This is a genomic window from Paenibacillus dendritiformis, from assembly GCF_945605565.1.
Lineage (GTDB): Bacteria > Bacillota > Bacilli > Paenibacillales > Paenibacillaceae > Paenibacillus_B > Paenibacillus_B dendritiformis_A.
On record NZ_OX216966.1, the window covers coordinates 576,714 to 622,500 of the forward strand.

Genomic DNA, 45,787 nt, shown 5'->3' on the forward strand with positions numbered 1-45,787 from the left:
TCATATTGATGAAGTTGCGCACGAACCGATCAATCTCTTTAATCGTATTCGGATTGTCTACCGTCTCGTCGCCCTTCAACGTCTGGCCCGTATACAGAGACAAGAGCCCTGCCGTATTCCGCAGATCCCGGGAGAAGTTCAGCGTCAACGAATTCTTCATCGAGCTGACGAAGTACACACCGATTAATTGCATCGCGATCAGAATGAGCAATACATAAATAATGATCAGCTTCGCCTGAATGGTGCGAAAAAAACGGCCGATCCCCCGCTTCATTTAGAAGCCCCCGTTACGCGGATTACGCATCATGTAACCGAGGCCCCGCCGCGTAATGATGTACTCCGGCTTGCTCGGATCATCCTCGATCTTCTCGCGCAGGCGGCGAATCGTCACGTCTACCGTACGGACATCGCCGAAGTACTCATATCCCCATACCGCCTGCAGCAGATGCTCTCGGGTCATGACCTTGCCGGCATTCCGCACCAGATAATGAAGCAGCTCGTACTCCCGGTGGGTCAAATCGAGCATTTCCTTGTTCTTGTACACGACATACATATCCGTGTCAATCAGCAGCTCATGCAGCCGCAAGCCTTGCTTCTCGCCATTATCCGTGCCCTGCTCATCGGCCGCAGCTTGGGCGGACGCTTTATTTTGCCGGCGCAGATGCGCCTTGACCCGCGCCAGCATCTCGCGCGTGCTGAACGGCTTCGTCACATAATCGTCCGCGCCCATCTCCAGTCCCAGCACCTTGTCCAGCTCCGTATCCTTCGCCGTCAGCATAATGATCGGCATATGAAGATGCTGTCTGATCTCCCGGCACACATCCATTCCGTCCTTCACCGGCAGCATCAGATCAAGCAGGATCAGGTCCGGCTTCTCCGACAGCGCCAGCTCGACCGCCGTGCCGCCGTCGAAGGCGCAGATGACCTCGTACCCTTCCTTTTCCAGATTGAATTTGAGAATATCCGCTATCGGCTGCTCATCATCCACCACGAGAATTTTGCCGTGCATGAAGCCACACCTCTCTCTATCTTGAAAATGTCCCCTGTTATCATTCGGTTCCAACTTGCGATGAATCGATAGAATCAGTTCCACACGATCCGTGCCCCTCTATATTACCATATTTGCCGGCACATCCCGAATATCAACCCGGATTGGATAAAATTATAGATTCTTCTTCGCTGTACACTTTCCTTCCGGCTTTGCCATGTATACACCAAAAAGAGGCGGGAATGATTCTCCCGCCTCGGTATCGTTCATAATAGGTTGTTCAAAAAGTCCGCTGCCCATGTAGTCTCGCCTACACTGCGCTGCTCCTTACAAGGTTTGCGAAGCAAAACTCGCTACGAAAGCGTCGGCTTCGGGTTCAAGCAACCTTCTCGGTGCTGAAAACCGGTCTTTTTGAACTCGAACTTACTCGAATTATAAGTATTTTAAAGGATTCTGGACTTCGTCGTTCACGTGGATCTCAAAATGAAGATGCGTGCCCGTCGAATTGCCCGTATTGCCCATCACGCCGATATCTTGTCCTTTTTCAACAATATCGCCGACATTGACGCCAATGGAGTTGAGATGGCCGTACAGCGTCTTATAGCCGTTGTTATGGTCGACGATGATGGCATTGCCATAGCCGCTCTTCTGTCCGGCAAAAATAATGACGCCTTCGTCCGCTGCCATGATGGAGCGATCGGACGATACGAGATCGATGCCTTTATGCGTCCGGCCCCAGCGGCTTCCGAAGCCGCTGGTCAGCGTAGCCCCGTTGACAGGCCAATCGAAGGTGCCTGACCCTTCGCCGCGGACCACCTTCGTTCCGCGCAAAATAATCTCGGGAACGGAAGGCTCGATAACCTCCTGCTCAATCCACTCTTCATGAGTCAGCTTGCCGTTATCCTTCGTCAGACGGTACGACATCCGCTTCAGGCCCTGCTTGCCCTTGCGCACGACCTTGGATTCGCCTGCGCGCATGTCCGGATCCTCCTTGATGATCCGCTGCGGCTCCGTCACCAAATATTCGCTGTACGCTTCCACGGTCTTGACCGTAATCATCGGCTTCGCATCGGTTAGATCCAGCTCTTGTCCCGGCTTCAGCACTTCTTCCCCGACGTTCGGGTTGTTGCGGTAGATCGTCTCCAGCGGCACATTCTGCTTTTTGGCGATCGAAGAGAGCGTGTCGCCCTCCTTCACGGCATATTTGACCGGCTTGGTTACGCCAGTCGTCAGCATCCGGAGCGCCTCCTCCGGTTCCAGCACCTGCTGCGGATCGGTATTGCTCTCGTCCATGCTTATCCGCTCGCGGAACTCGACCGATTCCACGCGGGACATCGCCTTCGTCGCATTCGCCGAACGGACCGGTGCGGACAGCACTTTGACCTCCTTGGCCGATGTGCCTGCGCCCGCCTTGCCGGAATACTTCGACTTAATCTGGGTGAGAATCTTCTCTGCCGTCGCTTCATCCTTCACGATGCCGATGCTCTTGCCGTTCACCTTGAGCTGGACGCCAGCCGCAAACGGCTTCAGCGTACTATCCAGCTTGGCAATCGTCTCTGCCGTCGTCGGCTTCGCCTTGAAGCCGGAATCGGGCTCCGTACGGATATTCTTCGTATCGATCTGGATATGGGCGTTCGGATATTTCCCTTGCTCTTCCTGCTGCTTCTTCACATAGAACGACTCCAGCTCGTCCAGACTGGAGACCGTTCCCAACCATTCACTATTGTTATATACGTGAAAATACGTTACCGTATTTGCATGAACATAGGCAGTTCCGCCCCAGATCGATGCAGCGATAAGCGCCGCTCCCCCCAGAGTCAGGCCGAGTTGCTTCCGATGAGCAGCGATCCACTGTTGGGCGGATTCCGGCATCATCCGACGCCACGCTGCCTTCCATTGTTGCCACCGGCTGCCTGAGACCGAATTCTTCTCATCCGTCCGGTGATCGCTATCGTAACGTTCCATGTCAGTCTCCTTCTGCTTCACATCTGATATCAAGACTTCTGCGCCGATTACAACGGGACATCGAACGGTGGCCATACATGCCTGTACATGACGTACCGGCAAGGCTCGATTCCCTGTATCCGTATCCATTCTGTCTCTGCATCATGCTGCGGACCCCGACAAATGGTTAAAGTTTTGTCATCTTTTTTCCACCTTTATTACTGTAACATAGGTCGAAAGAACAATGCAACTGATGAAAAAATGAGCAAAAGTAAGGATCTTTTCGGTTTTTACGTTCACTTATCGTTTAAAAAGAACGGTTGTCAGCACGGAGAAGGTGGTTTGAACCCGAGGCCAACTTTTTGACATCCACGAAAAAACACGGTTATGCCGCCCTGCTATGCAAGATGCGTCATAACCGTGTTTTTTATTCATGATTGGCAAGCTGCCGTCCTGCGATTAGGCCCGGCCCGGTGAAGACTTAAGGCGTTCCTTCCGGATCGTTCGCTTCGCTGTTCGCATCGGATGAAGAGGGCTGCTCCTCCGCTGTGTCAGGCTCGCCCTTCAACCATTCGAGCATCTGCCCGTATTCCTCGTCATTCAAATACTTCGCCAAAATCTGCTCGGCTTCCGTCAGCTCTGCCGCCGTCAAGCCGTCCTCCATCAGTGTGGACAGCCGCTGCATCTCCTCTTGGGGCAGCTTCTTCATCAAGGTCGCGAACAGTTGCTCCTTGTCGGATGGCGCAATCTCCTCTTTATTTCGGGACAACGCATCCGGGGAGATGACGACCCGCTCCCGCTCCGCGGCCTCGGCGGAAGAGATTCCCCCCATCACAGGCAGCGCTCCGTCACCCGGGTCCTCCTTCGGCGGATCGGATGCTTTCTTGCCTGCTGCCGGCGTTTGCGGACGCTGCGGCGTCTCCTTGCTGTTGTCCGGCTGCGCCTTGCCTCCGCCTCCGATCAGTTCCCCCCATATCGTGGTGAGCGTGAGAGAAGGCCGCTCAATCGGAATCTGGAACGTGTTCAACGCCGATTGAATATAGCGATCGACGACAACCGCTGTCGTGGCTATCGTGATAAATCCGGATAATACGCTGACCGTCACGATGATGGCGATCAGGCGGATAATGCGTAGCGTCATACGCATACATGATGCCTCCCAGCCAGCTACCCGTCCGTCTAGCAATGGAAGAGAGAACGGATAGAGTTGCATTTGTGTTACTGCTTAGTATGCCCACAAATGCGCAAAAAAAAACCGGCCGTTCCTCTCAGGAACAACCGGTTATCTTCAAGTGTCTTCATGTATTAGCGATAGATTGGGCGAACCTGGTTCGTCTGTTCGCGATTGCGTCCGACCGAGAAGATCGAGATCGGAATGCCTGTCAGCTCCGAGACCCGCTTCACATAGTTGCGGGTGCTCTCCGGCAGCTCTTCCATCGTCTTGCATTGCGAGATGTCTTCCGTCCAGCCTGGCATTTCCTCGTAGATGGCTTCGCATTCCGCGAGCATGTTCAAGTTCGCAGGATAATGCTCAATTACCTCGTCACGGTATTTGTAAGCCGTGCAGATTTTGACCGTCTTCAAGCCAGTCAGCACATCCAGCGAGTTCAAGGACAATCCGGTAATGCCGCTTACCCGGCGTGCATGGCGCACGACGACGCTGTCGAACCAGCCGACGCGGCGGGCACGGCCGGTAACGGTGCCATATTCATGGCCCGCTTCGCGGATGAAGTCTCCCGTCTCGCAGTTCAGCTCCGTCGGGAACGGACCGTCGCCGACGCGTGTCGTATAGGCCTTGGCGACGCCAATAACCTCTTCGATCTTGGAAGGTCCCACGCCCGAACCGATGCAGACGCCGCCTGCCGTCGGATTCGAGGACGTAACGAACGGATAGGTGCCTTGGTCGATATCGAGCATGACGCCTTGCGCCCCTTCGAACAGCACCTTTTTGCCGGCATCGATCGCATCGTTCAGCACGACGGAAGTGTCGACGACATACTTGCGGATTGCATCCGCATATTGCAGATATTCGTTCAGCGTCGCTTCAACATCCAGCTCTTCGCCGCCGTACATTCGGATCAATTCGTTCTTCTCTTTGGCGAGATGGCGGAATTTCTCCTCGAATACGTCCTTGTCGAGCAAGTCGACGATGCGAATGCCGTTGCGGGCTGCTTTGTCCATATACGCAGGTCCGATCCCTTTGCGGGTCGTCCCGATTTTGTTCGGTCCTTTGCGTTCTTCTTCCAACCCGTCCAGCACCATATGATATGGCATAATGACATGCGCGCGATCGCTGATGCGGAGATTATCGGTCGAGAAGCCATTATCGTGAATATATCCAATTTCTTCGATTAACGCCTTTGGATTGACCACCATTCCGTTACCGATGACACAGATTTTGTCCGTGTAGAAGATGCCGGATGGTATTAGGCTCAGCTTATACTTTTTATTATTGATTAGGATCGTGTGCCCCGCATTGTTACCGCCTTGATATCGCGCCACTACATCTGCGCTTTCGGCGAGGAAATCGGTAATTTTCCCTTTTCCCTCGTCACCCCATTGGGTTCCTACGACGACTACTGTAGACATTTTCATACCCCCGTCGGGTGTTCACACACCAATATTCGCTGCATTCTTCCGAAGGCAGCATTTTAAGTGTATCAGCGTTAGAAGATGAAGTCAATAAAAAAGCGAACGTTACGTACCGACCACATATCAATGTTCGGAAAAGTAACGCTCGCACGCTATGAATACCATTAAATGTTTATCCTGTAGGCATTTCATGATGATTGCGTTCGTAGCTTACGAATTTATTGAAATTTTTGAGGAAGACGAGCTCGACGGTTCCGACCGGACCGTTCCGCTGCTTGGCGATAATGATCTCAATGATGTTCTTCTTCTCGGTATCCTGATTGTAATAGTCATCGCGGTACAGGAAGGCGACGATATCGGCATCCTGCTCAATCGAACCGGATTCCCGCAAGTCGGACATCATCGGGCGCTTATCCTGGCGCTGCTCCACGCCCCGGCTCAGCTGCGAGAGGGCGATGACAGGCACTTCGAGCTCCCTGGCAATCTGCTTCAGCGTCCGGGAGATCTCGGATACTTCCTGCTGCCGGTTCTCTCCCGGCTTGCCGCGGCCATGAATGAGCTGCAAGTAGTCAATCAGAATCATGCCCAGCCCGCGCTCTTTCTTCAGACGCCGGCATTTCGCCCGGATATCAGCGACCGTCACGCCCGGCGTATCATCGATATAGACTTCGGCCTCAGAGAGCGCCGCAATCGACATCGTCAGCTTCTCCCAATCATCGTCCTCCAGCTGTCCGGTACGCAGCCGGCCTGCATCCACGTTCGACTCCGCGCAGATCATCCGCTGAACGAGCTGTGCGGCGGACATCTCCAGACTGAAGATCGCCACTGTCTCCTTCGCCCGCACGCCGACATTCTGGGCAATATTGAGCGCGAACGCGGTCTTCCCTACCGATGGCCGGGCCGCCACGATAATGAGGTCGCTTCGCTGGAAGCCGGACGTCATCTTGTCCAGATCGGGGAATCCTGACGGAATCCCCGTCGTCCCGCCCTGATGCTCGCTCAGGAACTCGACCCGCTCGTACACATCCATCAGCACATCCTTGATCGCGATGAAGCCGGTGGACGAACGGCGATTGGATATTTCCAGAATTCGCCGCTCCGCATCGCTCAGCAGGCCGGAGACATCCTCGCCGCCGGAATAGCCCTCGCTCACGATCTGGGTCGCGGTCCGAATAAGGCGGCGCATCATCGACTTCTCTTCGATAATCTGCGCATAGTAATCGACGTTGGCCGCCGTCGGCACCGCGTTGGCCAGCTTCGTCAGATACGAGATGCGGCCGACATCCTCCAGCTGCTGCTTCGCCTGCAGCTTGGCCGTCAGCGTAATCAGATCGACAGGCTGATTTTCCTCGCCGAGTTCAATCATCGCCTCGTAGATCATTTGGTGAGCCGGATCGTAGAAGTCCTCCGGCTGAATCCGTTCCATCGCCGTAATCAAGGCTTCGGCTTGCAGCAGAATCGCCCCGAGTACCGCTTGCTCCGCCTCCAGATTCTGCGGCGGAATTCGATCAACGAACAAGTCGTTCATCTTATTCCTCCGTGACGTGAACCTTCACTGTCGCCTTTACATCCGGGTGCAGCTTTATGGTTACATTCGTATAGCCGAGCGAACGAATCGGTTCGTCCAGTTCGATCTTACGCTTATCGATTTTGAGCTTCATCTTGCTGAGCGCTTCCGCGATCTGCTTCGTCGTAATCGCCCCGAACAGGCGGCCGCCTTCTCCCGCCTTCGCCGACAGCGGTACTGTCGTCTCATTCAAGGTCGCAGCAAGCTTCTCCGCATCCAGCTTCTCCTGCTCCTTGCGTTTTTGCTCCGATTTATGCTGTTGCTCCAGGGTCTTCAGATTGCCTTCCGTCGCCGGACGCGCAAGTCCCTGCTTGAACAGGAAGTTCTGCGCATATCCTTCGGAGACTTCCTTGATTTGGCCCTTCTTGCCTTGTCCTTTAACATCCTGCAACAAAATGACTTTCATTCGAACAACCCCTCTTCCGCATCAATTTCTTCGAGCACGCGTCTCAGCTTGGCCTCCGCTTCCTCCAGCGGACATGCCAACTGCACGGCCGCATTGGTCAGATGGCCGCCTCCGCCCAGCCGCTCCATCACCACCTGGACATTCATCTGCCCGAGCGATCGCGCGCTAATCCCGATGAGTCCGTCCGGACGTTCGCTAATGACGAACGATGCCAGCACATCGGTCATATTCAACAGCGTATCAGCTACCTGCGCGATGAGCAACTGTGAATATTTGCGTCCTGGCTCCGTTACCGCGACCGCAATATGCCCGTACAGCATTTCCGCGCGCCGGATAATCTCGGCCTTCTCGATATATTCTTCGAGATCCTGCTTCAATACGCGCTGCACGAGCAGCGGATCGGCGCCTTGGCGGCGGAGGAAGCTGGCCGCATCGAAGGTGCGCGAACCGGTCCGCAGCGTGAAATGCTTCGTGTCCACCGTGATCCCCGCCAGCAGCGCGGTCGCTTCCAGCATGCTCAAGTTAATCCGGTTCTGGATATATTGCAGCAGCTCCGTGACGAGCTCGGCCGTGGACGACGCATACGGCTCCAGATAGACAAGCACCGCGTCGTTGATGAATTCCTCGCCGCGCCGATGATGATCGATGACGACGATCCGTTCCGAGCGCAGCAGCTTCGGCTCTTCCACCAAGGAAGCTTTGTGCGTATCGACCACGACGACCAGGCTGGCCTCGGTAATCATCTCGACGGCTTCGCCCCGGGTAATGAAGCGGGACCAGAGAATCTCGTCCCTCCGCAGGTGGTCCACCATCCGGTCGATGGACGGATTGCTGTCCTCCAGCACAATATACGCCTCGACATCAAGCATCCGGCATGCGTGCAGCACGCCGATCGCCGAACCGATCGCATCGGTATCCGGCACTTTATGCCCCATGATGAACACGGCGTCGCTCTGCTGGATGAAATCGCGCAGCGCATGCGCGATGACGCGCGCACGCACCCGCGTCCGCTTCTCGACCGCGTTCGACTTGCCTCCATAGAAAGACAGCCGCTGGCCCATGCGGACAGCGACCTGATCCCCGCCCCGGCCCAATGCGATATCCAGGCTGGATTGAGCCATCCGGCCGAGCTCGGCAATGCTGTCCGCTCCGGCAGCAATCCCCATGCTGAGCGTAACCGGGAGCTTATTGCCGAACAGCACCTCTCTCACTTCGTCCAGAATCGCGAACCGGGTCTGTTCCAGCGCCTTCAATGTCTGTACATCCATGACCAGGAAATACCGCTCGGAAGAGAGCCGCCGGATCAGAATCCCGTTCTCTGCCGCCCATTCCGTAATCTGTCCGGCGACGCGTGCAATGAGCCCGGTCCGCTGCTGGTCCTCCATGCCTTGGGTCGATTCTTCCAGATTGTCCATAATGACCGTTCCTACGGCGATGCGTTCTTCCTCGTACCGCTTGCGGATAGTCCATATCTCGGTAATGTCCGTGAAGTAGACGACCCGCTCCCCCGGGACAATATCCGCATGCACGATGCGTCCGCCGATGAACAGCTCCTGCGCGTGCTCCGAATCCTTGCCTGCCTGGAGCTGAGGGAAGACCTCCCCCAATTCCTGGCCGATCAGGCCGTCCTGCTCCACAAGCTGCGCCACATAAGCATTATGCCATTCGATGACCCGGTTCTCGCTGTACAGAAGAATGCCGTAAGGCAGATCGACGATGGCGCTCTCTCCGGCCCGCTTGACGCGAAGCCCCAGCGTGGTCAGATACAATTCGGTTTCTTGCCGGAATTTGTGTTCCGCCGCCAGCGAAGCCACAGCCAATGCGGCAATGCCGGCGAAGGCAAGCAAGCCGACCATCCAGTTGTAATAAGCGAGGACGCTCGTGACCACGACGAGCAGCACGAACGTCCAGATGATGTGCTTGAAATACCAGCGTTGGAACAACATTTTAGGCATAGCTTCTCACCCTACGCTTTTGGCTTGGACATGGCCTGTCGAAGCGGAAAGGCCAGATCCACGATTCCGATAATTCGCAAAATGCCATGGAGGAACGGCAGAAAGATGACTGCAATGGTGGCAACGACTGGAATGGCCCTGTTCCATTTGCGCGAATGCGCCAGGAAGAACAGGAAGCCGATGCCTTGCACCATGAAAGCGATTTGAAGCAGCGGTACCAGGTTGATCAGGATCAGAGTCAGGAAGCTTCCTGATGACTTCTGCACGATCAGATCCAGAATGATCGTAATTAAGTAGTACCAGATCAATGCCCGCGGCAGCATCCATTGCCGAACCGGCTTCAGCTTCTGCACCTGGATGCCCTGCGCCGTGAGCAGCGCCCGGCTAATCGCATACGTAATGGTGCCCATATAGAGCGCGCCGATAATCAGCATGAACGGGATCATTTGGCTGAGCAGGATAACGAATTGCTCCTTCATCTCCTGCGTCAGATCCGCCGGGAACAGTGTAGTCTGCTGCAATCCGGCCATGCTCTCGTTCATCACTGACATAATGTAGTTATACACATTGAAGTCGAATGCCAGCTTCGCGAGCGCCAACAGCAGCAGCGATTCCACGAGAAATGTGGCCGTTCCCGCGACATATACGTTCAAGGCCGGCCGCTTCTGCTTGAACATATGACCGAATACGATTCCCGGAATCATAAAATATACACCCGTCAGCACGCCTACCATCCCTAAGCTGCCGAGCAGAACATACACAAGCAATAACAATGCCGCCCCATGCAGAATAAATCCGCGCAGGGATTGTGTTGCGTAGAGCATGACAAACGGCACCGCCATAAAACTCATCGTCAACACCTGAATCGGTTGTAGGATGGATAATAACAATACGAGCGCCGCAACCGCCCATGCTAACGATGACCAGCGATATTTCAACCTATTCACCTCTTGAGAAGCTCTTCTTCCCTCTTGGTTCTATCCCGTTCGTCACGCAAGAACCGGGGCTAACTTCCTTATTTTTTCCCTGTCCCCAATAAAACCGTCATTCTTCATTATACCATATTTACTTGATATTCATGGCTTTCGACGTGAACTGCTCGCAATATTCAATAATTTGGCTGCGCCGGACAATGCCGATGAAGCGGTTCATATCGTCAACGACCGGAACGAAGTTCTGCACCTTGGCCAAGTTGATCAGATCCTCCATATTCGAATCGATGCGCACCGTTCTATGGCGCACATTCAAGGGCACATCCTTCAGCAAAAAGCGCGACGCGTTCTCGAAGGTAATGCTCCCATTCGAATTCTTCATATGCCACAGCAGGTCTCCCTCGGTAACCGTCCCCACAAATTCCCCTTCATCATTCAATATGGGCACGGCGGTATAGCGATGATGCTCCATTTTTTCCAAGGTTTGACGCAAGGTGGCGCTCACCGTCAAACATACGACTTCATGTTTGGGTGTCAAGAAAAAAGCAATATTCATCCGCGTGGTCTCCTCCTCATGTCAAGCAGGGGCCATTTTTCTCCCTAAGATTAAATTAACACATTTCCCTTATCAAAAACAAAGAGTCAGCCGCAATCACGACTGACTCTTTTCGTTTTAATCTCCCTTTACTTCACGCGGTTCCATCAGATCGGCCTTCTTCGTGTTCGGATCCAGCCAATTATCAAGAAGCGTCTGCACATAATTCATATCTTCTTCATCGACCATGTAATACCACACATTGCTCATCATCTTGCCGTCTCCATGCAGCATGTAGCTGCTCATTTGCGGCGTATCCGACTGCGTGAACATCGTCTTCGCCAGGTCAATCATGAATTTAGGACGAATATCGGTCGAGAAATTATCACCCATAATTTGAATAAGTTCAGGAATTCGGCCGATTTTGTCCATTTCGATTGCCCGGTGCATGACGGCATTCAAGAAGATCCGGTGGCGCATCGTCCGGTTCATGTCAGAATCCTCGCGATAGCGGACGAAGTATAATGCTTCCTGTCCGTTGTATATTGGCTTATTGGCCTCGATCCGGAATTTCTCATGGTTCGGATCCTTGTTCACAATATCTTCCTTGATCGGAAGCTCTACGCCATCCAGCGCATCAACGACATCCTTCAAGCCCTCGAAGTTAATGGTCGCGTAATGATCGACTTTATGCTTCAGCAGGTTCTCCACGGAGTCCATGCTCATTTTGGCCTGCCCGTAAGCGTAGGCATGGTTCAGCTTCGTCTCGAACCCTTTACCGATAATCTCGGTGTACGTATCCCGCGGAATCGACAGCAGCAGCACTTTATTGTCTTCCGGGCGAACGACGGAATAAATGATGGTGTCCGAACGCCCCACTTCATTGCCGCGGGCATCGATGCCTAACAGCAATACCGAGAACGGCTCGGTAACTTTGCGGATAACTTCCTCTTTTCCCTCAATTGGTTTGTACGAATTCTCCAGTGTCTCCTCTACATGCCCCGACAGGAACATGTCGAACGCCAAAACGGCGATCTGCTTCCGGAAGAAAAATCCTCCGAATCCGATGATGGCGATGACCAGGAAGGCTATCCACCATTTTTTATATTTTTTCATGCTATCAACTTCTTCCTTTTGATGAATTTGTAGCGCCCTGCCCGCTGCCCTGTTTTCTCTTTGCTGTACTTTCTTGGGCAAGTTCTTTTGCCGCACCCCTTTGCCGGATGATTACACAACTGATCAACAAATGAAACATCGCTTCTTCCCGCCGCGTCTTCCCCATAAGACGCAATCCGTGCGATGCATTCCTTTAGCATATTATGCTCCGGGACACGCCCTTGATGAATGGCGCATCCTGCCGATCGACACTCGTTCAATCCGGATCATCTTCCAGCTCATGCCGAGGAAGATGAAGCCGACTTCACTTCATGTTCGGCTTACCCCTAGTTAGCTCATGGTCCGATTTGTCTATTTTTGTAGCTAGTCGCATGAGTGGAGCCATGAGGTATTGCATTGGATCTTACCATACATTGTCGAATTACAGAAAACAACAAGTCTTATTTTACATGTATTTGATCAAAAAATAAAATACAGATTCGTCACAGATTTGGTTTATATATTGAAAATGTGGGAATAATTAATAGGTTTTTAAGGGGAAATTTATATTTTTTTGAGGCTGGGACATGTAAAAGAAGACATAAAAAAACAGCCGAGTCGTCGACCCGGCTGCTCTCTTGCATTACTCCGTTGTGTATGGCAGCAACGCTACTTGACGGGAGCGTTTGATCGCTACAGTCAACAAACGTTGATACTTTGCGCTTGTTCCTGTTACACGGCGAGGCAGAATTTTACCGCGCTCGCTGATGAATTTCTTCAACAGATCCGTGTCTTTGTAATCGATGTGCGTAATTTTGTTCGCAGTAAAGTAACATACTTTACGGCGCTTGTTGCGTCCTTTACGGCCGCCAAAACGACGCTCAGGGCGTTCGCCGCCTTCATTTTGCTTGAAGCTCATTCCATTCAGTCCTTTCCCTATTAAAATGGCAAATCATCATCAGAAATATCGATCGGTCTGCCGTCGTCAGAGAATGGATCCGCTGCCGGACCGCGGGACTGGTTAGAGCCTCCTCCGCCATATGGCCGTGAGTTATTGTTCGGCTGTCCGCCGCCATAACCTCCGCCCATATCATCACGACTTCCCCCGCTGTCGCGGTTGGACTCCAGGAATCGTACGTTATCGGCGATAACCTCCGTAACGTATACGCGCTTCCCTTCATTGTTGTCGTAATTACGGACTTGGATTCGGCCTTCCACTGCCGTCAGCCGACCTTTACGCAAATAATTAGCGCAAGTCTCTGCCAACTGCCGCCATGTAACCACTGGAATGAAATCCGCCTCCCGCTCGCCGCTCTGGTTCGAGAACGGACGATCGACCGCCAACGTAAATTGCGTCACAGCAACTCCGGATGGCGTATAGCGCAATTCAGGGTCACGGGTTAGACGACCAATCAAGATCACGCGATTCAACATGTAATCCCCTCCTTCGACGTATCCTTACGAAAACGATGGTTGGCAATTAAGCCACGTCTGTTGTTACGAGATGGCGGATAACTTCGTCGGAGATCTTCAATTGACGCTCCAACTCGGCAACCACTGCAGGTTGTGCAGTGAAGTTCACGAGAACGTAGATACCGTCGCGGAACTTCTTGATCTCATAAGCAAGCCGGCGTTTGCCCATCACGTCGTGCTTCGTAATTTCCCCGCCTTCGTTAGAGATGACGCCTTGGAATTTGTCGACTGCAGCTTGGACAGCTTCTTGCTCGATGTCTGGACGAATGATGTACATCAATTCGTATTTGCGCATTTCACGTTCACCTCCTCTTGGACTTCAGGCCCCTGATCGGTGTGTCAGGAGCAAGGAGCGAGAAAACTCGCACTAAATAAATATATCAAAAACAGGGCTATGGTGCAAGCCATTCCTTTGCTGTCTTGGCATTTTTCATCCCGGATTACCGTCACCCCGAAGCAAGATGGGTTCCATGGGGGCCATTCTCTCTCCTACATTTCTCCACTCATGAATCTGTAACCGGACGCGAACAATACCCATTGAAGAAGCGACAATTCTGCCGATGTCAGGAGGTGGCAAGGATGGGTGAACGCACCGAATTTGAACCGGGAGACAAGGCGCCCAACGACGGTATCTACATGGAGGTAGGCGAAGCCAGTTTCCACACGGAGATTCAGGATCCGAAGCAGATTCGATTGAAAAAAGGCGAGACGTTTCCCGAGACAACCAACAAGGACCGCAAATGGAAAAAGAAATCACACGCTCTTACACACTAAATAAAACATTTTCCTGCGCATAAAATCGGCATGAACAGCCATAATAACGACTGACGGTGCAAAGCGAGGTGGGTTCCGTTGAACATTGCAGCGAAACAGCCAAGTGATGACGCACACTTTACGATAACATCATAAGAGAAGCGAGGGGTTGTGCCAAAGACACTTTAGTCTGAATCACAGATCTTGTATGGTCTGCCATATATGATGAACCTGAGCCATCTGAAGAAGTGAAGTAAAGAAGGTCTAATCATGCACCGTCAACCAGGAAAGGACTCTGCAGCTGCGGAGTCCTTTCATTTACGTACGTTGGGCCAGAGCCACGGATTCGCACAAATGCCAAATAAAGTAGACGTATAATAATCGCTATGCTATCATATAAATAAGAAAAAGAGCCGTGCTGCAACACGACTCTTTCGCAATAGCCGCTTCAAAGGCGGTGGCTTACAACCAAGGTAATACCTGAATAGGCCGTGACCTTAGCTTGGGGGCGGCCTATTTTTTTGTGTGCAGGTATATCAGCAGCGTCACGACAAACGTCAGTAACGCGAATATCCAAAGTCCAAATTGGAACATAACGGATAGCGCTTCGTATACGCTCACTGGCATCACCTCCCTTCCGGGAGATTAGCCGACCGCCCATAAAGCCATTCTATTGCATGGTAATTATATCCTATTTATTGGACGGGGTAAACCATATTAATGTCATAAATAAAAGACCTCCTACGCATAATCGCGTAAGAGGTACCGTATCAGTTAGTCGTTAAGCAAGCAGCCAACACGCTAACGTATGTATTACACCCTTGCGGAACGGAAACCGAAGATGGCCTGCCCACATGACGATGAAGTTCCGAATAGATGCGTGGATTTAGCGAAAAAACTTTACATACGTAAACCAAAAGTTTATTATTAAGTTATGCTATATAGTATATAGAATATACAAAGAGACGTCACTGGGAATGACGCCTCCATAGCTAAGAGATAGTGTAATATTTTCACCTTCGAAAACAACCCGCAATCCGCCAAGACATTAGGGTTGTTTTTTGCTGTTCTGTTGAGACAAAACGCCAAATACTATAGTAATCACCAATCCTATTAATGCAATGACAAAGGTGCCAAATGAAATCATTAAAGTTACAGATTCAAATACCGTCAGATATAATCGCTCCTAGGTTCTCTTAGCTAATTATTATTATACTACATATTTTTAGCATCTGACAGTTTTACGATCCGTATTTTCCCCTTTCTCTTTCTTCGCATAATCCTTGACAAAGGCGATTGTTTTCCATGCTGTTCAGATATGCATTCCTCACTTAATGGCATATATTTCCCTGTCGTTGCAATCTCCGCATGTCCTAGAATTTTCTGTAAGTGAAATATCGACATGCCGCTCTCTGCTGACATTGTTCCGAAATTATGGCGCAAAATGTGAGACGATACAGATCGCGCGATCTTCGCCTTCTCTGCGTACTTACTGAATGCCTTCTTGACTGTCTTCTCGCTTAGTTGTTCGCCGTAATTCGTTGTGAACGTAAGGTGAATCGAAGACTGCGGAAGACTCCGCCATCAACTGCTTTAGTAATCGAACAGTTTCCGCAGATAGCAGCAGAATTCGCGATTTACGATTTTTGTTCTTGAACGCGGGCAAAACAATTTGCCTTTTGGCGAAATTTATATCCTTCTTTTCGAGTGAGCCAATTTCGTTGAGCCGTATTCCGCTATCCAGTATCAACGCCATTATGTCGGGCCACTGTTCCCATGATTTATGTCTAGAGCCTTCAATGCCTTCTTGATGCAGAACGTTAAAGAACGTCCTTAGAACGCGAATGCGGACGTTTACGGACGATGCAACAAGGCCGCGCTTCACCTTGACGACAAAATCAACGGCTTTCTCCAACGAACACGTCTGCGGCTCGACGCGAGCAGTCGGCACAGGTACCCGCGCCCCTATAGTCTTCTTCCCTTTGCGCTTATCCATACGCAAAAATACCTCCTACGCTTTATTTGCGTACGAGGTAAACAAATCAGTTAGGTGTCCCGTAATTAACTAGTACACCAACCTATGTAATTCGGTTAGCTTTCGCATAACATTCCGTTATAAAAACTGCATAACAACGGGATTTTTGAAAGTGGCGGAAAGGGTGGGATTCGAACCCACGCACGCTTTGACACGCCTAGCTGATTTCGAGTCAGCCCCCTTGGACCTCTTGGGTACCTTTCCACAGCACAATTCATTTTAACACATGAACTTGAAGAATGCAAGATGTTTTACTCGACTTTTTTTAGGACTCCGCCTCTGCCGATCGAAGCACTTTTTTCATGCTTTTTTCGAACTTGGCCCGAGGAATGAGCACGCTATGCTTGCAGCCTACGCATTTAATCCGAATATCCATGCCCATTCGAATAATTTCCATTTCATTTGTGCCGCATGGATGCGGCTTTTTCATTTGCACGACATCCCCCAATTGAAATTGCTTACGTTCCATTCGTCGAGATCCCCTTTCCTTCATAGTTTTCAATCGCTGCCGCTTCCTCCTCTTTGCGGTGCTGCGACTTTCTAACCTCCAGATTGATGAGTCTGGACACCTGCGCCTGGGTGAACGGCTTGCATTCCGCGATGATGCGGATCGTCGTCTCGGTGCGGGTCATCGTCTGAATCCCGAGCACCTGCGGCTGCCGAATCACATTCGGCTCGCGCTCCGGCAAGGCTGCCAATATCTTCTCCATTCGCTCAACCGCCGCATCGACGTCTTCATCTGCAGCAATGACGACATCCACCACAGCTAACGAATTGCTGATCGAGTAGTTGGTTACGTCCGTAATGCTTCCATTGGGGATAATATGTATCTCCCCTGTCCAGCTGTGTATCCGCGTAGACCTCAGACCGATCATTTCCACGGTGCCCTGGAACTGTCCTACCTTGATCACGTCCCCGACGGCGAACTGATCCTCGAAAATGATGAAAAATCCGGTCATCACGTCCTTAACCAGGCTCTGCGAGCCGAAGCCGATCGCAAACGTAACGACCCCTGCCCCAGCCAGCAGCGGAGCCAGATTGACGTTGAACTCCATTAAAATGAACATAATCATCGTGAAGTTCAGTGTCAATGAGGTTACATTTTTGAGCAGCTTCACAATCGTGAGCAGGCGGCGCGGGTTAAGGGTAAGATTGCCCCTTCCCTTCTTGTTCATCGCCCTGTCGATCATGCGGAAAAGCACCTTGATCGCGATCCGGGAAATGAGAATAATGAGCACGATCCGGATGGACTTGATAATCAGCCACTCCCAAGTGGAAGGATCTGTTATCCAGTCTATAATCTGATGCTGCCATTTCTGAAATATGCTAACCGTCTGTTCGATGTTCTGTTCCATCATGTTCGTCTCTGCCGGTTCTGCCTGCAGCATCATCTCACTCCTCTACCGATTCTATCAATTGAATATATTGATCGTCCTGCTTATAGAATATCCCGCGAATCTCGATCCGCTCGGTTCGAATCAGCGTTCGGACCGCCTCCAGATCGTCAGGCTGGAACTGAATGGACAGCGCGCATCCTGCCGTAATCTGCGCCGGTGTCGGACAAGTGTCAATGTCCAGCTCGAGATAGTCCATCAGCATTTCCATTCGCAGCGCATGCTGGGTAGAATCAAAGGCCAGCAGCCATTCTTCCGCTTCCGTTCCATTCATAACGGCGCACCCTTCCTTAACGGTATGATTTCCTTCTTCCGAGTATAAAACTCCTCTTTCATCCATATACTAGTTACTACTATTTCGTAGAAACGGAGGTTGCGCCGTGACTTATTCTCTCTTCAATTCTCCCGCTCCAATAGATTGTCCGCCATGCAAAGTGGATTACAACACGCCGGAAGCGCTGACGACGCTGGTCCGTTCCTGCCGCGAGCATTTGCGCATGCGCGCCCCTTACCAATCGCTGACGGTTGTATGCATTGGCACTGATCGTTCCACCGGAGATTGTCTTGGCCCGCTCGTCGGCACGTATCTGGTCAAGTTAGCCACTTCCCAGTACCGTGTTTTCGGTACGCTGCAGCAGCCAGTCCATGCCATGAATTTGCAGGACAAGCTGGACGAATTGCGGCAGGAAGATCCGACTACCTTCATCTTGGCCGTCGATGCCTGCCTTGGCCAGAGCAGCAGCGTAGGCGCGGTTCAGATCCAGCATGGTCCTGTCCGTCCGGGCGCAGGAGTGAACAAACAATTGCCCCCGGTCGGCGACATGCACATAACCGGCATCGTCAACGTCGGAGGCTTCATGGAATATTTCGTGCTGCAGAACACTCGGCTTCATCTGGTCATGAGCATGGCCGAACTGATCGGAGAAGTGATTCATCAATCGATCGCAGGGACAACCCCGATTAACTAATCTCTGTCTGCCTTCGCCGTGGCGGCTTGTCCACGGCTGGCTGCCGCCGCTTCAAGAGCCTGCTTCTCTTCCGGTGATAAGGAATACGTGGATTGGCCTTTCTCCACAGGCTTCGCGTAAACATAGGAATGATCCCGCCCATGAATGCCTGTCAGCACAATGCCGTCTTGTTCATCGTTGATCCAGGCAATCGAGAAGCTCAATTCGCTCCCATGCTCTGCAAAGGCGTTGTAACGCTGAATGCCGACATGGGACTTCATTCTGGCAGCGGCTCCTTCCAGCTGCTGAATGCGCCGTTGATGCTGCTCGATTCCGCTCCGCAACCGGCTCATGTCATCATGCATGCTGGACAACACCAGATCGAGCTGCTCGACGCCGCTCTCCCCCATGATGGACATGTATTTCCGCCGCAGCTTGCGAAGCTTCACGCCCTGAATCCATACCAATAATAGTAACATAAGAGATAACCCTGCCGTACACAGTACGACCAGCGGTAACCAATCATTCCATAACTCATTCATCATAGGTCTCTGTTCTCTCCTGCCTCTAGCTTATCCGATGCATAACCAATGTAAAGCTTCCGTTACCTTTTCGATATCTGCCTCTGTCGTATTCCAACCGACACTAATGCGCAAAGCGCCGGATTCCAACGTCCCCGCTGCCCGGTGGGCCGCAGGAGTGCAGTGGTATCCCGCCCTCGCCGCAATGCCGAATTCGCGATCGAGACGATGGGCCAAGACGGAACTATCGATACGTTCGCTGATCAGCGATACGATTCCCGTCCGTGGCTGCCCAAGCGCAGGTCCAAGAATTCTCAGGCCTGGAAGCCGTTCAATCGATTCCATCAGCTTCTGAGTGAGTCCCCATTCCTTCTTATACCTGGCCTCTACCGTCTCCCGCAATACATATCGTACCCCTGCCTCCATACCGGCGATACCGACCGTATTCGGCGTCCCCGCTTCATAGCAGTCCGGCCGCGTGGCAGGGTGAACCGCTTCATCGGAATAGCTTCCCGTTCCGCCTTGTACGAGAGGATGAACATCGAGATCGGGGTCAATATATAGCCCGCCGGTTCCCTGTGGCCCAAGCAGACCTTTGTGGCCGGGAAAAGCAAGCATATCAATGCCAAGCGCCGCCACCGAGATGGGCAGCAGCCCCGCCGACTGGGCCGCATCCACAAGCAGCTTCGCGCCATAATCATGCGCAATAGCCGCAATCTCCCCTACCGGTTGGATGGAACCGAACAGATTGGAGCTATGATTGCAGATGACGAGCCGGGTATGAGGCTTCATAGCCTGCCGAATCCGATGCAGTTCAACCGTTCCAGATGCATCCGCTTCGACATAAGTGACCTCAACCCGATGATGGCGCATCAACCACTCCAGCGGACGAGTAACCGAGTTATGCTCCACACCCGTTGCTACAACATGATCCCCTGGCCGGACGTAGCCATGAATGGCCGTGTTCAACGCCATCGTCGTATTGGACATCCAGGCAATATCTACCGGATTGGCCACCTGGAACAGCTCGGCCGCTGCCATTCTCGCATGAAGAATGCGCTTGCTCGCCTTTACGGCAATCCGATGCCCGCCTCGCCCCGGATTGCCTCCTTCTTCCATCATCGACCGCTGCATCGCTTCCATAACGCATGCTGGCTTGGGCCACGAGGTGGCTGCATGATCCATATAAATGATTGGAGGCGCATCCTCTCTTCCGCGCATCTCATCCACCTCATTCTACCTATAACTTTACCTTATCCCGGCATGGGCAAATAGAACATTTTTGTAACCTTTTTAATCCCAATATATCCCTGGAAATCATCCGTTTCAAGCCGGAATCTGCTTGGAAAATCGGGTCTCAAAAAAGAAAAAAACTGGCATTCTTAGTTTAATCCTTTGGGCAAAGGATGACAACCAAGTGTCCAGCTTTTTTGCAAAAATTATTAATTGGAAGAAACGGTCTGCAGCAGTTCCAGCAACCTTTCCAAATCCTGCTTGCTGAAATACGCAATCTCAATTTTTCCTTTGTCTTTATTTTGCTTAATCCGGACCGTGGTGCGGAATTGTTCGCGCAGGCTCTCCTCTACCTCATGCAGGTATGGATCATGGCGAACAGCCTTCGGCTTGTCTGCCGGTTTGTTTTTCTGATGAAGCTGCTGTATCGCTTCTTCCAGTTGTCTGACGCTCCACCCTTGATCGATCGTCGACTTCGCAAGCTGCTTCACTTTCGTTGTATCTTTTACGCCTACGATAGCGCGTGCATGTCCCATCGACAGTGTTCCACGTGAAACATACTCCTTTACTTCTTCCGGAAGCTGAAGCAATCTCAGGAAATTGGCGATATGTGATCGCGATTTGCCTACCTTAACAGACAGCTCCTCCTGCGTAAGCGAGAATTGATCCATCAGTCCTTGATAAGCAAGCGCCAGCTCGATTGCATTCAGATTTTCCCGCTGCAGGTTCTCAATGAGGGCAATTTCCATCACTTGCTGATCGGAAAAGCTGCGAATCACGGCCGGTATTGTTGTCAGCCCCAGCAATTGCGAAGCCCGGTAACGGCGTTCCCCTGCGATGATCTCGTAGCCTTTGACGACGCTCCGAACAATAATCGGCTGAATAACACCATGCTGCTTAATCGACTCGGCCAATTCCTGAATCGACTGTTCATCGAAGTTTTTGCGCGGCTGATAAGGATTCGGACGCAATTGCTGCAAGGACACTTCCGTAACCTTATCATCATCGTTCACGGATAAAGAAGGAATGAGCGCATCCAAGCCACGTCCTAAACGCTTACTCATATGAAATCACTTCCTTCGCAAGTTCCAAATATACCTCGGCGCCTTTCGATTTCGGATCATAGGTCATAATCGACTGTCCATGCGACGGCGCTTCGCTCAAACGGATATTCCGAGGAATGATCGTTTGATACACCTTTTGCTGAAAATACTTTTTCACCTCTTCGATGACTTGAATGCCCAGATTCGTACGAGCATCCAGCATCGTCAACAGCACGCCCTCAATTTGCAAGGACGTATTGAGATGTTTTTGCACCAGTCTTACCGTATTGAGCAGTTGGCTCAAGCCTTCTAATGCATAGTACTCGCATTGAATCGGAATAATGACGGAATGAGAGGCCGTCAGCGAATTAATCGTCAAAATCCCTAAGGACGGCGGACAATCAATCAATATATAATCATACAAATGGGCCACAAGCTGCAATGACTTCTTCAGCCGGACTTCCCGTGAAATCGTCGGAACCAGCTCAATCTCGGCCCCCGCCAATTGAATCGTGGCCGGTATAATATGCAAGCCTTCGACCATCGTAGGAACGATCGCATCTTTGGGATGGACGTCATTAATGATGACATCATAAATGCAGTTGGCTACATCCGCTTTATTAATCCCTACTCCGCTTGTCGTATTGCCCTGCGGATCGATATCTACCAGTAATACCCGCTTGCCTAGCAACGCCAAACCCGCACCCAAATTCACCGTCGTCGTGGTCTTCCCGACGCCGCCTTTCTGGTTGGTAATGGCAATGACTTTAGCCATTCCTCTTCACCTCAATGTTGATTCTTTCTGCCTTCTCCAGCTGCATCGAGACTTCAATTGCTTTCCTATGCAATAAAAAGAGCGGCGTCTTGGCTGCCGCCCTAACGTTCCGCCATGCGAACAACACCAACGTCTTCATCCGATTGTAAGCAATGGTAGACATGCAGCACATGATTGGACTTCAAGACGTGATTTTATCGTTTCGGAATTTTAATCACAATTTCGTAATGATCCTCATGATCCTTCTCATCCGTTTTAATCTTCAGGCCGGATCCAGAGACCATATCAATCGACTGGCGAATCGTGTTCAAGGCCAAGCGCACATCTTTCGTGAACGAAATGCGTTTCGTCTTTTTGGCCTTATTGACTTCTTTATAGAAAGCGACTCTCGCTTCCGTCTGCTTCACATTCAGTTCTTTAGTAATGATCTCATTCAATAGCTTGAGCTGCCATTCTTCCGAATCGAGACTCAACAGTGCCCGGGCATGACGTTCCGTCAACTTGCGTTCCATCAGAGCTGTCTTGACTGCTTCGGGAAGTTGAAGCAACCGAATCTTGTTGGCTATTGTCGATTGGCTTTTGCCTAATCGCTGCGCCAAGCTTTCTTGTGTCAGATCATGGAGATCGATCAGCTTCTGATAAGCAACCGCTTCCTCGATCGCGGTCAACCCTTCACGCTGCAAATTCTCAATGAGGGCAATAGACGCCGCTTGAGAATCGTTAATTTCTCGAATAATCCCCGGGATGGTGTCCATGCCCAGCTTTTTCACTGCTCGCCAACGCCGCTCCCCGGCAATAATCTCATACTTGCCGTTACGCTGCCGAACCACGATCGGTTGAATAACACCATGGGTCTTAATCGTCTGACACAATTCATCAATTCGTTCATCATCAAAAATGGTGCGCGGTTGATAAGGGCTGGTGACAATCTCGTCCACCGGAAGCTGTTTGACCTCATCCAGCGCTCCCCGCTCTGCAAAACCGAATAACCGAGACAGTTGTTCTTTCATATCCGATAATACCACCTAACTTCAAAATAATGCCAGACACTTGAAGAAGCGGCAGTTGCTCTGCTCCATCGGATTGTATAATCCGTAATCCATACCTACATGAAAAGCCTACCCGTGCAATATCCATGCTGACACATGAATACAGCTACTCTCTATCCTATCTATTCTCCAAGCAGGCACCTATTTCCTGCAAGGATAGAACTTGAACAAAAATATTGTTCCACGTGGAACAAATCACCAATTCCATTGCCAACCATTTCTGCTCTACTTTACATGATACCATGATGTTCCTGCGTTTCATAGATATTCTCGGAACTGATCTGAGATTAGATAATGTGCAAACCTGCTTTGTCCATTGCATCAAAAAGCGGCCTATGTACACAGTCCGGTTATTTACATTTTCCCGATTCATCTCCGCGAATCTTTCCCTCGCAATATAGTTTATAATAGGTGTTGTTACTCACTTCCGCAGCAATCGCTTCTGTGACAGGAACGCCTTTTATCGAATATAGATTGGTGCCAACGGGGTATTTGTTAGAAAATGTATCTTCAATAGATCTCAAAAACGATTCATCATCACTGTATTTTTCAACGGTGCCTATTTTTTTGTCGATCTCCGTTACCATTTCTTCGGTTGCTTGGTACATATAACCGTTCCATGTGAGACCAATTATTTTCCATTCATTGCTTGATGTCGGCAGCTTTTCTTGAGAAGAACATCCTGAAACAAATACAGACATGATAAAGGTCAAGAATAAAAAATAACGCATGCGTATTCCTCCTGATTATGGAAACGGTTTAGTCCAACCAAATGTTTGGCTTAACGTTAGAGACCGAATCTAACCTTACTTCGCCTCTGTCTCATGATAGATTAATTCAATGACAGAACATGTGAATACTCATTCTTGCTGATAGCCGAAGCTCACGGCATATTGGATGGTACATTGAGCTTGGGTAAATCATAAAGAGCCGCAAGACTACTCCTGCGACTCTGTCATGATAATATATTATTCTTATTCTAGTAGCGTTCCTTCCCTCGCTTTTCTTAACAAATCATAATAATCCAATCCACAGACCATCACTGTTTCAAAATACAAATACTTTATGTCATCTTCCTGTTCTTCTGGAGATTTTACCTTGAACCAGTCTTCCTCCATCTCTTTTTCAGTAAAGACATGGACCAGTAGAAATATCAGTTTCCATGGCTCTTCCAACCACAATGCTGCGTTAAACATGTCCATGATCAGATTGTCACTACTACTTAATTAGGTCCACATTTATCAATCCGCTCCTATTAACGTAATATTGTAGCAGTATTGACTATTTTTCTATGATTCGGACTTTAAGCCATTCAGTATAGCGAGGAAGCAAATTTAAACCCAGTTGAAAACACTTTATACTTTTTCCTAAATTAACTTCGAGGTTTTTCATGAATGCTCGTTGGGGTTATTGCTGCAAAATTTCATCGCGGGATTATTTTAATTCTCCTGACCCATTCCCATAAACCTTTCCCTCACAAATTAACTTATGATAGGTGTTGTTTTTTACTTCCGCCGCTATCGCTTCCATCACGGGAATGCCCTTTATCGAATATAGATTGGTGCCAACTGGGTATGTGTTAGAAAATGTATCCTCTATGGATCTCAGAAACGACTCCTCATCACTATACTTTTCAATCGTACCAATTTTGTGATCGATGTCCATTACCATCTCTTCGGTTATCCGATACAAGTATCCGTTCAAGGTAACGGAACTGATTCGCCAATCACCACTTGAACTGGGAAGCTTCTCTTCAGAAGTGCATCCCGTTATGATTATGGACATCATAATGACGAAACAAAAAAAATAACGCATACGCATCCCTCCTGATTATGGAAACGCTCCAATCCATCCAAATGTTTTCAAAAAATGTTAATACAGAATTGTTTATATGTCAAAATACACTAATACGTAATCTTTTAAAACAGATAGCTCGGGAGCATACAGCGGAACATTATCCAAAAGCAAGGATTTATAATCTTGTATAAAATCCACGCTCTAATGACTTTTATTGAAATATTCAATGATTAACACGAGTAACCCAAAGAAAAATAACATGAGGCCAATTACGAATGGAATGCCTAAAAACAGGCTTTGAGCATTACTGATATCCGATGCACCAAAAATTGCAAACCAGAACTTTGTTCCCCTCCAAGTGTTAATACTAGATGAATATAACGCAGCAAGAATGATTATCGTCAAGCAAATCATAGTTCCATTAAATAATAGTACACTTCCAATGATTGACTTTTTCATTACATCTCTCCTCCAGTCTTTCTTATGAGCCAAAACCAGTCTTTTTCCAAATCTTCCTCTGTTATCGAATTTGAGCGGTGACGAGGCTCAATGATTCCAATTCCCCAAAATAAAGAATTGTGATATGTTAAAATACACGAATGCATAATCTATTTCGAACATGAACAACGTTGAAACTTATTAGTAGTTTGACCTACGAGACAGAGTCGCAAGACTACTCCTGCGACTCTGTCATGATAATATATTTATTCTTATTCTAGTAGCGTTCCTTCCCTCGCTTTTCTTAACAAATCATAATACTCCAATCCACAGACCATCACGGTTTCAAAGTACAAATATTTCAAGTCATCTTCCTGCTCTTCTGGCGATTTTACCTTGAACCAGTCTTCCTCCATCTCTTTTTCGGTAAAGACGTTAGACCTGTAGAAAGAAAGACCAACCTCTGTAAAGTCAAAAATAGATCCTAAATCGGGCTCACTTGTTCTTAAGTATGGGGTCATTTTATCAATTATTTCGATCAACTTTTCGGCCTTTGTATTGAAGACATGGATTCCATAACATACAATGGTCGCAAATTCTTTTAAGACACACACTACTTGTATCGCTCTGAGTCTTTCGTTCTTATCGTATTCCGGGAGAATATAGCTTTCAAAATGGCGATCCGCTTCATCATTGTACTGCTGAATATACTGTTGAATACATTCATCTACTTGACCCTTGGTCATCCCAAGCTTAATCGTTCCTATACTGCGACCAGGCTCAATGATTATATTGTCCATGGCAACTCACCCACACTTGAACCCTTTACCAGGTTCAACATCTTTTCTGACTATGCAAACGTTTATAGTGAATGTATCAGCTTAACCACAAGACCCTTTTAATAAGCCCTTTTTTCTGAATTTCTACTAAGTAGTCATCTAACTCTTGGCTGAGGTTTACTACATCCACATCAGTAAGATTTTTTCCCTCTTGAACTGCCTTTTCCATTTTTATTCTGGCGTTTTCAATTTTGCAAATTAGTTCTTCATCTTCTTCGCTAAGTTCATGAAGTATAGATACACTTTTTATGAAATATGCGATTGCTTCATTTTGTAAACCTATCGCATTTAGGTACTTACCCTTATTCATATAATAATATGCGTGTTCTGTCTTAACTAAAGGATTTGATAGATCAGAGCCGATAAAGTCGCTTTCACGTTGAAGTAACTTTTCAATAGAATCAAAATCGGATTCGGAAAAATATACAGTAAGAAGCGAATTCACGATGTTAATTTTATGCGAATATATTTGTAAGCATTGCTGTAATTGAGCAATCGCCAACTCTGTTTTTCCTCTACGCTGGTTAAGTTTTGCCTTCATAAAGTCCACATTCTCTTTTACAAAGGGAAATTTAAACAAGCTGAATGCCTTCAAATATTTCTCGGCAAACTCGTACTGTTCCTGATGGAAATAGGAAGTACAGATCATCAAAATAGAATAAGCCTTGAAGCTGCTCTCTGTCTGATCTTCAAAGACAAGTCGCTTGCATAATTCGATACATTCAGGATATCTCCGCAAGTGATAGGCATGGACACCCAACTTGTGGTATAAGGTGATTCGGTTTTCGATAGATAGGAATTCGGCATAGTTCAAAATGGATTTTCCCGATTGAAATGTCTCTTCCAGCTTGCTGAAATCATCCCGTTCCACCAAATACTTATAAAGCAACCCTTGTGCAAGTTGGGGCTGCATACCGTGACTTCTGGCATATGCGATGACCGTATCGAACAAGGCAAGCTTAATTTCAGTCTTGTCGGGAAACTGCTCTGCAGTTAGCATTATTTTCTCTGCTATTGCACCGCTGTTTTCATCTTCGGATTCTAATAATAATAATGAAGCGATCTTGGCGCTTAGAGATGCATTTTGAAATGAAAATGAGTCATGTAGTAGTGCCAATAACGTATCTGATCGGGGCTTTGCAAACACGAGTGGTTCCAGCAGTTCTTAAAGAGGAATCTCCAATACCGATATAATCGGCTGGATAGTTTTATAATCTGGCCGCTGAATTACTCCATTCTCAAGCTTTGAAATGTTCCCTCTGCTCACTCCCGATAATTCAGCCAATTGTACCTGCGTCATCCCCCGTTCCTGTCGATAACGTTGAAGCAGTTCCCCCAAGGTTAAGAACACCAGACTGACGGAACTCACATTATCACTTCCTTATAATGGAATGTAATTGTTTATACATTACCATTTCATGATTGTTATGTAAATAATAATGAGATATAAGTAATATAGTACATATTTAAAAGGGGCTGATCGTATGGAATGGAAACGTGCACGTGTCTCTCAGAAACGCCAAGTTACGATACCTCTAAAATATTTCGAACAAGCAGTAATTAAAGACGAGGTAGAGTTTTGTATCAAGGGGAGCGTCATCATGATTCGCCCTGTATGCGAACATACAGGCCATTATTCTTTCGCGGATCTCATATAGAAGACTTGATCAAAGAAGGACTTTCCGGTGATGAACTACTGACAAAGTTCCGCGAACGGCAAGCTGAACTACATATTGCCATAGAAAATGGAATTGCCGATCCGGGGAAGCCGCTCGAAATTGTAGAGCTGACAATGACGAAACGGAGGACCTATTTGGCGAGATTAGCCGCAATTCGTCAGCTTCCCGATGATAGGCGGTCGGATTCCATTCCGTAAGAACCAATTCCTTGTCGGACAGGCCTTGCCCGGCCAGTAGCCTCATCTCCTGCGCAAGCATGTTCTCCAAATAATCCGGATTCGGAGAGCCCCTGAACTCCTCCAATATTCTGCGGTACGGATGCAACGGAAACCGCAGCAGAGTCGTAGGTTGCCGATGGCTTTTTCATCTGCTTCACTAAAGCTGCAGTATCTCCCGTCATTCTAGTCATCTGCTCCGCCAATACTGCAAGAATGCAGCAATTTCATTGGCACGAGTATGCGAAAATAGAATTGCTGCAAAACTACAGCAATTACCCTACGTAAGGCGCAGATAGCGTTCAAAATGGCGAAATGATGCAGTTTTGCAGGATTTTATCGGAATTTAGCCTCTTGAGGCTAAAAATGCTGCGCCTGTGCAGCATTTTCAGGCGCATACCATCTTGCTCCATGCGTAGACCATCTAGCTTCACACAGGGACCAGCTTGCGCCCTGACCTAACCTATCCTGCCTTCCCCGGCCCCGCCTAGCATAAGAAAAAGACTGTCGACAGGACTTTGCCGACAGTCTGAGGAGCCGGCACACACACCGGCTCCTTTCCTTTATTGTATCGGCGCCTTCAACGGCATTCCCGGCTTGCGCGGGTATGCTTTTGGCGTCGGTCCTTTTTTGGCAATCAAAATGATATGGCGTTCCGATTGTTCCACCGGCAGGGTGAGCTTATGATCCGCCAGGAAGGAGCCCTGCAGCACCTGCAAGCTCTTTGCCGACTCGGCAATCTCCTCGGCCGGATTCGTCCCCTTCATCGCGGCGAACAGGCCGCCCGTCTTCACGAACGGAAGACAGAATTCGTTCAGCACATTGAGGCGGGCTACGGCGCGAGCCGTTACCAGATCGAACCGATCCCGGTATTGCGGCTTGCGCGCCACCTCCTCCGCCCGGCCATGAATGCATTCGACCCCGGTCAGCCCCAGCTCTTGCACCAGATGCTTCAAGAACTGAATCCGCTTGTTCAGCGAGTCCACAATCGTCAGCTGGACATGCGGGAACAGGATATGAAGCGGAATGCCCGGGAACCCTGCTCCCGAGCCGATATCGGCCATGGTGACGACATCCTCCATGTTGACATGGGCCGCCAGCAGCAGCGAATCATAGAAATGCTTCTCATATACTTTATCCCGCTCGGTAATCCCGGTCAGGTTCATCTTCTCGTTCCACTCAACTAAGATATGGAAGTATTGTTCGAACTGCTCCCGCTGCCGTTCCGTGAGCGTCCATCCGTGCCCGGCCAGCCAGCCGGCAAACTGTTCTTGTACGGCATCCATAAGCTTGAATCTCTCCGTCCCTCATATGAAATCCCGCCCTCCGCGAGCAGAGCAGGCCTAACCGTTGCGGATTTCCTCCTGCTTCGCCGCCGTCACGCGGTTGTAGTGCTCGATATAGACCAGCAGGATGGAAATATCCGCCGGCGTCACCCCGGAGATCCGGGACGCCTGACCGATAGAGATTGGCCGCACCTTTTCCAGGCGCTGCTTCGCCTCGGAAGCGATGCCCTGCACGTCTTGATAGTCGATATCGGCCGGAATCATCTTTTTCTCCATCTTTTGCAGCTTCTCCACATGCAGCAGCTGCTTCTCGATATAACCCGCATATTTGATCTGAATCTCAACCTGCTCCTTCATCTCCTCATCCAGCTCATACGGAGATGGGAACAGCTTTTCCACTTGAGCGTAGGCCACTTCAGGACGACGCAGCAGCGTAATGGCGTCGCAGCCGTTCACCAGCGGAGCTGATCCCGCTTCGGCGAGCATGGCCTGCACCGCTTCATCCGGCTTCACCTTCGTCGCGCGCAGCCGTTCCATCTCCTGCTCGACGAGCTCCATCTTGCGTTGGAAGGCCGCATAGCGCTCTTCGGTAATCAAGCCGATCTCATAGCCGATAGGCGTAAGGCGAATGTCCGCATTGTCATGGCGGAGCAGCAGGCGGTATTCGGCCCGGGACGTCAACAGACGGTAAGGCTCCATCGTCCCCTTTGTCACCAGATCGTCAATCAAGACGCCAATATAGCCTTGCGATCGGTCCAGGATAACCGGCGGCTTGCCCTGAATCTTGCGCGCCGCATTAATGCCGGCCATAATGCCTTGGGCCGAAGCCTCTTCATACCCGGACGTTCCGTTGATTTGTCCGGCCGTGTATAGATTCTCGACCAGCTTCGTCTCCAACGTTGGCCACAGCTGCGTCGGCACGACCGCATCGTATTCGATAGCATAGCCGGTGCGCATCATTTCCGCTTTTTCCAATCCGGGAACCGAGCGGATCATCTGCAGCTGAACGTCCTCCGGCATGCTGGTAGACAGCCCTTGAACATAATACTCCGCCGTATGTTTGCCCTCCGGCTCCAGGAAAATCTGATGCTTCGGCTTGTCGGCGAAGCGGACGATTTTGTCCTCGATCGATGGGCAATAACGTGGTCCGGTCCCCTCGATGACACCGGAAAACATCGGCGCCCGGTGCAGATTCTCGTTGATAATCCGGTGCGTCTCCTCCGACGTATAGGTCAGCCAGCACGGAAGCTGCTCATTATCGGACGATTTCGTCTCGTACGAGAAGAACTTCGGATTCTCGTCCCCCGGCTGAATCTCCGTCTTCGAGAAATCAATGAACTGCTTATTAATGCGCGGCGGCGTTCCGGTCTTGAACCGGACCATCTCGAAGCCCAGCTTGCGCAGGTTCTCCGACAGCTTGACCGAAGGCTGCTGATTGTTCGGCCCGCTCTCGTACATCAGCTCGCCGATAATAATTTTGCCGCGCAAATACGTCCCCGTCGTGAGGACTACCGCCTTCGCCGTATAGCGGGCGCCGGATTTGGTCTCGACGCCGACGCATTTGCCGTCCTCCACGAGCAACTCCTCCACCATGCCCTGGCGAAGGGTCAGATTCGGCGTCGATTCCACCGTTTCCTTCATCGCCTGCTGGTATAGCACCTTATCCGCTTGCGCGCGCAGCGCGTGCACCGCCGGTCCTTTGCCTGTATTCAGCATGCGCATTTGAATAAATGTTTTGTCGATATTGCGGCCCATCTCGCCGCCCAAGGCGTCGATCTCGCGCACGACATGGCCTTTGGCTGGCCCCCCGATCGACGGGTTGCACGGCATGAAGGCCACCATATCCAGATTAATCGTCAACAGCAGCGTATTGCAGCCCATCCGGGCTGTTGCCAGGGCCGACTCGCAGCCGGCATGTCCGGCGCCGATCACGATCACATCATAGTGTCCTGCATCGAATGGCATCGTATCCCTCCTCTATTCCCATCTTCGTCCCGTCCTTTATTTGCCGAGGCAGAATTGAGAAAATATTTGATCAATCAGCGAATCGCCTACGGCATCGCCGATAATTTCACCTAACTGCTCCCAGGCCGACCGCACATCGATCTGAATCATATCGATCGGGATGCCTTGGCGGGAAGCGTCTATCGCATCATCAAGCGCCTGGAGCGCCTTCTTCAGCAGCGCAATGTGGCGCACGTTGCTCACATACGTCAAATCTCCGGATTCGATGCCTCCGCTGAAGAACAGGGTCGAGATCGCCTGCTCCAAGGCATCTACGCCCTCCTGCTCCTTCGCCGACATGCGGACAATGGCGTCTGCGCCGAACGTATTTTCCAGTTCGCTTATATCGATATGTTGAGGCAGATCCATTTTATTCACAATCACAATGACTTGTCTACCCACAAATTCCTTCATCCATTCCCGCTCATCCTCATGCAGCGGCTCATTGTTATTCACAACGAACAGGATCAGATCCGCCTCCAGCAAGGCGCTGCGGGAACGCTCCACGCCGAGGCGCTCGACGATATCCGTCGTCTCCCGGATACCGGCCGTGTCCAGCAAGCGAAGCGGAATGCCGTTAATGGTGACGAACTCCTCGATCACGTCACGCGTCGTGCCGGGAATATCCGTCACAATCGCCTTGTTGTCCCGGGCCAGCGTATTCAGCAGCGAGGACTTCCCTACATTCGGTCGCCCCACAATCGCCGTTACGATGCCCTCTCTTAATATTTTCCCCTCGGACGCCGTCTTTAACAATTGTTCAATCTCTTTTTTGACTTGGCCGCATTTCTCCTGAATGAAGGCGCTCGTCAATTCTTCCACGTCATGCTCCGGATAATCGATATTCACCTCGATATGGGCCAGCGTCTCGATCAGCGTATGGCGCAGCGCATTGATTTTGTTCGACAGATGGCCCTGCACCTGCTTCATCGCCACCGAGAAGGCCCGATCCGACTTCGAGCGAATCAGATCAATGACAGCTTCCGCCTGCGACAAGTCAATCCGTCCATTCAGGAAAGCCCGCTTCGTGAACTCCCCTGGCTCCGCCGGCCGAATCTCCTGCTCCAGCAGCAGATCCATAACCTTGCGAATCGAGATCATCCCTCCGTGCGTATTGATCTCGACAACATCCTCCGTCGTGAACGAACGCGGTGCCCGCATCACGTTCACCAGCACCTCCTCGACCCGCTCCCCGGTCTTCGGATCGACGATATGGCCGTAATGAATCGTATGCGTGTCCGCCTCGGTCAGCTTCACTTTGGAATGGAACAGCTTCTCCACTTCGCTCAGCGCGCCTTCCCCGCTCACCCGAATCACCGCGATTCCGCCCTCGCCCAGCGGCGTCGAGACGGCTGCGATCGTATCATACATCATGTGAACTCCCTCCTGTCTTCGCACATGCTTCTATCCTGTACGTATACCGGACATTGAATTTTGTTAAAAAAAAGCAATGATTACCCCCGACATAGGCGCAATCATTGCGTTCGTGCTTGAATTCCACGTCTATATAATAGAGAATACTCCAATAATACCATGCGGATTATTTCACGGAAATAACGATGCGCCGATTCGGCTCCTCGCCCTTGCTGTAGGTCTTCACTTTCGGATGATCCTGCAGCTTGGCATGAATGATCTTCCGCTCCTGCGGCGTCATCGGCTCCAGCACGACATCCTGGTGGTTGCGAACCGCCTTGTTCGCCAACCGGTCGGCCAGCGCTTCCAGCGTCTTCTTCCGTCGCTCGCGAAACTGCTCTGCATCAAGAATAATTCGAAGGTGGTGCTTAGAATAACGGTTAGCGACCAGACTCGTCAAATATTGCAGCGAATCCAAAGTCTGGCCCCGGCGCCCGATAATAAGTCCGAGATCGGGTCCGCTAATGTCGAACGTCACGGTATCCTTGCGCTTATGCGCGGATACGTCCACTTCCAATCCCATCGCCTGGGCCGCGTCGATAATGAACCGCTTCGCCTCTTCGATAGGATCGGGGCCTTGCTCCGCAGCTTCTGCCTCAGCTGCGGCTTCGGCGGACGGCATCGCCGCCTCTTCCGCCGGCGCCGCCTTCGCTTCCGGGGCAGGGCTCGTCTCCGGTGCAGGTGACGCTGGCTTCTCAAGCAGCGTCAGCTCCACGGTAGCCGGGCGCACCCCAATCAATCCGAACAATCCGCGCGAAGGCTTCTCCAATACGCGGACGGTGACGCGATCTTCCGTCACCTTCCATTGTGCCAATCCGTTTTTTATTGCATCTTCGATAGTTTTTCCCGATACAATGAGCGTGTTCATTTCGCCGGACTGACCTCCTTATCATTGTTGCGATAAAGGAAATAATTTTGCACAATCGTGAACAGGTTGCTATATACCCAATACAGCGGCAAGGCCGCCGGGAAGTTAATCGACATAACAAAAATCAAGATTGGGAACACGTACAGCATGAACTGCATCGGATTCGGCCCTTTTTGCTGCGCAGTCATCATCTTGGTCTGAATGAACGAGGTCAATGCAGCGATGATAGGAAGTACATAGTAAGGGTCGGTTTGTCCCAATTTGAGCCATAAAAACGTATGCTCGCGAATTTCCGAGTTCAAATAAATCGAGTTGTACAGGGCGATAAATACCGGCATCTGAACAATCATCGGCAAGCAGCCGGCCAGCGGATTCACATTATGCTGCTGGAACAGCTTCATCGTTTCTTCTTGCTGTTTTTGCGGATTGTCGCCATATTTCTTCTTGAGCTCGGCAAGCTTCGGCTGCAGCTTTTGCATCTCCTTCGAGCTGCGCATCTGCTTCACGGTGAGCGGTAAAATAAGAGAACGGACGATGATGGTAAGCAGCAGTATAGCCAGGCCATACTCTCCCTTGAACCAGGTTGCAAACGTATCCAGTGCTAACGAGAAATAATAGACGACGTTGCGCTCCCAGAAGTTCCCTTGCAGCAAGTCCTCTGTCTTCAATGTCGTGGCCGATGTCGTACATCCGGTCAATACAACCAGCAACAGCACAGAAACCGCCACGAAGAGCCATTTTCGATTATGAAACAACTTCTTCAGCGACAATAGCAAAAACTCCTCTCTTGAACCAACCGATTCCAAAGTAAATATATCATATTTCAAACGCTAAAGGAAACGGTCCAAGCCGCTCTATTCTTGCCTATTGCTTGAACACGGATCCCTTGCGCATCACATGCTGCACGCTCTTCGTCAATTGATCGTAATTCATCTCTGTCGCGCCTTTGCGAACGATGAAAATCAAATCGACATGATCGATAACCCGATCGGCCTCCCGTCTCACAATCTCCTTAATCATTCGCCGCATGCGATTGCGCATGACCGCATTGCCGATCTTCTTGCTGGCGGAGACCCCTACGCGGAACCGCTCCACCTGCGGACGATGGAAAACATATAAGACCAGCTGATGATTAGCGAAGGAACGGCCGTATCGGTATACCCGGGAAAAATCGGATCGGTCCCGCAACCGGTACTTTTTCTGCACGTGCTTACTCCTGCCCTTCTTACGAAGCCTGCAATAGTCTCTGCGGCATTCCATTAACCAAGTATGTGCTTCCGCCAGGCGGAATAAACGCTCCCCGACTGCAGTCGGAACAGCGGTTGATTCGGAAGCAAGCAAAAACGGCCATGATGCCCCCTTGCCGCCAGCCGGCCGTATCTGTCAGGACATTCATGGCTTTGTTCTATACTGCTTGCAGACCGCCATCCTTCTTGACCCTCATATCGCGTATCGCGGATTGAACAGGCTCTCTATTATAAATAGATGCGATTGAATCGCAGCGGTCCCCTTTAAGAAAAAAAGACCACCGTGGTGGTCTTGCATTCACGCGTCTTATGCGCTCAGTACTTTTCTGCCTTTTTGACGACGAGCAGCAATAACCTTACGGCCGTTTTTCGTGCTCATTCTTTTACGGAAACCGTGAACTTTTTTGCGTTTGCTCACATTTGGCTTAAATGTTGGTTTCAACGTAGCGCACCTCCTCGAATGAGATATGTCATGGGAGTCCCATTGATTGCGTCAGTTCACACTTTCGCACAAAATTCCTTTCTACATTTAAACAGAATACCTCTTAAAAGTCAATGATAACGTTTGGTCCCCTCCCTCCTCTTTACTTCTTTTCTTAATAGGAAGTCTGTCTCCGGAACTTATCCGCAGCCCCGATTCGCGCTTACGCTGCCACGAAGTTATTCACATGTGCAAAACCGTCGAGAAATCGACAGATTTCCATGACGACATGTGCACAACCATTTATGCACAGTGTCCGCTCTTGTCGAATGACAACAAGTTATAAACAATATCTAGTGGTGTATATAATTTTTGTACACAAGTTATTGAATTTGTGGATAATTATCGCGGTATCATTGAAAAACAAGGCTTCTTCTGCTATGATTATATTGCTTTTCGGTTGTGAATAACCGTTGTGGATATTTATTTATCAACAACCTGTGGATAAAGTTGTGAACAACTCGAATATAACGTTTATATACGGTTCGACATATTCTTGATATTGTGGATAATATATTATTCGAATCGCTATATCTCGACATCATGCCCGTTCGCTTCGCGGCAACGCGCAAGCCGAACGCCGTCATAACATGTCAGCATAGACCCCGACAATACGCCCTTCTTTATAAGGGCTTTCTGTGCCTTGGAGAGCCCTTATCGCGTCTTGTCGGGGCCCTTGTCCTTTTCATGGAGCGGCGAAGCACGCCGGTTATCGCGTCAATGACGACGCAGAAGGTTTGAAGGAGTGAAACGATCTGTGGAGCGCCAAGCGAATGAACATTGGCAGGAAATATTGTCCGTCATCCAGACCAAGCTTAGCAAACCAAGCTTCGATACCTGGTTCAAAGCCACTCAAGCGGTCAAGTTTACGGACACGCAGCTACTGATTACCGCACCGACCACATTTGCGGTGGAATGGCTTGAGAGCCGTTATACGAAGCTGGTTAGCTCAACTATCTTAGAAATTACGGGCAATCAGGTGGACGTCAAGTTCATCATCGAGGAGGCGGCCCTTGCGGAACCGGACATTCCGCAGCCACAGAATCCTCCGGCCCGCCCTGCCGTTCAGGATGAGCCGGCTTCCACCATGCTCAACCCCAAGTATACGTTCGATACATTCGTCATCGGCTCGAACAACCGCTTCGCCCATGCCGCTTCGCTCGCGGTGGCGGAAGCGCCGGCCAAGGCATACAACCCGTTGTTCCTGTACGGGGGCGTCGGTCTGGGCAAGACCCACTTGATGCATGCCATCGGCCATTACATTTTGGAGCATAATCCGGCGAGCCGCGTCGTATATACCACTTCCGAGAAGTTCACCAATGAATTCATCAATGCGATCCGGGATAACCGGGGGGAGAGCTTCCGCAACAAATATCGGAATGTCGACATTTTGCTCGTCGACGACATTCAGTTTCTGGCCGGCAAGGAATCGACGCAGGAGGAATTTTTCCATACCTTCAATGCGCTTCATAACGAAAATAAACAGATCGTCATCTCAAGCGATCGTCCGCCCAAAGAGATCGAAACGCTGGAGGAACGGCTTCGTTCCCGGTTCGAATGGGGCTTGATTACCGATATTCAGCCCCCTGATTTGGAGACGAGAATCGCGATTCTGCGCAAAAAGGCGAAGGCGGAAAACCTCGATATCCCGAATGAAGCGATGGGCTATATCGCGAATCAGATCAACACGAACATTCGTGAGCTGGAAGGGGCACTGACCCGGGTCGTCGCGTTCTCCACGATGACGAACCAGGATATAACGACCCATCTGGCGGCGGAAGCGCTGAAGGATATTATCCCGTCCAGCCGTCCGCGCATGATAACGATACAGGACATCCAGCAGAAGGTAGGCGAGTTCTACGGGCTGAAGATGGAGGATTTCAAGGCGAGGAAGCGGACGAAGGCCGTCGCGTTCCCGCGGCAGATCGCCATGTATCTCTCCCGCGAGCTGACCGATTACTCCTTGCCCAAGATAGGGGAAGCCTTCGGCGGCCGGGACCATACGACCGTCATCCATGCGCACGAAAAAATTACCCAAAACATTCAGCAAGATCAGGAATTATACAAAGTGATTCAGAGCCTAATCGACAAAATCAAAAATCCGACGCTGTGAACAACATAAAAAGCCTATGCACAATCTATACACATGTGGATAGGCTTTACTTTATGCGCATTCCGGATAGTTATCCACATATTCAGGGCCCCTACTATTACTATTACTTTTTTAAAAGATTAATATAGATCATCATATAACAACGCAAGCGAATTTCGCTGCTCATGAATTGCACTGCACAATAGGCGTTAGGAGTGACGACATGAAAATTTCCATATTGAAAAATGAACTGAATGAAGCGATACAAAATGTATCAAAGGCGATTTCCAGCCGGACGACGATTCCGATTTTGACCGGGATCAAGGTAGACGTGACTTATCAAGGCGTGACCTTGACGGCCAGCGATACCGACATTTCGATTCAGTGCTTCATTCCGGTGGAGGATGATCGCCAGACGATTGTTCAGGTGGACAAGCCGGGCAGTGTCGTGCTGCCGGCCAAGTTTTTTGTCGAGATTATTAAGAAGCTGCCGTCCCAAGACATCGAGATCGAAGTCAAAGATCATTTCCAGACCTTTCTCCGTTCCGGTTCGACCGACATCCAGATGGTTGGCCTCGATCCGGAAGAATATCCGGTGCTGCCAAGCATCGAGGAGAACCAGGTTATTCGCGTGAACGGCGATTTGCTGAAGACGATGATCAAGCAGACGGTCTTTGCCATTTCCACCAACGAGACGACGCCGATCCTGACTGGCGTGCTGTGGAATTTGCAGGAAGGCAGTCTCAAGTTCGTCGCTACGGACCGCCATCGGCTGGCGAGCCGGGTCGCTGATATTGAAGCCGAAGAAGATATCCGCTTCAACAATGTCGTCATTTCCGGCAAGACGCTCAATGAATTGAGCAAGATCATCCCGGATCAGAACACGATTGTCGACATCGTCGTGGCTGACAATCAGGTATTGTTCAAAATCGACCGCGTTCTGTTTTATTCGCGAATTTTGGACGGCACTTATCCGGATACTTCCAAGATTATTCCGCAGCAGTATAAAACAGAACTTGTTTTGGATACAAAAAAATTGACGGATGCGATCGACCGGGCCTACTTGCTGTCCCGCGAGGAGAAGACGAACATTGTCCGCCTGCAGACCAAGGAAGACGGCACGATCGAGATCTCGTCGAGTTCATCGGAGCTCGGGCGGGTCACCGAGCAGCTTGATGTGAAGGAATTCAATGGGGAACCGCTGCGCATCGCGTTCAACTCCAAATATATGCTCGATGTGTTGAAGGTCGTGGAATGTGAGCATATATTCATTGGATTTACGGGCGCCATGAGTCCGATTATCATTAAACCAACGGAGAAGGTGAACAGCCTTCATCTCATTCTGCCATACCGGACGACCAATTAACCGGAGACAGGCAGGGGAGCGCAGCCGCAGGGAGGCTGCCAAGGAGGATACGATCATGAACGAGATTACGATTCATACGGAATATATTACGCTCGGGCAATTCCTGAAGCTGGCAGACTGCGCTTCGACCGGGGGACATGCCAAGGTGATCCTGGCCGAGAATCAGGTCAAGGTCAACGGAGAGCCGGAATCCCGCCGGGGACGGAAGCTGTACGCGGGGGATACCGTGAACGTGGAAGGCTGCGGTGCTTTCCGCGTCACTGCCGCGCAGGAGGCATAGCCGGTGTTCGTCAAATCCGTGGCGCTGAAGCAGTACCGCAATTATGAGGGCTTGGAGCTGGATACGAACAATCGGGTCAACATCTTCATCGGCAATAATGCCCAGGGCAAGACCAATTTGCTGGAAGCGATCTTTGTGCTTGCCCTGACCAAATCGCATCGTACCTCGAAGGACAAGGAACTGATAGGCTGGGAAGCGGATCAAGCCTCGCTCAAGGCGCTCGTGGAGCGGAAGTATGGCCAAGTCCAGCTCGATCTGAGCATTTCCAAGCAGGGGAAGAAGGCGAAGCTGAACGGGCTGGAGCAGAAAAAGCTGAGTGGCTTCATCGGCGCGCTCAATGTCGTCATGTTCGCGCCGGAGGATTTGGAGATTGTCAAGGGCTCTCCAGGCATTCGCCGGCGCTTCCTCGATATGGAGATCGGCCAAGTCCAACCGAGCTATTTGTACCATTTGCAGCAGTATCAGAAGGTCCTGATTCAGCGCAACAACTTGTTGAAGCAGATGTGGAGCAAGCCCGGCGCGCAGCCGGATGCGATGCTCGAGATTTTTAATGAGCAGCTTGCGGTTAATGGTGTTAAAGTTGTAAGGAAAAGGAAACAATATTTACTAAAGCTGCAAGGTTGGGCCGAGCAGATACATGCAGGCATCACCAATGGGCAGGAAGCGCTTCAGATTGAGTATGTGCCATCCTTCGCGGCGGCGGAAGAAGATGACGCTGTTTTATTTGAACAATTTATGTTAAAGTTAACACAAATGAAAGACCAGGAGGTGCGGCGCGGCATAACGCTTGTCGGGCCGCATCGGGACGATCTCGCCTTTTTCATTAACGGCAAAGAAGTGCAAACGTACGGCTCGCAAGGTCAGCAGCGAACAACGGCCTTATCCTTGAAGCTGGCTGAGATTGAGCTGATGCATGAAGAAATCGGTGAATATCCCGTGCTGCTGCTGGACGATGTGTTGTCCGAGCTTGATTCGCACCGCCAGACGCAGCTCATTGAGACCTTTCAGAGCAAGGTCCAGACGTTCATCACGACGACGGGCATCGAAGGCATCAACATTGGCCGGCTTCAGGATGCAAATATGTTCCACGTGGAAAACGGGCAAGTCATGCGTTAAGGGGGAAGTCCGATTGTATATTCACCTGGGTGGAGAAAAGGTCATTCGTTCTTCGGAACTGGTCGCTATTTTCGATGTTTCCATTGAGAAATCATCCAAGCTGTCCAAGCAATTCGTGGCGAATGCCCATAAGGTCAAAAACGTGGAGGCGATAGGCGAGGAAGAAGCCAAGTCGATTGTCGTCACGAAAGGAAAAGTTTACTTTTCGCCCATTTCATCTACTACGCTGAAGAAGCGGGCGCGTCATTACAACGAGTAGGCATACGACACTTTCGCTTGCCGGACCGGTCTGGCGCCGAAGGGCGCCGGAAATGCCTGCAAGCCGCATCGTATAGCGGATGAACCAGCGGCGGAACTGAAAAATAAGAAGTAGGTGAGGGCATGTCATTGAATCAAAACACTTATGATGAGAGCCAGATTCAGGTCCTGGAAGGCCTGGAAGCGGTTCGTAAGCGGCCGGGGATGTATATTGGTTCCACTAGCGTCAGAGGGCTTCATCATTTGGTATGGGAAGTGGTCGACAACAGTATTGACGAGGCGTTGGCCGGTTACTGTACGAAGATTCAAGTGATCGTGCATGAAGATAACAGTATCACGGTCATTGATAACGGGCGCGGTATTCCGGTCGGTATCGAGCAGAAGATGCAGCGTCCGGCCGTAGAGGTCGTCATGACGGTGCTTCACGCCGGCGGGAAGTTCGGCGGCGAAGGCTACAAAGTGTCTGGGGGTCTGCACGGCGTAGGGGTGTCGGTCGTCAATGCGTTGTCGGAGAGCCTTATCGTTACGGTGAAGCGGGACGGCCATATCCATCAGCAGGAGTATCGCCGCGGTGTGCCTCAGTATGATCTGAAAGTGCTCGGTGATACCGAGGAGACAGGGACGACGATTCGCTTCAAGCCGGATCCCGAAATCTTCACGGATACGCTCGTCTATGATCATGAGACACTTGTCTCCCGTATCCGCGAGCTGGCGTTCCTGAATAAAGGCATTGAAATGGTGCTCACGGACGAGCGGAACGATCAGACGGAGACATTCAAATACGACGGAGGGATTATCGAATTCGTCGAATATTTGAACCGTAACCGGGAAAAAATGCATGAGCCGCCGATCTATGTTGAGGGGCAGAAGGATTATATTACATGCGAGATCGCCCTTCAGTATAACGACAGCTATACGGAAAATATTTATTCATTCGCCAATAATATTCATACGCATGAAGGCGGAACCCATGAGTCCGGATTCAAGAGTGCATTGACGCGGATCATTAACGAATATGCCCGTAAAATGAACCTGATGAAGGATAATGTGTCCAACTTGAGCGGGGATGATGTGAGGGAAGGCTTGACAGCGATCGTGTCGGTCAAAATTCCGGAGCCGCAATTCGAAGGCCAGACGAAGACGAAGCTGGGGAACAGCGAAGTGCGCAGCATCGTCGAGTCCTTGTTCGCCGAGCGGCTGATGGAATTTATGGATGAGAATCCGGCCATCTCGCGGAAGGTCGTCGAGAAGGGATTGCAGGCGGCGCGCGCGCGGGATGCCGCACGTCGTGCCCGGGAATTGACCCGCCGGAAGAGCGCGCTTGAAGTCAGCTCTCTCCCGGGCAAGCTGGCAGACTGCTCATCCAAGGATGCCTCCCAGTGCGAACTGTTCATCGTCGAGGGGGATTCTGCGGGCGGTTCGGCCAAGCAGGGCCGGGATCGTCACTTCCAAGCGATCCTTCCGCTCAAGGGGAAAATCTTGAATGTCGAAAAATCCCGGCTGGACAAAATCTTGTCCAATGCCGAAATCCGGGCGATCATTACGGCCCTCGGCACCGGGATCGGCGAGGACTTCGATCTGGATAAGGCCCGTTATCACAAAATCATTATTATGACGGATGCCGACGTCGACGGCGCGCATATCCGGACGCTGCTTCTCACGTTCTTCTACCGCTACATGCGGAGACTGATCGAAGCGGGCTACGTCTATATCGCTCAGCCGCCGCTCTTCAAGATCGAGCGGAACAAGGTGGTCCGGTATGCCGACAGCGAGAAGATGAGAGACGAGATTATTGCCGAATTCGGCGAGGGCGTCAAAGTCAATGTGCAGCGCTACAAAGGTCTCGGCGAGATGAATGCCGAGCAGCTGTGGGAGACGACGATGGATCCCGAGAGCCGCTCCATGCTTCAAGTATCCTTCGAGGATGCGAAGATGGCGGACGAAGTGTTCGACACATTGATGGGCGATAATGTGGAGCCGCGCCGCGACTTCATTCAGCGCCACGCCAAATTTGTCAAAAATCTCGATTTTTAAGCGGAAGAATGCAAGCCCCGGTCCCTTTCAAGGACCGGGGTTTTCTGCGCTGCATTGTTGGGGAGGGCGAGGCACCTCTGTGTGCCTGCGGTGCGCGGGACGGTTAGGAGGATCGTTTGCGGGCGCGCAGGCGGCCGTAGGCGACACCATATTTGCGGATGCGGCGGTAATCGCACTGGCTGAAATTCATGTTGCGGAACGCGGTGATATCCGGCTTCGTGTTGGCTTCGAATATCCACGGATGGCGGTCTTCGTCCAGCCCGACATCTAACCCGATTTCCTTGATGCCGGGGAAATTTTTTTCCAGCTCCACCGCCGCCTCTACCCCCAACCGCTTGAGCAGGGCGATCAGCTGGACCTTTTCTTCCTCCGTCATGGTGTCTTTGAGGAGCGTGTTAATATCAGCCAGCTTCCCTCCGCTATTGAAGTTGGTGACGACATTGCTGGAGCCGGCCACTTTGCCTAACACGGCTGTCGATACCCAACGGCCTTTCGGGCTCATTTGCGTCAGTACGCGAATGTCGAACTTTTTGCCTTCATACGTGAGAAGATGAATTCCCTTTTGAATCAAGTAGAGCTTGGAGCCGATTCGTCTGACGAGCGCGCGGTGCAATTCTTCGAAGGTGGCGTAACGGAACACCTGCGTGCCAGTCATCAGATGGTATTCCTCTTCCTCCCGGACCACTCGCATGACGCCATGGCCATGGGTACCCCGGTTCGGCTTGACATAGACCATGGTATGCGCCTCGAGCATACTCTCCAGATGGTTCTCCTTGAAGGGATGCGTCTCTGGAATGAACGCATTGAGCTCGGCGGAGCGCTGCAAGGCCAGCGTCTTTTTCAACTTACTGGCAACACGTCGTATGGCCATTCAACCATCCTTTCCGATGAACCTGAGTACGTCATCTTTTCTAGTAGTCAAGTGTGGTATAATAAAGGATATGTCGTTATAGGCCGATTGGAAAAGAACAAAAGCCTATTTTGCAAAAGGAATCGTTCGGTTTTTGGTGTCATTTGGCGTAACGTTTAATTGTACATCTTTTGTGAAAGTAATATAATAAAAATAGCGTAGATATGGACTTGGTGAATAATAGGCAGCTCACTAGGATGGCTGCTCTTATTCATACAGGGAAACGGTTCGATCCCAATCAGGGCAATGGAGCCGTTTTCGCTTGCTAAGCAAACTCATTGCTTTTTGCCATACATTGTGGACGCTGTGAACAAGAATGATGAGGAGGTCCAGCATGGCGGAAGAAAAACAATCGCAAATTAAAGATCGCGACATCGGCATGGAGATGCGGGAATCTTTTCTCGATTACGCGATGAGCATCATTGTCAGCCGTGCGCTGCCGGATGTGCGCGACGGAATGAAGCCGGTACACCGTCGGATATTGTATGCGATGTCCGAACTCGGCATGGCGCCGGACAAGCCATATAAGAAGTCGGCAAGAATTGTCGGGGAAGTCATCGGTAAGTATCACCCACACGGTGATTCAGCGGTATATGAAACGATGGTGCGCATGGCGCAGGACTTCTCTCTGCGTTATATGCTGGTCGACGGTCACGGGAACTTCGGTTCGATAGATGGGGACTTCGCGGCAGCGATGCGGTATACAGAAGCGCGTCTGTCCAAGATTGCGATGGAGCTGCTGCGTGACATTAATAAAGATACAGTAGATTTCGCCCCGAACTATGACGGGGAAGAGACGGAGCCGGTCGTGCTTCCGGCACGGTTCCCGAACCTGCTTGTCAATGGGGTATCGGGGATTGCGGTCGGCATGGCGACCAACATTCCGCCTCATAATTTGACAGAGGTCATTGATGGCATTCAGGCGCTTATCCGCAATCCGGAGATTACGCCGCTTGAGCTGATGGACTATATCAAGGGTCCGGATTTCCCGACGGCCGGACTGATTCTGGGCCGCGAAGGGATTCGCCAAGCGTATATGACCGGGCGCGGTTCGGTTACGATGCGGGCAAAAGCAACGATTGAAGAGCATAACGGCAAAGCCCGCATTCTCGTTCATGAGCTGCCTTATCAGGTGAATAAAGCGAAGCTGGTCGAGAAGATTGCCGAGCTGGTTCGCGAGAAGCGGGTCGAGGGCATTACGGATCTGCGCGACGAATCGGATCGCAACGGCATGCGGATCGTGATTGAGCTGCGCCGGGATGTCAATCCAAGCGTCGTGCTGAACAATCTGTACAAGCATACGGCGCTGCAGTCGAACTTCGGCATCAATATGCTGGCGCTCGTCAATCAGGAGCCGCGCGTCTTGAACCTGCGCGAAATGCTCTACTATTACCTGGAGCACCAGGTCGAAGTCATTCGCCGCCGCACCGAGTTCGATCTGAAGAAGGCGGAAGCTCGCGCTCATATTCTCGAAGGATTGCGCGTGGCGCTTGATCACCTCGATGAAGTGATCGCGCTGATCCGCAGTTCCCGAACAGCCGATATCGCGCGCGAAGGCTTGATCAGCCGCTTCCAGCTGTCCGTCGAGCAGGCTCAGGCGATTCTCGATATGCGCCTGCAGCGCCTGACCGGTCTGGAGCGGGAGAAGATCGAAGAAGAATACGCCGAGTTGATGAAGAAGATTGCCGAATTGAAGGAAATTTTGGCAAGCGAGCAGCTGGTGTTGAATATTATCAACGACGAATTGGAAGAAGTGAAACAAAAATTTGGCGATGAGCGCCGCACGGAGATTACGATCGGCGAAGACAGCATTCTCGACGAGGATCTGATTCCGCAAGAGGATGTTATCATCACGATTACGCACAGCGGCTACATCAAGCGCCTGCCGGTTACGACGTACCGCAGCCAGAAGCGCGGCGGACGAGGCGTGGTCGGAATGGATACGAAGGATAACGACTTCGTCGAGCATCTGTTCGTCACCAATTCGCACCATTACTTGATGTTCTTCACCGACAAAGGCAAGGTGTACCGCATCAAGGCGTATGAGGTGCCTGACTTGAGCCGCACCGCGCGCGGAACGCCGATTATCAACCTGATTCAGATCGAGCAGGGAGAATCGGTCAACGCCGTCATTCCGGTCAAGGAATTCGAAGCGGACAAGTTCCTGTTCTTCGCTACCCGTCACGGGATCGTGAAGAAGACGCCGCTGGATGATTACGTCAACATC

At 50.7% G+C, this 45,787-nt stretch carries 50 protein-coding genes and 1 tRNA gene (2 of these 51 only partly in view); 9 read left to right on the plus strand and 42 right to left on the minus strand.

The genetic code is table 11. The annotated features are described in order from the left end of the window. The 14 genes from walK to rpsF form a co-directional block, all read right to left on the minus strand. On the minus strand, positions 1-274 hold the beginning of the coding sequence (gene walK / locus NNL35_RS02405) for a cell wall metabolism sensor histidine kinase WalK (protein ID WP_006678711.1). It extends 1,580 nt beyond the left edge of the window; only the first 274 of its 1,854 coding nucleotides appear in the window; the start codon lies at positions 272-274; its stop codon lies beyond the left edge, outside the window. Continuing rightward, positions 275-1,009 (minus strand): response regulator YycF, encoded by a 735-nt coding sequence (yycF, locus tag NNL35_RS02410; RefSeq protein ID WP_006678712.1) that lies wholly within the window; start codon positions 1,007-1,009, stop codon positions 275-277. It abuts the gene before it with no gap. Positions 1,010-1,420: 411 nt separating this feature from the next. Continuing rightward, positions 1,421-2,953: a peptidoglycan DD-metalloendopeptidase family protein gene (locus tag NNL35_RS02415; protein ID WP_006678713.1), complete on the minus strand. Its 1,533-nt coding sequence runs from the start codon at positions 2,951-2,953 to the stop codon at positions 1,421-1,423. A gap of 460 nt (positions 2,954-3,413) precedes the next feature. Beyond that, positions 3,414-4,079, minus strand: coding sequence for a hypothetical protein (locus NNL35_RS02420; protein ID WP_006678714.1), 666 nt, complete (start codon positions 4,077-4,079; stop codon positions 3,414-3,416). Positions 4,080-4,237: 158 nt separating this feature from the next. Beyond that, positions 4,238-5,521, minus strand: coding sequence for an adenylosuccinate synthase (locus NNL35_RS02425; protein ID WP_006678715.1), 1,284 nt, complete (start codon positions 5,519-5,521; stop codon positions 4,238-4,240). Positions 5,522-5,696: 175 nt separating this feature from the next. Further along, complete coding sequence (dnaB, locus tag NNL35_RS02430) at positions 5,697-7,052, minus strand: replicative DNA helicase (protein ID WP_006678716.1); 1,356 nt, start codon at positions 7,050-7,052, stop codon at positions 5,697-5,699. Position 7,053: 1 nt separating this feature from the next. Further along, the gene (rplI, locus tag NNL35_RS02435; RefSeq protein WP_006678717.1) at positions 7,054-7,497 is read right to left on the minus strand and encodes a 50S ribosomal protein L9; all 444 of its coding nucleotides are present in this window, start codon (positions 7,495-7,497) and stop codon (positions 7,054-7,056) included. Next, the gene (locus tag NNL35_RS02440; protein ID WP_040733332.1) at positions 7,494-9,452 is read right to left on the minus strand and encodes a DHH family phosphoesterase; all 1,959 of its coding nucleotides are present in this window, start codon (positions 9,450-9,452) and stop codon (positions 7,494-7,496) included. The genes rplI and NNL35_RS02440 overlap by 4 nt, the downstream gene beginning before the upstream one ends. Before the next feature lie 11 nt (positions 9,453-9,463). Next, complete coding sequence (locus NNL35_RS02445; protein WP_254552901.1) at positions 9,464-10,399, minus strand: DUF2232 domain-containing protein; 936 nt, start codon at positions 10,397-10,399, stop codon at positions 9,464-9,466. Positions 10,400-10,517: 118 nt separating this feature from the next. Continuing rightward, a complete protein-coding gene (locus NNL35_RS02450) occupies positions 10,518-10,940 on the minus strand; it encodes a CBS domain-containing protein (RefSeq protein ID WP_006678720.1) in 423 nt (140 codons plus the stop codon). A 117-nt stretch (positions 10,941-11,057) separates the two neighbouring features. Then, entirely contained in the window at positions 11,058-12,035 is a 978-nt protein-coding gene (locus NNL35_RS02455; RefSeq protein WP_006678721.1) for an LCP family protein, read from the minus strand. A gap of 622 nt (positions 12,036-12,657) precedes the next feature. Further along, on the minus strand, positions 12,658-12,933 hold the full coding sequence (gene rpsR, locus NNL35_RS02460) for a 30S ribosomal protein S18 (RefSeq protein WP_006678722.1): 276 nt from the start codon (positions 12,931-12,933) through the stop codon (positions 12,658-12,660). A gap of 20 nt (positions 12,934-12,953) precedes the next feature. After that, positions 12,954-13,448, minus strand: coding sequence for a single-stranded DNA-binding protein (gene ssb / locus NNL35_RS02465; protein ID WP_006678723.1), 495 nt, complete (start codon positions 13,446-13,448; stop codon positions 12,954-12,956). A 46-nt stretch (positions 13,449-13,494) separates the two neighbouring features. Beyond that, positions 13,495-13,782, minus strand: a complete 288-nt coding sequence (rpsF, locus tag NNL35_RS02470; protein ID WP_006678724.1) for a 30S ribosomal protein S6 — start codon at positions 13,780-13,782, stop codon at positions 13,495-13,497. 284 nt (positions 13,783-14,066) lie between these two features. Here rpsF and NNL35_RS02475 point away from each other — a divergent pair, with 284 nt between their 5' ends. Then, positions 14,067-14,261, plus strand: a complete 195-nt coding sequence (locus NNL35_RS02475) for a YjzC family protein (protein WP_006678725.1) — start codon at positions 14,067-14,069, stop codon at positions 14,259-14,261. A gap of 492 nt (positions 14,262-14,753) precedes the next feature. On the opposite strand, the gene NNL35_RS30590 is transcribed toward NNL35_RS02475, so the two are convergent. The 8 genes from NNL35_RS30590 to NNL35_RS02510 all read right to left on the minus strand — a co-directional run bounded on the left by NNL35_RS30590 (position 14,754) and on the right by NNL35_RS02510 (position 17,943). After that, positions 14,754-14,867 carry a putative holin-like toxin gene (locus NNL35_RS30590; RefSeq protein WP_275100803.1) on the minus strand — a complete coding sequence of 38 codons (114 nt, stop codon included), beginning with the start codon at positions 14,865-14,867 and terminating at the stop codon, positions 14,754-14,756. Between the two features lie 421 nt (positions 14,868-15,288). Next, positions 15,289-15,414: a putative holin-like toxin gene (locus NNL35_RS02480; protein WP_138985664.1), complete on the minus strand. Its 126-nt coding sequence runs from the start codon at positions 15,412-15,414 to the stop codon at positions 15,289-15,291. 41 nt (positions 15,415-15,455) lie between these two features. Then, on the minus strand, positions 15,456-15,800 hold the full coding sequence (locus tag NNL35_RS02485; RefSeq protein WP_238535422.1) for a tyrosine-type recombinase/integrase: 345 nt from the start codon (positions 15,798-15,800) through the stop codon (positions 15,456-15,458). Continuing rightward, positions 15,730-16,236 carry a site-specific integrase gene (locus tag NNL35_RS02490; RefSeq protein WP_006678726.1) on the minus strand — a complete coding sequence of 169 codons (507 nt, stop codon included), beginning with the start codon at positions 16,234-16,236 and terminating at the stop codon, positions 15,730-15,732. The genes NNL35_RS02485 and NNL35_RS02490 overlap by 71 nt, the downstream gene beginning before the upstream one ends. A gap of 152 nt (positions 16,237-16,388) precedes the next feature. Then, positions 16,389-16,479: transfer RNA gene (locus NNL35_RS02495), tRNA-Ser, on the minus strand. 61 nt (positions 16,480-16,540) lie between these two features. After that, positions 16,541-16,744 (minus strand): DUF951 domain-containing protein, encoded by a 204-nt coding sequence (locus tag NNL35_RS02500; RefSeq protein WP_006678727.1) that lies wholly within the window; start codon positions 16,742-16,744, stop codon positions 16,541-16,543. Beyond that, positions 16,734-17,663 (minus strand): mechanosensitive ion channel family protein, encoded by a 930-nt coding sequence (locus NNL35_RS02505; protein ID WP_006678728.1) that lies wholly within the window; start codon positions 17,661-17,663, stop codon positions 16,734-16,736. The genes NNL35_RS02500 and NNL35_RS02505 overlap by 11 nt, the downstream gene beginning before the upstream one ends. 4 nt (positions 17,664-17,667) lie before the next feature. Then, the gene (locus NNL35_RS02510; protein WP_006678729.1) at positions 17,668-17,943 is read right to left on the minus strand and encodes a putative Se/S carrier protein; all 276 of its coding nucleotides are present in this window, start codon (positions 17,941-17,943) and stop codon (positions 17,668-17,670) included. 106 nt (positions 17,944-18,049) lie between these two features. Between NNL35_RS02510 and yyaC the strand changes: the two genes are divergently transcribed. Continuing rightward, positions 18,050-18,637, plus strand: coding sequence for a spore protease YyaC (yyaC, locus tag NNL35_RS02515; protein ID WP_040733349.1), 588 nt, complete (start codon positions 18,050-18,052; stop codon positions 18,635-18,637). Here the strand turns inward: yyaC and NNL35_RS02520 are convergent. From NNL35_RS02520 to rpmH, 19 genes are all read right to left on the minus strand, one after another. Continuing rightward, the gene (locus NNL35_RS02520; protein WP_006678731.1) at positions 18,634-19,161 is read right to left on the minus strand and encodes a DUF4446 family protein; all 528 of its coding nucleotides are present in this window, start codon (positions 19,159-19,161) and stop codon (positions 18,634-18,636) included. The genes yyaC and NNL35_RS02520 overlap by 4 nt on opposite strands. A gap of 27 nt (positions 19,162-19,188) precedes the next feature. Then, complete coding sequence (locus NNL35_RS02525; protein ID WP_006678732.1) at positions 19,189-20,358, minus strand: aminotransferase class V-fold PLP-dependent enzyme; 1,170 nt, start codon at positions 20,356-20,358, stop codon at positions 19,189-19,191. 221 nt (positions 20,359-20,579) lie between these two features. Further along, a complete protein-coding gene (locus NNL35_RS02530) occupies positions 20,580-21,434 on the minus strand; it encodes a ParB/RepB/Spo0J family partition protein (protein ID WP_006678733.1) in 855 nt (284 codons plus the stop codon). After that, on the minus strand, positions 21,427-22,188 hold the full coding sequence (locus NNL35_RS02535) for a ParA family protein (protein WP_006678734.1): 762 nt from the start codon (positions 22,186-22,188) through the stop codon (positions 21,427-21,429). Before NNL35_RS02535 ends, NNL35_RS02530 begins: the two co-directional genes overlap by 8 nt. Positions 22,189-22,382: 194 nt before the next feature. Next, positions 22,383-23,198, minus strand: a complete 816-nt coding sequence (gene noc / locus NNL35_RS02540) for a nucleoid occlusion protein (protein ID WP_006678735.1) — start codon at positions 23,196-23,198, stop codon at positions 22,383-22,385. 389 nt (positions 23,199-23,587) lie between these two features. Next, positions 23,588-23,968, minus strand: a complete 381-nt coding sequence (locus NNL35_RS02545; protein ID WP_006678736.1) for a hypothetical protein — start codon at positions 23,966-23,968, stop codon at positions 23,588-23,590. A gap of 243 nt (positions 23,969-24,211) precedes the next feature. Then, complete coding sequence (locus NNL35_RS02550; RefSeq protein WP_254552903.1) at positions 24,212-24,439, minus strand: hypothetical protein; 228 nt, start codon at positions 24,437-24,439, stop codon at positions 24,212-24,214. A gap of 232 nt (positions 24,440-24,671) precedes the next feature. Continuing rightward, the gene (locus NNL35_RS02555; protein ID WP_006679703.1) at positions 24,672-25,052 is read right to left on the minus strand and encodes a hypothetical protein; all 381 of its coding nucleotides are present in this window, start codon (positions 25,050-25,052) and stop codon (positions 24,672-24,674) included. 183 nt (positions 25,053-25,235) lie between these two features. Beyond that, positions 25,236-25,493 carry a hypothetical protein gene (locus tag NNL35_RS02560; protein WP_006679704.1) on the minus strand — a complete coding sequence of 86 codons (258 nt, stop codon included), beginning with the start codon at positions 25,491-25,493 and terminating at the stop codon, positions 25,236-25,238. A gap of 251 nt (positions 25,494-25,744) precedes the next feature. Then, positions 25,745-26,272 carry a hypothetical protein gene (locus NNL35_RS02565; protein ID WP_254552905.1) on the minus strand — a complete coding sequence of 176 codons (528 nt, stop codon included), beginning with the start codon at positions 26,270-26,272 and terminating at the stop codon, positions 25,745-25,747. A 76-nt stretch (positions 26,273-26,348) separates the two neighbouring features. Then, positions 26,349-27,428, minus strand: coding sequence for an aspartyl-phosphate phosphatase Spo0E family protein (locus NNL35_RS02570; protein ID WP_254552907.1), 1,080 nt, complete (start codon positions 27,426-27,428; stop codon positions 26,349-26,351). Between the two features lie 48 nt (positions 27,429-27,476). Then, positions 27,477-27,680, minus strand: a complete 204-nt coding sequence (locus NNL35_RS30595) for a helix-turn-helix domain-containing protein (protein ID WP_050979475.1) — start codon at positions 27,678-27,680, stop codon at positions 27,477-27,479. A gap of 1,088 nt (positions 27,681-28,768) precedes the next feature. Beyond that, positions 28,769-29,491, minus strand: coding sequence for a 16S rRNA (guanine(527)-N(7))-methyltransferase RsmG (rsmG, locus tag NNL35_RS02575; protein WP_006678654.1), 723 nt, complete (start codon positions 29,489-29,491; stop codon positions 28,769-28,771). 57 nt (positions 29,492-29,548) lie between these two features. Further along, positions 29,549-31,456, minus strand: a complete 1,908-nt coding sequence (mnmG, locus tag NNL35_RS02580; protein WP_006678655.1) for a tRNA uridine-5-carboxymethylaminomethyl(34) synthesis enzyme MnmG — start codon at positions 31,454-31,456, stop codon at positions 29,549-29,551. A gap of 36 nt (positions 31,457-31,492) precedes the next feature. Next, a complete protein-coding gene (mnmE, locus tag NNL35_RS02585; RefSeq protein ID WP_006678656.1) occupies positions 31,493-32,869 on the minus strand; it encodes a tRNA uridine-5-carboxymethylaminomethyl(34) synthesis GTPase MnmE in 1,377 nt (458 codons plus the stop codon). 166 nt (positions 32,870-33,035) lie between these two features. Then, positions 33,036-33,776, minus strand: coding sequence for an RNA-binding cell elongation regulator Jag/EloR (gene jag, locus NNL35_RS02590; RefSeq protein ID WP_006678657.1), 741 nt, complete (start codon positions 33,774-33,776; stop codon positions 33,036-33,038). Further along, positions 33,773-34,546 (minus strand): YidC/Oxa1 family membrane protein insertase, encoded by a 774-nt coding sequence (locus NNL35_RS02595; protein WP_006678658.1) that lies wholly within the window; start codon positions 34,544-34,546, stop codon positions 33,773-33,775. The genes jag and NNL35_RS02595 overlap by 4 nt, the downstream gene beginning before the upstream one ends. 94 nt (positions 34,547-34,640) lie before the next feature. Next, positions 34,641-34,982 carry a ribonuclease P protein component gene (rnpA, locus tag NNL35_RS02600; protein ID WP_006678659.1) on the minus strand — a complete coding sequence of 114 codons (342 nt, stop codon included), beginning with the start codon at positions 34,980-34,982 and terminating at the stop codon, positions 34,641-34,643. Positions 34,983-35,330: 348 nt separating this feature from the next. Then, positions 35,331-35,465, minus strand: coding sequence for a 50S ribosomal protein L34 (gene rpmH, locus NNL35_RS02605; RefSeq protein WP_006678660.1), 135 nt, complete (start codon positions 35,463-35,465; stop codon positions 35,331-35,333). Positions 35,466-36,261: 796 nt separating this feature from the next. Between rpmH and dnaA the strand changes: the two genes are divergently transcribed. The 6 genes from dnaA to gyrB all read left to right on the plus strand — a co-directional run bounded on the left by dnaA (position 36,262) and on the right by gyrB (position 42,650). Beyond that, on the plus strand, positions 36,262-37,617 hold the full coding sequence (dnaA, locus tag NNL35_RS02610) for a chromosomal replication initiator protein DnaA (RefSeq protein WP_006678661.1): 1,356 nt from the start codon (positions 36,262-36,264) through the stop codon (positions 37,615-37,617). A 202-nt stretch (positions 37,618-37,819) separates the two neighbouring features. After that, on the plus strand, positions 37,820-38,962 hold the full coding sequence (gene dnaN, locus NNL35_RS02615; RefSeq protein ID WP_006678662.1) for a DNA polymerase III subunit beta: 1,143 nt from the start codon (positions 37,820-37,822) through the stop codon (positions 38,960-38,962). A 55-nt stretch (positions 38,963-39,017) separates the two neighbouring features. Next, on the plus strand, positions 39,018-39,242 hold the full coding sequence (yaaA, locus tag NNL35_RS02620; protein WP_006678663.1) for a S4 domain-containing protein YaaA: 225 nt from the start codon (positions 39,018-39,020) through the stop codon (positions 39,240-39,242). Positions 39,243-39,245: 3 nt separating this feature from the next. Continuing rightward, positions 39,246-40,358, plus strand: a complete 1,113-nt coding sequence (recF, locus tag NNL35_RS02625) for a DNA replication/repair protein RecF (protein WP_006678664.1) — start codon at positions 39,246-39,248, stop codon at positions 40,356-40,358. Positions 40,359-40,371: 13 nt separating this feature from the next. After that, complete coding sequence (gene remB / locus NNL35_RS02630) at positions 40,372-40,617, plus strand: extracellular matrix regulator RemB (RefSeq protein ID WP_006678665.1); 246 nt, start codon at positions 40,372-40,374, stop codon at positions 40,615-40,617. A 122-nt stretch (positions 40,618-40,739) separates the two neighbouring features. Continuing rightward, positions 40,740-42,650 carry a DNA topoisomerase (ATP-hydrolyzing) subunit B gene (gene gyrB / locus NNL35_RS02635; RefSeq protein ID WP_006678666.1) on the plus strand — a complete coding sequence of 637 codons (1,911 nt, stop codon included), beginning with the start codon at positions 40,740-40,742 and terminating at the stop codon, positions 42,648-42,650. Positions 42,651-42,753: 103 nt separating this feature from the next. Here the strand turns inward: gyrB and NNL35_RS02640 are convergent, their stop codons facing one another. Next, positions 42,754-43,521 carry a YheC/YheD family protein gene (locus tag NNL35_RS02640; RefSeq protein ID WP_006678667.1) on the minus strand — a complete coding sequence of 256 codons (768 nt, stop codon included), beginning with the start codon at positions 43,519-43,521 and terminating at the stop codon, positions 42,754-42,756. A gap of 373 nt (positions 43,522-43,894) precedes the next feature. Between NNL35_RS02640 and gyrA the strand changes: the two genes are divergently transcribed. Continuing rightward, a protein-coding gene (gene gyrA / locus NNL35_RS02645) for a DNA gyrase subunit A (RefSeq protein WP_006678668.1) crosses the window boundary here: on the plus strand, positions 43,895-45,787 show its 5' portion. The gene runs 645 nt beyond the window's last position; only the first 1,893 of its 2,538 coding nucleotides appear in the window; it begins with the start codon at positions 43,895-43,897; the stop codon falls past the right edge of the window.

Coding starts and splice junctions, on each gene's coding strand:
- yycF (WP_006678712.1), bottom strand. CDS start 1,009: ATGCACGGCAAAATTCTCGTGGTGGATGATGAGCAGCCGATAGCGGAT.
- NNL35_RS02415 (WP_006678713.1), bottom strand. CDS start 2,953: ATGGAACGTTACGATAGCGATCACCGGACGGATGAGAAGAATTCGGTC.
- NNL35_RS02420 (WP_006678714.1), bottom strand. CDS start 4,079: ATGCGTATGACGCTACGCATTATCCGCCTGATCGCCATCATCGTGACG.
- NNL35_RS02425 (WP_006678715.1), bottom strand. CDS start 5,521: ATGTCTACAGTAGTCGTCGTAGGAACCCAATGGGGTGACGAGGGAAAA.
- dnaB (WP_006678716.1), bottom strand. CDS start 7,052: ATGAACGACTTGTTCGTTGATCGAATTCCGCCGCAGAATCTGGAGGCG.
- rplI (WP_006678717.1), bottom strand. CDS start 7,497: ATGAAAGTCATTTTGTTGCAGGATGTTAAAGGACAAGGCAAGAAGGGC.
- NNL35_RS02440 (WP_040733332.1), bottom strand. CDS start 9,452: ATGCCTAAAATGTTGTTCCAACGCTGGTATTTCAAGCACATCATCTGG.
- NNL35_RS02450 (WP_006678720.1), bottom strand. CDS start 10,940: ATGAATATTGCTTTTTTCTTGACACCCAAACATGAAGTCGTATGTTTG.
- NNL35_RS02455 (WP_006678721.1), bottom strand. CDS start 12,035: ATGAAAAAATATAAAAAATGGTGGATAGCCTTCCTGGTCATCGCCATC.
- rpsR (WP_006678722.1), bottom strand. CDS start 12,933: ATGAGCTTCAAGCAAAATGAAGGCGGCGAACGCCCTGAGCGTCGTTTT.
- ssb (WP_006678723.1), bottom strand. CDS start 13,448: ATGTTGAATCGCGTGATCTTGATTGGTCGTCTAACCCGTGACCCTGAA.
- rpsF (WP_006678724.1), bottom strand. CDS start 13,782: ATGCGCAAATACGAATTGATGTACATCATTCGTCCAGACATCGAGCAA.
- NNL35_RS02475 (WP_006678725.1), top strand. CDS start 14,067: ATGGGTGAACGCACCGAATTTGAACCGGGAGACAAGGCGCCCAACGAC.
- NNL35_RS30590 (WP_275100803.1), bottom strand. CDS start 14,867: ATGCCAGTGAGCGTATACGAAGCGCTATCCGTTATGTTCCAATTTGGA.
- NNL35_RS02490 (WP_006678726.1), bottom strand. CDS start 16,236: ATGGATAAGCGCAAAGGGAAGAAGACTATAGGGGCGCGGGTACCTGTG.
- NNL35_RS02500 (WP_006678727.1), bottom strand. CDS start 16,744: ATGGAACGTAAGCAATTTCAATTGGGGGATGTCGTGCAAATGAAAAAG.
- NNL35_RS02505 (WP_006678728.1), bottom strand. CDS start 17,663: ATGCTGCAGGCAGAACCGGCAGAGACGAACATGATGGAACAGAACATC.
- NNL35_RS02510 (WP_006678729.1), bottom strand. CDS start 17,943: ATGAATGGAACGGAAGCGGAAGAATGGCTGCTGGCCTTTGATTCTACC.
- NNL35_RS02520 (WP_006678731.1), bottom strand. CDS start 19,161: ATGATGAATGAGTTATGGAATGATTGGTTACCGCTGGTCGTACTGTGT.
- NNL35_RS02525 (WP_006678732.1), bottom strand. CDS start 20,358: ATGCGCGGAAGAGAGGATGCGCCTCCAATCATTTATATGGATCATGCA.
- NNL35_RS02530 (WP_006678733.1), bottom strand. CDS start 21,434: ATGAGTAAGCGTTTAGGACGTGGCTTGGATGCGCTCATTCCTTCTTTA.
- NNL35_RS02535 (WP_006678734.1), bottom strand. CDS start 22,188: ATGGCTAAAGTCATTGCCATTACCAACCAGAAAGGCGGCGTCGGGAAG.
- noc (WP_006678735.1), bottom strand. CDS start 23,198: ATGAAAGAACAACTGTCTCGGTTATTCGGTTTTGCAGAGCGGGGAGCG.
- NNL35_RS02545 (WP_006678736.1), bottom strand. CDS start 23,968: ATGCGTTATTTTTTATTCTTGACCTTTATCATGTCTGTATTTGTTTCA.
- NNL35_RS02550 (WP_254552903.1), bottom strand. CDS start 24,439: ATGGACATGTTTAACGCAGCATTGTGGTTGGAAGAGCCATGGAAACTG.
- NNL35_RS02555 (WP_006679703.1), bottom strand. CDS start 25,052: ATGCGTTATTTTTTTTGTTTCGTCATTATGATGTCCATAATCATAACG.
- NNL35_RS02560 (WP_006679704.1), bottom strand. CDS start 25,493: ATGAAAAAGTCAATCATTGGAAGTGTACTATTATTTAATGGAACTATG.
- NNL35_RS02565 (WP_254552905.1), bottom strand. CDS start 26,272: ATGGACAATATAATCATTGAGCCTGGTCGCAGTATAGGAACGATTAAG.
- rsmG (WP_006678654.1), bottom strand. CDS start 29,491: ATGGATGCCGTACAAGAACAGTTTGCCGGCTGGCTGGCCGGGCACGGA.
- mnmG (WP_006678655.1), bottom strand. CDS start 31,456: ATGCCATTCGATGCAGGACACTATGATGTGATCGTGATCGGCGCCGGA.
- mnmE (WP_006678656.1), bottom strand. CDS start 32,869: ATGATGTATGATACGATCGCAGCCGTCTCGACGCCGCTGGGCGAGGGC.
- jag (WP_006678657.1), bottom strand. CDS start 33,776: ATGAACACGCTCATTGTATCGGGAAAAACTATCGAAGATGCAATAAAA.
- dnaN (WP_006678662.1), top strand. CDS start 37,820: ATGAAAATTTCCATATTGAAAAATGAACTGAATGAAGCGATACAAAAT.
- yaaA (WP_006678663.1), top strand. CDS start 39,018: ATGAACGAGATTACGATTCATACGGAATATATTACGCTCGGGCAATTC.
- gyrB (WP_006678666.1), top strand. CDS start 40,740: ATGTCATTGAATCAAAACACTTATGATGAGAGCCAGATTCAGGTCCTG.
- NNL35_RS02640 (WP_006678667.1), bottom strand. CDS start 43,521: ATGGCCATACGACGTGTTGCCAGTAAGTTGAAAAAGACGCTGGCCTTG.